Origin of the sequence: Edaphobacter aggregans DSM 19364 (assembly GCF_000745965.1) — a bacterium.
GTDB lineage: Bacteria > Acidobacteriota > Terriglobia > Terriglobales > Acidobacteriaceae > Edaphobacter > Edaphobacter aggregans.
In genome coordinates this window covers 1-57,671 of record NZ_KN050789.1, presented here as the reverse complement: position 1 = coordinate 57,671, position 57,671 = coordinate 1, and the positions used below count along the sequence as shown (strand labels likewise).

The 57,671-nt window shown below is 61.3% G+C and carries 47 protein-coding genes, 1 tRNA gene and 3 pseudogenes (1 of these 51 running past the window's edge); 26 read left to right on the top strand and 25 right to left on the bottom strand.

From position 1 onward, the window contains the following. From Q363_RS33270 to udk, 4 genes are all read left to right on the top strand, one after another. Positions 1 to 8: the 3' end of a MarR family winged helix-turn-helix transcriptional regulator gene (locus Q363_RS33270; protein WP_064742775.1), read on the top strand. 448 nt of this gene lie to the left of the window's left edge; the window shows 8 of its 456 coding nt (coding positions 449–456); its start codon lies off the left edge, out of view; it ends in the stop codon at positions 6 to 8. Beyond that, complete coding sequence (locus Q363_RS33265) at positions 5 to 658, top strand: hypothetical protein (RefSeq protein ID WP_051979692.1); 654 nt, start codon at positions 5 to 7, stop codon at positions 656 to 658. The genes Q363_RS33270 and Q363_RS33265 overlap by 4 nt, the downstream gene beginning before the upstream one ends. Positions 659 to 1,144: 486 nt before the next feature. Next, positions 1,145 to 2,011 (top strand): purine-nucleoside phosphorylase, encoded by an 867-nt coding sequence (locus Q363_RS33255; RefSeq protein WP_035359173.1) that lies wholly within the window; start codon positions 1,145 to 1,147, stop codon positions 2,009 to 2,011. 121 nt (positions 2,012 to 2,132) lie between these two features. Then, complete coding sequence (gene udk / locus Q363_RS33250; RefSeq protein ID WP_051979691.1) at positions 2,133 to 2,813, top strand: uridine kinase; 681 nt, start codon at positions 2,133 to 2,135, stop codon at positions 2,811 to 2,813. Here the strand turns inward: udk and Q363_RS33245 are convergent. From Q363_RS33245 to Q363_RS33235, 3 genes are all read right to left on the bottom strand, one after another. Continuing rightward, positions 2,748 to 3,548 (bottom strand): lysophospholipid acyltransferase family protein, encoded by an 801-nt coding sequence (locus Q363_RS33245; protein WP_169747241.1) that lies wholly within the window; start codon positions 3,546 to 3,548, stop codon positions 2,748 to 2,750. The genes udk and Q363_RS33245 overlap by 66 nt on opposite strands. A gap of 1 nt (position 3,549) precedes the next feature. Next, positions 3,550 to 4,374, bottom strand: coding sequence for a GNAT family N-acetyltransferase (locus tag Q363_RS33240; protein WP_084081015.1), 825 nt, complete (start codon positions 4,372 to 4,374; stop codon positions 3,550 to 3,552). Between the two features lie 95 nt (positions 4,375 to 4,469). After that, on the bottom strand, positions 4,470 to 5,249 hold the full coding sequence (locus Q363_RS33235) for a lysophospholipid acyltransferase family protein (RefSeq protein WP_051979689.1): 780 nt from the start codon (positions 5,247 to 5,249) through the stop codon (positions 4,470 to 4,472). Between the two features lie 50 nt (positions 5,250 to 5,299). On the opposite strand from Q363_RS33235, the gene Q363_RS33230 reads away from it, so the two are divergent. After that, positions 5,300 to 5,857 carry a DUF2062 domain-containing protein gene (locus Q363_RS33230; protein WP_245632647.1) on the top strand — a complete coding sequence of 186 codons (558 nt, stop codon included), beginning with the start codon at positions 5,300 to 5,302 and terminating at the stop codon, positions 5,855 to 5,857. 2 nt (positions 5,858 to 5,859) lie between these two features. Here Q363_RS33230 and Q363_RS33225 read toward each other — a convergent pair whose 3' ends face one another. Then, a complete protein-coding gene (locus Q363_RS33225) occupies positions 5,860 to 6,768 on the bottom strand; it encodes a S1/P1 nuclease (RefSeq protein ID WP_245632646.1) in 909 nt (302 codons plus the stop codon). 82 nt (positions 6,769 to 6,850) lie between these two features. Further along, positions 6,851 to 8,155, bottom strand: coding sequence for a nicotinate phosphoribosyltransferase (gene pncB / locus Q363_RS33220; protein WP_035359171.1), 1,305 nt, complete (start codon positions 8,153 to 8,155; stop codon positions 6,851 to 6,853). A gap of 140 nt (positions 8,156 to 8,295) precedes the next feature. On the opposite strand from pncB, the gene Q363_RS33215 reads away from it, so the two are divergent. The 5 genes from Q363_RS33215 to Q363_RS37250 all read left to right on the top strand — a co-directional run bounded on the left by Q363_RS33215 (position 8,296) and on the right by Q363_RS37250 (position 13,781). Further along, a complete protein-coding gene (locus Q363_RS33215) occupies positions 8,296 to 9,582 on the top strand; it encodes a PP2C family protein-serine/threonine phosphatase (RefSeq protein WP_035359170.1) in 1,287 nt (428 codons plus the stop codon). Positions 9,583 to 9,655: 73 nt separating this feature from the next. Next, positions 9,656 to 10,723, top strand: a complete 1,068-nt coding sequence (locus Q363_RS33210; protein ID WP_035359167.1) for a 1,9-bis(guanidino)-5-aza-nonane synthase — start codon at positions 9,656 to 9,658, stop codon at positions 10,721 to 10,723. Positions 10,724 to 11,089: 366 nt separating this feature from the next. Next, positions 11,090 to 12,793 carry an ATP-binding response regulator gene (locus Q363_RS33205; protein WP_035359165.1) on the top strand — a complete coding sequence of 568 codons (1,704 nt, stop codon included), beginning with the start codon at positions 11,090 to 11,092 and terminating at the stop codon, positions 12,791 to 12,793. A 116-nt stretch (positions 12,794 to 12,909) separates the two neighbouring features. Next, a complete protein-coding gene (locus Q363_RS33200; protein WP_051979688.1) occupies positions 12,910 to 13,338 on the top strand; it encodes a response regulator in 429 nt (142 codons plus the stop codon). A gap of 113 nt (positions 13,339 to 13,451) precedes the next feature. Then, positions 13,452 to 13,781, top strand: coding sequence for an Hpt domain-containing protein (locus Q363_RS37250; RefSeq protein WP_051979687.1), 330 nt, complete (start codon positions 13,452 to 13,454; stop codon positions 13,779 to 13,781). A 9-nt stretch (positions 13,782 to 13,790) separates the two neighbouring features. Here the strand turns inward: Q363_RS37250 and Q363_RS33190 are convergent, their stop codons facing one another. The 3 genes and pseudogenes from Q363_RS33190 to Q363_RS33175 form a co-directional block, all read right to left on the bottom strand. After that, positions 13,791 to 15,728, bottom strand: coding sequence for a glycoside hydrolase family 88/105 protein (locus Q363_RS33190; RefSeq protein ID WP_035359163.1), 1,938 nt, complete (start codon positions 15,726 to 15,728; stop codon positions 13,791 to 13,793). A gap of 128 nt (positions 15,729 to 15,856) precedes the next feature. Continuing rightward, positions 15,857 to 16,717: a hypothetical protein gene (locus Q363_RS45160; protein WP_245632645.1), complete on the bottom strand. Its 861-nt coding sequence runs from the start codon at positions 16,715 to 16,717 to the stop codon at positions 15,857 to 15,859. 1,267 nt (positions 16,718 to 17,984) lie between these two features. Further along, positions 17,985 to 18,239: pseudogene (locus Q363_RS33175) on the bottom strand (DNRLRE domain-containing protein); the annotation flags it as partial. A 545-nt stretch (positions 18,240 to 18,784) separates the two neighbouring features. Between Q363_RS33175 and pgm the strand changes: the two are divergent. Next, on the top strand, positions 18,785 to 20,431 hold the full coding sequence (gene pgm / locus Q363_RS33165) for a phosphoglucomutase (alpha-D-glucose-1,6-bisphosphate-dependent) (protein ID WP_035359158.1): 1,647 nt from the start codon (positions 18,785 to 18,787) through the stop codon (positions 20,429 to 20,431). 30 nt (positions 20,432 to 20,461) lie between these two features. On the opposite strand, the gene Q363_RS33160 is transcribed toward pgm, so the two are convergent. The 5 genes from Q363_RS33160 to Q363_RS33140 all read right to left on the bottom strand — a co-directional run bounded on the left by Q363_RS33160 (position 20,462) and on the right by Q363_RS33140 (position 28,862). Further along, entirely contained in the window at positions 20,462 to 21,793 is a 1,332-nt protein-coding gene (locus Q363_RS33160; RefSeq protein WP_035359349.1) for a TolC family protein, read from the bottom strand. Then, the gene (locus tag Q363_RS33155; RefSeq protein WP_035359156.1) at positions 21,780 to 24,830 is read right to left on the bottom strand and encodes an efflux RND transporter permease subunit; all 3,051 of its coding nucleotides are present in this window, start codon (positions 24,828 to 24,830) and stop codon (positions 21,780 to 21,782) included. Before Q363_RS33155 ends, Q363_RS33160 begins: the two co-directional genes overlap by 14 nt. A gap of 2 nt (positions 24,831 to 24,832) precedes the next feature. Next, positions 24,833 to 26,146: an efflux RND transporter periplasmic adaptor subunit gene (locus Q363_RS33150; RefSeq protein ID WP_051979684.1), complete on the bottom strand. Its 1,314-nt coding sequence runs from the start codon at positions 26,144 to 26,146 to the stop codon at positions 24,833 to 24,835. A gap of 32 nt (positions 26,147 to 26,178) precedes the next feature. Further along, positions 26,179 to 26,550, bottom strand: coding sequence for a hypothetical protein (locus Q363_RS33145; protein ID WP_157468153.1), 372 nt, complete (start codon positions 26,548 to 26,550; stop codon positions 26,179 to 26,181). 80 nt (positions 26,551 to 26,630) lie between these two features. Beyond that, positions 26,631 to 28,862 (bottom strand): TonB-dependent receptor, encoded by a 2,232-nt coding sequence (locus Q363_RS33140; protein WP_035359153.1) that lies wholly within the window; start codon positions 28,860 to 28,862, stop codon positions 26,631 to 26,633. A gap of 82 nt (positions 28,863 to 28,944) precedes the next feature. Between Q363_RS33140 and Q363_RS33135 the strand changes: the two genes are divergently transcribed. Together Q363_RS33135 and Q363_RS33130 are read left to right on the top strand one after the other, a co-directional pair. Then, positions 28,945 to 30,090, top strand: coding sequence for an alginate lyase family protein (locus Q363_RS33135; RefSeq protein ID WP_035359347.1), 1,146 nt, complete (start codon positions 28,945 to 28,947; stop codon positions 30,088 to 30,090). 185 nt (positions 30,091 to 30,275) lie between these two features. Then, complete coding sequence (locus Q363_RS33130) at positions 30,276 to 33,539, top strand: TonB-dependent receptor (RefSeq protein ID WP_035359152.1); 3,264 nt, start codon at positions 30,276 to 30,278, stop codon at positions 33,537 to 33,539. A gap of 599 nt (positions 33,540 to 34,138) precedes the next feature. Here the strand turns inward: Q363_RS33130 and Q363_RS33120 are convergent. Genes Q363_RS33120 through kduI form a run of 3 tightly spaced genes read right to left on the bottom strand, consistent with a single transcriptional unit; the run spans position 34,139 to position 36,766 of the window. Further along, on the bottom strand, positions 34,139 to 34,789 hold the full coding sequence (locus tag Q363_RS33120) for a bifunctional 2-keto-4-hydroxyglutarate aldolase/2-keto-3-deoxy-6-phosphogluconate aldolase (RefSeq protein ID WP_035359149.1): 651 nt from the start codon (positions 34,787 to 34,789) through the stop codon (positions 34,139 to 34,141). A 42-nt stretch (positions 34,790 to 34,831) separates the two neighbouring features. Then, positions 34,832 to 35,935, bottom strand: coding sequence for a sugar kinase (locus Q363_RS33115; RefSeq protein WP_035359148.1), 1,104 nt, complete (start codon positions 35,933 to 35,935; stop codon positions 34,832 to 34,834). Beyond that, complete coding sequence (gene kduI, locus Q363_RS33110) at positions 35,936 to 36,766, bottom strand: 5-dehydro-4-deoxy-D-glucuronate isomerase (protein ID WP_035359147.1); 831 nt, start codon at positions 36,764 to 36,766, stop codon at positions 35,936 to 35,938. It lies immediately after the preceding gene. A 263-nt stretch (positions 36,767 to 37,029) separates the two neighbouring features. Here kduI and Q363_RS33105 point away from each other — a divergent pair, with 263 nt between their 5' ends. Both Q363_RS33105 and Q363_RS33100 read left to right on the top strand, forming a co-directional pair. Then, a complete protein-coding gene (locus Q363_RS33105) occupies positions 37,030 to 37,803 on the top strand; it encodes a glucose 1-dehydrogenase (RefSeq protein WP_035359146.1) in 774 nt (257 codons plus the stop codon). A gap of 21 nt (positions 37,804 to 37,824) precedes the next feature. Next, positions 37,825 to 38,031 (top strand): hypothetical protein, encoded by a 207-nt coding sequence (locus Q363_RS33100; protein WP_035359145.1) that lies wholly within the window; start codon positions 37,825 to 37,827, stop codon positions 38,029 to 38,031. On the opposite strand, the gene Q363_RS33095 is transcribed toward Q363_RS33100, so the two are convergent. After that, positions 38,028 to 39,110, bottom strand: coding sequence for a Gfo/Idh/MocA family protein (locus Q363_RS33095; RefSeq protein WP_051979682.1), 1,083 nt, complete (start codon positions 39,108 to 39,110; stop codon positions 38,028 to 38,030). The two genes, Q363_RS33100 and Q363_RS33095, sit on opposite strands and share 4 nt — an antisense overlap. Before the next feature lie 125 nt (positions 39,111 to 39,235). Here Q363_RS33095 and Q363_RS33090 point away from each other — a divergent pair, with 125 nt between their 5' ends. Genes Q363_RS33090 through larE form a run of 3 tightly spaced genes read left to right on the top strand, consistent with a single transcriptional unit; the run spans position 39,236 to position 41,905 of the window. Beyond that, positions 39,236 to 39,994 carry a HoxN/HupN/NixA family nickel/cobalt transporter gene (locus Q363_RS33090; RefSeq protein WP_035359144.1) on the top strand — a complete coding sequence of 253 codons (759 nt, stop codon included), beginning with the start codon at positions 39,236 to 39,238 and terminating at the stop codon, positions 39,992 to 39,994. 20 nt (positions 39,995 to 40,014) lie between these two features. Beyond that, entirely contained in the window at positions 40,015 to 41,025 is a 1,011-nt protein-coding gene (gene yiaK, locus Q363_RS33085; RefSeq protein ID WP_035359143.1) for a 3-dehydro-L-gulonate 2-dehydrogenase, read from the top strand. A gap of 46 nt (positions 41,026 to 41,071) precedes the next feature. Then, positions 41,072 to 41,905 carry an ATP-dependent sacrificial sulfur transferase LarE gene (gene larE / locus Q363_RS33080; RefSeq protein ID WP_035359142.1) on the top strand — a complete coding sequence of 278 codons (834 nt, stop codon included), beginning with the start codon at positions 41,072 to 41,074 and terminating at the stop codon, positions 41,903 to 41,905. A gap of 56 nt (positions 41,906 to 41,961) precedes the next feature. Here the strand turns inward: larE and Q363_RS33075 are convergent, their stop codons facing one another. Then, positions 41,962 to 42,819, bottom strand: coding sequence for a hypothetical protein (locus Q363_RS33075; RefSeq protein WP_035359140.1), 858 nt, complete (start codon positions 42,817 to 42,819; stop codon positions 41,962 to 41,964). A 234-nt stretch (positions 42,820 to 43,053) separates the two neighbouring features. Between Q363_RS33075 and larC the strand changes: the two genes are divergently transcribed. The 5 genes from larC to Q363_RS33050 all read left to right on the top strand — a co-directional run bounded on the left by larC (position 43,054) and on the right by Q363_RS33050 (position 46,712). Beyond that, positions 43,054 to 44,379 carry a nickel pincer cofactor biosynthesis protein LarC gene (gene larC, locus Q363_RS33070; RefSeq protein WP_035359139.1) on the top strand — a complete coding sequence of 442 codons (1,326 nt, stop codon included), beginning with the start codon at positions 43,054 to 43,056 and terminating at the stop codon, positions 44,377 to 44,379. Further along, positions 44,376 to 45,134, top strand: a complete 759-nt coding sequence (larB, locus tag Q363_RS33065; RefSeq protein WP_035359138.1) for a nickel pincer cofactor biosynthesis protein LarB — start codon at positions 44,376 to 44,378, stop codon at positions 45,132 to 45,134. The genes larC and larB overlap by 4 nt, the downstream gene beginning before the upstream one ends. A gap of 122 nt (positions 45,135 to 45,256) precedes the next feature. Next, positions 45,257 to 46,261, top strand: a complete 1,005-nt coding sequence (locus tag Q363_RS33060; protein WP_245632644.1) for an aldo/keto reductase — start codon at positions 45,257 to 45,259, stop codon at positions 46,259 to 46,261. Positions 46,262 to 46,295: 34 nt separating this feature from the next. Further along, a complete protein-coding gene (locus tag Q363_RS33055) occupies positions 46,296 to 46,574 on the top strand; it encodes a hypothetical protein (protein ID WP_035359136.1) in 279 nt (92 codons plus the stop codon). A 61-nt stretch (positions 46,575 to 46,635) separates the two neighbouring features. Next, a tRNA-Arg gene (locus Q363_RS33050) sits at positions 46,636 to 46,712 on the top strand. Positions 46,713 to 46,927: 215 nt separating this feature from the next. Here the strand turns inward: Q363_RS33050 and Q363_RS33045 are convergent. Then, complete coding sequence (locus Q363_RS33045) at positions 46,928 to 47,911, bottom strand: tyrosine-type recombinase/integrase (protein WP_035359135.1); 984 nt, start codon at positions 47,909 to 47,911, stop codon at positions 46,928 to 46,930. A gap of 76 nt (positions 47,912 to 47,987) precedes the next feature. Between Q363_RS33045 and Q363_RS33040 the strand changes: the two genes are divergently transcribed. Then, on the top strand, positions 47,988 to 48,743 hold the full coding sequence (locus Q363_RS33040; protein WP_211256486.1) for a helix-turn-helix domain-containing protein: 756 nt from the start codon (positions 47,988 to 47,990) through the stop codon (positions 48,741 to 48,743). Between the two features lie 234 nt (positions 48,744 to 48,977). Continuing rightward, positions 48,978 to 49,649: an alpha/beta hydrolase family protein gene (locus Q363_RS33035; RefSeq protein WP_035359132.1), complete on the top strand. Its 672-nt coding sequence runs from the start codon at positions 48,978 to 48,980 to the stop codon at positions 49,647 to 49,649. A gap of 269 nt (positions 49,650 to 49,918) precedes the next feature. Here Q363_RS33035 and Q363_RS33030 read toward each other — a convergent pair whose 3' ends face one another. The 3 genes and pseudogenes from Q363_RS33030 to Q363_RS47365 form a co-directional block, all read right to left on the bottom strand. Continuing rightward, positions 49,919 to 50,956: an LLM class flavin-dependent oxidoreductase gene (locus Q363_RS33030; RefSeq protein ID WP_035359130.1), complete on the bottom strand. Its 1,038-nt coding sequence runs from the start codon at positions 50,954 to 50,956 to the stop codon at positions 49,919 to 49,921. Positions 50,957 to 51,015: 59 nt separating this feature from the next. After that, positions 51,016 to 51,945, bottom strand: a complete 930-nt coding sequence (locus Q363_RS45155; RefSeq protein ID WP_281176127.1) for an alginate export family protein — start codon at positions 51,943 to 51,945, stop codon at positions 51,016 to 51,018. A gap of 35 nt (positions 51,946 to 51,980) precedes the next feature. Beyond that, positions 51,981 to 52,430 (bottom strand): annotated as a pseudogene (locus Q363_RS47365) (alginate export family protein); the annotation flags it as partial. Positions 52,431 to 52,625: 195 nt separating this feature from the next. On the opposite strand from Q363_RS47365, the pseudogene Q363_RS47360 reads away from it, so the two are divergent. Further along, positions 52,626 to 52,812: pseudogene (locus tag Q363_RS47360) on the top strand (hypothetical protein); the annotation flags it as partial. A gap of 590 nt (positions 52,813 to 53,402) precedes the next feature. Here the strand turns inward: Q363_RS47360 and Q363_RS33015 are convergent. From Q363_RS33015 to Q363_RS37230, 3 genes are all read right to left on the bottom strand, one after another. Then, positions 53,403 to 55,601: a nitric-oxide reductase large subunit gene (locus Q363_RS33015; protein WP_211256485.1), complete on the bottom strand. Its 2,199-nt coding sequence runs from the start codon at positions 55,599 to 55,601 to the stop codon at positions 53,403 to 53,405. Between the two features lie 117 nt (positions 55,602 to 55,718). Next, positions 55,719 to 56,111: a nuclear transport factor 2 family protein gene (locus Q363_RS33010; protein ID WP_035359128.1), complete on the bottom strand. Its 393-nt coding sequence runs from the start codon at positions 56,109 to 56,111 to the stop codon at positions 55,719 to 55,721. Between the two features lie 196 nt (positions 56,112 to 56,307). Continuing rightward, positions 56,308 to 57,153: a helix-turn-helix domain-containing protein gene (locus Q363_RS37230; RefSeq protein WP_051979677.1), complete on the bottom strand. Its 846-nt coding sequence runs from the start codon at positions 57,151 to 57,153 to the stop codon at positions 56,308 to 56,310. Between the last annotated feature and the right edge of the window lie 518 nt (positions 57,154 to 57,671).

Here is a 57,671-nt window from a genome sequence, read left to right as displayed (position 1 = left end):
CGCCATGACCACCACACGCTACGCCCACCTCACCGGCTGGCTTCTCGCAGCCTGGTTCGCCCTCTCCCTCACAGCCTCGGCCCTCCATCTCTTCTCTGTTCCTCCCGGTCGCCCTCCGCTTCCTATCTTGATCGCGGTCCTCGCCCCCCTTGCCATCTTCTCCATCTGGTACCTCCGTTCCGCTGATCTCCGCGGCTACCTCCTATCCCTCTCCCCGCGCGTCCTCACCCTCCTGCACGCCTGGCGCATCGGCGGATTCGTCTTCCTCGTCCTCGCCGCCTACAACATCCTGCCCGCCCTCTTCGCCCTGCCCGCCGGATGGGGCGACATCGCCATCGGAGTCACCGCTCCCTTCGTCGCCTACCGGCTAGCCACACCTGCCCACAAGCGAACCTTCATCTTCTGGCACATCCTCGGAATCACCGACCTAGTCCTCGCCGTCTCCCTCGGCGCGCTCGCCCCATTCCTCGACCCGCGCCAACTCGCCCCAAACGCCGTCACCCCCGCTCCCATGTCCACTCTCCCGCTCAGCCTAATCCCCACCTTCGCCGTCCCCCTGCTGCTCATCCTCCACATCATCTCCATCGCCCAAACAAGACACTGGGCCGAAGGGCGCAGCCCCAACCTCCGCGAGAAGCTGGGCCCCCTCACCGCCTGAGCCTCGCCCGGGCTAAGTTACGCGGTTCCCTGAACCCTCGCTGTTTCCGGCTCTGACCTTGCTCTCGACTCTGACCTTGTTCTTATCCTTGCTTCTCTCGTTTTTTGCTTTTAAGGTAGGCCCGGGCTTTAGCCCGGGCATTCTCTCGCAAGCCAGGAATGGGGCTTTAGCCCCTGGGGTATGCCTTCTTCCGCAAAGGCAACCCTCCGATGCTCCCAAAAAATCCTGTCAACCCCCACACTGTGCAAAACCATCCTCCCCATCATCCAAACCCCGCGCCAATCCCGCCTCTTCGCAGCAAAAAATAACTCCGCCAAATCCGCCGATCAATTCCACTCGACTCGCTAAACTAATAATTGGGACTCCCATACAGCCAAGCACTCACCGCCACCACGCGGACGGCCGGCTACCGGAAGTACCAACCTAAAGTCTCTGTTTCGAAGACTTTGCACACTTTAAGGGGGAGGGGTGTATACCCCGCCACGAATGACCGATCTCTACCACCAGGCCCAGGCAGCAGCAGAATACATTCGCTCCAGAACCACCCTCCAGCCGCGTCTCGGCCTCATCCTCGGCTCCGGCCTCGGCGACTTCGCCCAACAGGTCGAGAACGACGTCGCCATCCCGTACTCCGAGATCCCCCACTTCCCCCAGTCAACCGTCGAGGGCCACCCCGGCCGCCTCGTCCTCGGAACAATTGCCGGCGTCCCCATCGCCGTCATGCAGGGCCGCGTCCACGCCTACGAAGGCTACTCGATGGCCCAGGTCACCTTCCCGGTCCGCGTCCTCGGCCTTCTCGGCGTCGAACGCCTCATCGTCACCAACGCCGCCGGAGGCATCAACACCCGCTACCGCCAGGGAGCCATCGTCGCCATCTCCGACCACATCAACCTCACCGGCGCCAACGCCGCCGCCGGCCCCAACGAGCCCCGCTTCGGCCTCCTCCCCGGCTCCGGCCAGCGATTCTTCGATATGAGCGCCGCCTACTCGCCGCGCCTCCGCAAGCTAGCCCGCGAAGAAGCCTCGAAACAAGGCTGGACCCTCGACGAGGGCGTCTACGTCGCCGTCCTGGGCCCCAGCTACGAGACTCCCGCCGAGATCCGCTCCTTCCGAACCCTCGGCGCCGACCTCGTCGGAATGTCCACCGTCCACGAGGTCATCATCGCCCGCCACATGGGAATCGAGGTCCTCGGCCTCTCCGTCGTCACCAACATGGCCGCCGGAGTCACGCGTAGCGCCGAAGAAACAGAAGCGCAACCCATCGACCACCAGGAAGTCATGCAAACCGGACAACGCATCGCCCAGCAGTTCACCAGCCTGCTCACCGCCCTCATCCCGCAACTCGTCGGATGAGACGAAACGGGTGCCCCATCTTCGCGACGGCTTCATCGTCGCTAAGGTGGGTCATTCGTGCGAAGCACGAACCGTATTATCTGAAGTTAATGACAGCCCATAGAGAAAGGAGGAGCCAATCATGCAAGATCAACAGCCCGAACAGCTCCTCCTTCCGCAGCGCCCGCTCATCCTCGGAATCGGCGGCTGCTCCGGCTCCGGCAAGACGACGCTCGCCCGCGAACTCACAGCCCAACTCTCCGCCACGCTGCTCCCGCTGGACTTCTACTACATCTGCCTCAGCCACCTGCCGCCCGACGAGCGCGCCCTCCAGAACTTCGATCACCCTGACTCGCTCGAGCACTCGCTCCTCGCCCAACACGTCGCCGACCTCGCCGACGGCCGCACCATCAAGCGCCCCATCTACGACTTCACCACCCACACCCGCGTCCCCAACCTCACCGAGACCGTCGCCCCTGCCCCGGTCCTCATCGTCGAGGGCATCCTCGCGCTTCATTATTCGGAGCTGCGTTCGCTCTACGACTTCAGCATCTACGTCAACGCACCCAACCAGATCTGTCTCAACCGCCGCATCTATCGCGACATGCGCGAGCGCGGCCGCACCGAAGCCAGCGTCCGCGCCCAGTTCGAAGCCACCGCAAGGCCGATGGCCGATCTCTACGTCATCCCCTCAGCGCAGCACGCATCCATCACGGTCGAAGGAACCGAAGCCCTCGACTGGTCGGTCGAGCAGGTCTTAGACCGCCTGCACCAACTCGGACTCCTGCGCCTCCACCACCACACCGCCGGCCTCGCTCCTTAGCTCGGCATACATCTCCTGAACCCGCGCGCGCGCCTGCTCCGACAACTCAAATCGATCTCGCCGCTCCGTCACAACCTCACCAAACCGCACCGTCGCCCGCAGCCCGTCGATCCCCGCCAGTCTCCACAGATGCGGAGCGAGCAACGCATCGCCCCACCAGCAGACATCATCCGCAACCGTCACGTCACCAACATCACCGTCGATCGAATACGCAAGCGCCGCCGTTCTCAAAGCAACACCCTCATTCAGCACCGAGTGAAACAGCCCACGACGAAACGGAAGAACCTCCGATCCATCCGTCGTCGTCCCCTCCGGATAGAACAGCACCGGCAACCCGCTGCGATACGCCTCAGCCATCGCCCGGTTCACGCCCGGATACGTTCCTGGTCCGCCGCCGCGCACCACATACACGGTTCCCGCCCGCGACGTCAGCCAGCCGATCAGCGGCCAGCCCCGCACGTCGGACTTCGCCACCATCACAAACGGCCTGACCGCCGCATACAGAAGAATATCCAGATAGCTCAGGTGATTGGAGACAACCGCGCCCTCTGCCGGAAGCTCTCCCTCGACGCTCCAGCTCACTCCGAGCGCCCGAACGATCCGGTGGCAGAACCGATGAATCCTCTCCGCCCCCTCCACCGTATCCCGCGGAGGCCTCACAAGGCAGTCCACCGCGAGAACCAGAAGCAGCGCGACCAGCTTCAACAATCTCCAGGCCGAACGAACCGCCTTCAACTCAGCAGCCCTCGAGGAACCTTGCAGCGACACGCGGATGCAGCGTCTGCAAGTCAAGCAACGTGAGAAAGTCGATCGTCTTGAACTCGCGATCGATCGCCGGCTCGCTGCAGATCTTGGCTCCGATGGCAAGATACGCCCGCAGCAGCTTCGGAGCACGCTCCTCCGGAAGCTTCACGACCGGCGCCGGCATCTTGTATGCCTCCGTTGCCACCGTGCGCAGCCCCGGCTCCACCATGCAGTTCTGGAGCGCCCCATACACCGCATGGCCCACCTCCGGGTCCTGCGAGTTCAGCGAGCAGCAGCCCATCATGTAGCGACCGCCGTTGGCCAGCGAGTAGCGCGCGATGCCGCGCCACAGCAGGTGCAGCACCTCCGGCGACCGATGCTCGCGGTGGATACAGGCCCGGCCAAGCTCGACGATCTGGCCGCGCATGGTCTCGTAAGGCGCGAAGCAAAACTCCTGCTCGCTGTAATAGCCGAAGTTGCGCCCCGCCACGTCGCCCATCTGCAGCCGGTAGGTTCCGACGATCGCGCCCGTAGCCCGCTCCTCGACGACCAAGTGATCGCACACGTCGTCGTAACGATCCTTGTCGTAGCCGTCGACGAACGCGGACTCCAGGCCCTCATTCATCTCAAGGTTGAAGACCAGGAAACGCAGCCGGTACGTTGCCTCACGCTCTGCCTCAGTCAACGCCAGCCGCGCGACGTAAGGACCCGCTTCCAGTCGAATATCTTTCTTAGGAGAAGACTGGGTGATGATTTGGTGAACGATCAGTGAATCCTGAGAGACAACGGGGGAGGATGACTCTTTAACACTGACCATTGACGCTCCTTGCTAGCCCTGAGGTGGTTGCATTCGATGACAGTCTGCGTCGTCTTTTGTTACAGAATGTTCACGCCAAATGAACATTCGTTGAATCAGAAATGGTGCACTTCCTCGGTACCCCTGCCGACCTCTCCCAGTTCGGCCACCGCCGCCCATGCCTCTCGCGCAGCCCGCTTGCGATGAGCGACATCGCCGGAGAAGGCAATGGGCTGGGCGGCGAACCGCATCTGGGCCTTGACGCCGCGCAGCCCAAGAAAATGAAAGATATGCGGCAGCAGGACCACATCTCCCCAGTAACAGACGCGTTCGCTGACCTTCACGTCCGGGCCATTCTCCGGGCTGATGCTGTAGCAGAGATGCGCCGCTGTTACGGGAGAGTCAAAGGCAAGCAGCTGCCCGAGCAGGCCGCCGTGGAACTTCAGCAGACCGGTACCATCCGATGTCATCCCCTCGGGAAAGAAGACGACAGGCAGCCCCGCCTTCAGCGCCGCCTCCATTCCTTCCCGCGCCTTCATTGCGGAATCGCCATGCCCGCGCGCCACATACACGGTGCCGGACATCGTCGTCATCCAGCCGAGCACCGGATAGGTTGCCACCTCCGCCTTCGACACAAAGACGCAAGGATGCAGTGCAGCGAAGACAATGATGTCCAGGTAGCTGAGGTGGTTTGAGATCACCGCTCCGTGCGACGGAAACTCGCCGGTGACCTCAATCTCTATTCCGAGCCCATGCAATGCGCTCGCGGCGAACCGGTGCAGCCAGTCGGCTCGTGCCTCGCGGGTCGAAGGCCGCTTTACCAGCAACTCCGTGCCATAGACCACGAAGTACCCCACCAGGTGAATGCTCCGTAGCAGCGATCGAAAGAAGCTCACTTGGGCCCGTTCCCCTTCCTCTTCAACAGCCGCAGTCTATCCTGTGGACTGTGAAACCATACGAAGCCAGCCTCAAGGAAGTCAACGGAACCCCATCCGGGACCTCGGCACTCAAGGGTCTGCTCTATCGCAGGATAGCGGTTCCCGTCGTCAAGCTTCTCCGCATGGGCGCCACGCCTGAGCGCCTGGCGTGGAGCCTTGCTGCAGGACTGCTGATCGGCATCAACCCTTTGTTCGGCAGCGCAACGATTCTCTGCCTGGCCGCAGCGATGCTCTTCCGGCTCAATGTCGCCGCCTCGCAACTCGGAAACTACCTTGTCTATCCTCTGCAGATCGCGCTACTGATTCCCTTCCTCCAACTGGGTAGTAAGGTCTTCCACACTGCGCCGGCCCCGCTTTCGCCCGCCACTCTGCGGGCGGCGGCGCGCGCCCATCCCACCTCGCTCCTCCGCCAGATATGGCTGTGGGAGTGGCACGCGTTGATCGTCTGGGCGGCTATTGCAACCATCCTTGTGCCGTTGATCGCCTTCACGCTCAGGCCAATGCTGCGCCTCATGCTGGCGCGAATTAAGAGTCGCGACGAGATCGAACTTCCGCAGTCGCAATAGCGTTAGTTCGCGCCGTGAAACTCCTCGACCGGATCCGCACTGCGCACCCACGCCGTGTAGATCATGTCGCGCAGCTCGATGGCGCCCACCGAGAGCCGCTCCTCGACGAACGCCTTGCCCTCCGGGGTTCCAGCGCCAGCGAAGCCTCCAGACTTCTCAAGCTGATATGTCTTCTCCACCAGCGTCGCTGAGTGTCTTAGATAAGCCATGTAGTCTGTCCACTCATCGTTGAGGACCTTCGGCTGTGCTGCAGCGACGAGCGGTGCAATGTCGGCGGGCTTGACGTTCGCGGTCACGTAGATCGACTCGAACAGCGAGTGAATCTTGTGCTCCGTGGTGTAGCCGTTTGGATTCGGTCCGGTCCAGCCGTTGTACTGAACGGTGACGTGCAATGGCTGCGATCCGTCGGCGACGTAGTGCCCGAGCCACGCCGCGTAGTAGAGCACCGCAGTCTCAGCCGGCTTTGTGTCCTCGCCTGCCGCCAGCAGCCTGCGATACTCGCGCATGCCGACCTTCAGGCGCTGCCATACCTCCTCCGTCTCGTAGGGCTGCAGGCCGACCTTCTCGGGCGTCAACGGCATACTCGGGTGCGCGGCCTGCGCCTGTGCAAGGGCGCGAATGAAGTCAAAACGCTTCTTCGGTAGCGTGCCGACTAGGTCGGCGTTCTCGAAGTCGATGAAATGCTCGGGAGCCTGCGCATCGCCCAGCTCCGGCTCGGCGCGGTTGCGCCAGCGATCAGGCTCAGGCCCCAGATATTCCATCGTGTCGAGCGCGTTGCCGTTGCGCAGAAACGCCGGAACGTCCTTCGGCAGATTTGCGGCTGCCAGTCTGCTGATCATCCTGTGACCGTCGCCACCCCATGCAAACGAAGACTGCACCATCGTGACGGGCAACAATGCTGCTGCCGCCACGAACCGAACCACTCCCCAGACTTTCGACATAGCCGCAGTATAGCCGTGGCGCATTTCTGCGCCATGAAGGGCACGCCTCAAATCACACGACGACAGCCGCACCCTCCACCGCAACGCTGCCGAAGACGCGTCGGTAGCGCTCAATTTCTTTCTCCGGTCCGGTTGCCTTATGCGCGTTGTCACTCAGCTTCACCGCTGGCCTTCCCTCCACCGTCATCACCTTGCAGACCAGGCTGATCGGGTCGAAGTCGTGCTCGCCGCGCGGATGGCACTCGCGAAAGTCGTTGGTCAGAAGCGTTCCCCATCCAGCACTGAAGCGGATGCGGCCGCTGAAGTACTCGTGCAGCGCAATAATCTCGTCTACATCGAGGCCGTCAGACGCGATCAGGCGCTTCCTGCGCGCGTCGCGACCTCTGCTCATCAGCCAGGCGATGTACTCGTCGCCGGTGACGAACGGGTCCTTCGAGTCGCAGCGCTGTCCGGTCCAGTCGGCGACCCAGTCCGGAGCGCCCTGCAGGAACTGCGTCGTGCCGAAGGTATCCGGCAGCATAACCAGCAGCTCGCCCCCGTAGCTCTTCTGCCACAGCTCCAGCACGCGGTACTGCGAGGCGTGGAGTTCCTCGTCGCTGTTGGCAAGCGCAGCCAGCGCCATAGGAAGCTCGTGCGCGTTCGTTCCCATGGCCTCGAGGTCGTGCTTGTAGGCGAGGTAAGTGTTCGACGTGCCGGACATGCTCTCCCCTAGCCCCGCACGCATAGCCTGGACGACGTACTCCTGCCACAAGAAGCTGTGCCTGCGGCGTGTGCCGAACTCTGAGATTCGTACTCCAGGAACCCGGCGAAGCTTCTCGATCTTGTCCCAGAGCCTTGTCTTGGCGCGGGCATAGAGCACGTCGAGCTCCAGTTCGCTCAAGCGCCCCAGCGCAGCGCGTGTCTTCATCTCGCTCATCAGCGCCAGGCCGTAAATCTCCCACATCGTGACCTCCGTCCAGAGGCCGGAGAAGCACATGACAAGCTGGCCGTCGTGCTCGACGACCTCATAATCCGATAGCCGGAAGCCGTGCTCGAGCCAATCCAGGAACGCCGGCTCGAAGATGCTGCGCGTGCCATAGAAGGTGTTGCCCGCTAGCCAGATCAGCTCGCTCTTGCGAAAGCGCAGCTGCCGCACATGCTCCATCTGCTCGACGAGCGCCGCGGCCGGAATATGCTCGGCCAACCGCACCTGCGCCGTGCGGTTGGTCGTCTCCGACGTGACATGCACGTCGGCAAAGTTCCTCCAGATGAACTGCAGCATCAGCAGCTTGTAAAAGTCCGTGTCGAGTAATGATCGCACGATAGGATCGAGCTTCCAGTTGTGGTTGTGAGCCCGCTCGGCCAGGTTGACGTTCATGCAACAAGTCTCGCCCCTGGCCTCGGACCGCGCAACCCTCTCAAACAGATGTGGTCTCTCGAACTCTTCGGTCCGCAGTATGATTGGGGCGGATAAATAGGGCGGATGAATGTCTGGAGCCACAGACACAGGAGATCGCCTTGATTCCAAAACCAGCAGAGTCGCAAGAAGAACGCCCTTCCATCCGCAGCGTCGTTGCCTCTAGCTCGTCGCGCGGCTGTCAGGAGTGCCCCTATCTACGTATCTTCAAAGCAACCGTCTTCGTTCGCAACCAGGACCGGAGCCTGGAATTCTACGTTGGACAACTAGGCTTCAGTGTTGTTGCAGACGCCGCACTTGACCTCTACGAACGCTGGGTAGCGGTTGCCCCTCCCGATGGCAGCACCATCCTTGCGCTGGTTGCACCGAAACCGGGAACAGCGAACTACAGGCTCATCGGCAGACCAACACAGATCGCATTCATCGCAGAGGACATCAATACGACTTACGAGTTGTGGCGCGGCCGTGGAGTGCGCTTTCACCATCCGCCGCAGAAATCCTTGTGGGGCGGAACGACGGCCGGCTTCTATGACGTGGACGGCAACTCCTTCGAGCTGGTCGGCTCAGACCAGATGAGCCGGGAGCTCGAAATGCAGCGGCGCGAAGCCGCCGAAAAGCTGGAGTTGGAGCGGCGCCAGGCCCAGGAGTTGGAGATCGCCAAGCAAGTGCAGGCAAGACTCTTCCCTCAGACGCTCCCTCAACTGAAGACGCTCGAGTATGCCGGTATCTGCATCCAGGCCCGGCACGTCGGCGGCGATTACTACGACTTCCTTACCCTGGGGAACGAGCGGCTTGGACTGCTGATCGGCGACATCTCCGGGAAAGGAATCGCAGCGGCGCTCCTGATGGCGAACCTGCAAGCCAACCTGCGCAGCCAGTTCGCCCTCGCCCGCGAGCAGCCACAAATCTTCCTGCAGTCCGTGAACCGCCTCTTCTACGCGAACACAATCGAAAGCGCCTACGCCACCGTCTTCTTTGCCGACTACGATGACACGGCACAGCGCCTGCGCTATGCAAACTGCGGGCATCTGTCGGCGATCCTGCTGCGACACAATGGCACCGTCGAATGGCTTCATTCGACCGGTACCGTTCTCGGGCTGTTCGAGGACTGGGACTCACCCATCGTTGAGTGCCAGCTCTCAGGCGGCGATATGCTGGCGCTCTACACTGATGGCGTAACTGAATCCTTCGACGAATCGGGAGAGGAGTTCGGCGAGCGACGGCTCCTCGAAATCCTCGAGCAAAGCGCAACCTTGCCGACCCAGCAGATTCTTGCCTCGGTTGTAGAACGGATACAAAGATTTAGCTCAGCCGAGCAGCACGACGACATCACCCTCATCGTCGCAAAATGCACGGGATCTGCCTCAAAGATCCATACTCCGCGCTGACCCGAGCTTCTCATCAAAATTCACGCAAAACCCACGTCAGACCTGCTCAAACGCTTGGTATCCTATATAAGATATGCCTACAAAAAAAGAACTCCTCACCCACCCCATCCAGCACATCGACATCAAGCAGCACAACGTCGTGGCTCTGGTCGATGCCATGCAGTCGATGGCCTTCAGCTCGCGCGATACCGCACGCGCAGCCTCGATCTACGAGATGATGCTCCGCGACACGGACTGCGGCGTCATCCTGTGCCTCGCCGGCTCGCTCATCTCGGCCGGCCTCCAGAAGGTCATCGTCGACCTGGTCCGCAACAACATGGTGGACGCCATCGTCTCCACCGGCGCCAACATCGTCGACCAGGACTTCTTTGAAGCCCTCGGCTTCAGCCACTACATCGCCAGCGACGAGTACAAGTACGGCCACGAGGACAACACGCTTCGCGAGCTGATGATCGATCGCATCTACGACACCTTCATCGACGAGGAAGAGCTTCGCATCTGCGACGAGACGACCCACCAGATCACCAACTCCCTCGAACCCCGCCCCTATAGCTCGCGCGAGTTCATCCGCGAGATGGGCGCCTACCTGGTAAAGAACGGCAAGACCCCCGCCGCCGGCGGCAAGGACTCCATCGTTCTCGCCGCCTACGAGAAGAACGTGCCGATCTTCTGCCCGGCCTTCTCGGACTGCTCCGCCGGCTTCGGCCTGGTCGCCCACCAGCACGAGCGTCAGGGCAAGTCCTCCGTCTCCATCGACTCGGCCAAGGACTTCTACGAGTTGACTCAGCTGAAGATCGCCAATCCGACCACGGGGCTGCTGATGATCGGCGGAGGCGTGCCGAAGAACTTCGCCCAGGACATCGTCGTCGCCGCTGACATCCTCGGCATCGACGCCTCCATGCACAAGTACGCCATCCAGATCACGGTGGCCGACGCCCGCGACGGAGCGTTGTCCGGTTCCACCCTCAAAGAGGCCTCCAGCTGGGGTAAGGTCGACACCACCTACGAGCAGATGGTCTACTCCGAGGCCACGCTGGCCTTCCCCCTCATCGCCGGCTATGCCTTCCACAAGAACGCCCAGACCGCGCGCACCGGAAAGAAGTGGTCCAGCATCCTCGACCAGGTGACAGTAACCGCCTGAGGTCCTTTCGTCATCTGCTAGCCCTCGAATAGGGCCGTCCTACGGGGCGGCCCTTTCGCTTATCCCGTGAGCGATCTCCTTGCCTGCTGTTGACTTGTGTGATAACCCACTGAGGTGTTATTCCCGCAGGATCGATTTTTCTGTCATCCTCAGCGTGCACACTGCATTCCGTATTAACTCCGCTGTATCAGTAACATGCGTTAAGAATCAACCATTCCATGAAGTCTTTGCTATTTTGGATTACTCCCAGAGCAGTACCCGGATCAATCGCCGCATCATAAACATTGCAGCACGGTCGGTTACGATGGAGCCCGCTGCTCCGGATCACGCTACTCTGCCCAAGGTTACTTAAGGTTCCAGTCCTGCATGCACATGCTACCGATTCTCGGCTTTCTCTCACTGCTCACCACCTGCGGGATTCTGCTCTTCGCCTTTTTGAGAGCCCAGCGCACCATGCGCGAACTGGCGAATCAGCTCACCATTGCCCGGGAACAGCAGCATCAGGACAAGATTCAGCTCTCCGAGCGCTCTCAGCTCGACACGCTCAAAGACGAGTTCATCTCGACCGTCTCGCACGAGCTTCGCACCCCACTGACCAGCATCCGCGGCGCACTCGGCCTGCTCTCCTCCGGAACCATCGGCGATGTGGACGCCAAGGCTCTGAACCTTCTGCGGATTGCGACCACGAACACCGACCGTCTGATACGCCTCATTAACGACATCCTCGATCTCGAGCGCATGGAATCCGGACGCGCTCCCCTGCAGATCCGCCGCTGCTCTCTGCGCGATCTCTGCCAGCAGGCCATTGAAACGATGACGCCGATGGCCGACGCCCACACGGTTCATCTGGAGCTCGTTCCCTTCACCGTGGCCCAGGCTGCCTCGCCCGAAGCCCTCTTCTTCGACGGCGACTCGGATCGCATTCTCCAGGTCCTGACGAACCTGCTCTCGAACGCGATCAAGTTCTCCCCTCAGGCGTCGACAGTGCGGGTCTACACCGACGCCACGGCCGACTCCATCCTCCTGAAGGTCGTCGATGAGGGACGCGGCATCCCGGCCGATAAGCTCGACTCGGTCTTCGATCGCTTCCAGCAGGTCGAGCCATCGGACGCTCGCCAGCGCGGCGGCACCGGCCTTGGCCTTGCCATCTGCCGCAGCATCGTGCAGCAGCACAGCGGCTCCATCTGGGCGCAGCGCAATCTGGTCAAGGGAACCACGCTCTACGTCATGCTTCCGCGCACGACACGTTCGACCGACCTCTCCCTTCCCGCCTCCCTGCCGCCGCGCGGCGAGGGCGCCATCCTCGTCTGCGACGACGACGCCGGCATCCGCACCATCGTCTCCGAGCACCTCACCCGCCAGGGTTACACCGTCATCGAGGCCAGTTCCGGCGATCAGGCCCTCGTTCTTGCTGCCGAGCACCAGGTCGAGGCCATCCTGCTCGACCTCTACATGCCCGGCCTCAGCGGGTGGGAGACGCTACAGCGCCTTCGCAACAACCCCGTGACAGCCAACATCCCGGTCGTCGTACTCAGCGTCCTCTCTTCGACGCTCCGCCCCCAGCTCACAGGCGATGCCCAGGGCTGGGTTCAGAAGCCATTCAATGAGAACCTCCTCTTCGCGGAGCTTGGACGTGTGCTGCACCAGGGCGACGGCCCTGCCTACGTCCTGCTGGTCGAGGACGACGAAGATCTCGCCAGCGTTCTTGTGGCCAGCTTTCAGGATGCGGCCGTTCACATCGACCGCGCCGCAACCCGGCAGGAGGCGATCCGCCAGTGCATCAACCGCCGGCCCGACCTCCTGATCCTCGATCTCACGCTGCCCGACGGAGACGGATTCTCCTTCGTCGAGTGGCTTCGTCAGCAGCCGCCTTTGCGGACGCTTCCCCTGGTGGTCTACTCCGGCCGCGAGGTCTCCGACGCCGAGATGTCCCGCCTTCGCCTCGGACCGACCGAGTTCCTGACCAAGGCCAAGGTACAGCCCCATGAGGTCGAAGAGCTGGTCCTGTCTATGGTCCAGCGCATTCGATCGAAGTTTGCCGACCTTGCCACTACCGGCCCGGCGGCTTGAGATCGTCAGCTTGCTTCCCTCTCAAAAACGACAGGCCCGTTTTCCCACAGGTGCACTGGAATTAACTTCTAAAAAAAATGTCAAATCTTCCCTGACATGAGAAGATGGGTACGCCCATGCGTCGAATTCTGATCATTGATGACGAGGATGACATCCGCGAGGTAGCGGCCCTGTCTCTGGAAGCAACGGCCGGATGGCAGGTCCTGACGGCAAACTCAGGGGCCCAGGGTATCGAGACGGCGATCGCCGAACAGCCTGACGCCATCCTGATGGATGTCATGATGCCGGGCGTTGACGGACCAACGACCTTCCGCGAGATGCGGCAGATTCCCTCCATCGCCCACATCCCCGTCCTTTTGCTCACAGCCAAGGTTCAGGGTGTCGACAAGCGGCGCTTCGCCGATCTTGGCGTCGCGGCCATTCTCTTCAAGCCCTTCGATCCCCTCACGCTCGCGGAACAGATCACAGAGTCTCTCCATTGGAACACCACCCCACCTTCGGCATCGTCGCCGGTCGCTTCTGCGACAACGTCTACACCGAAGTAATCGGATAACGGTTCCATCTGCTTCGTCCGCGGCTACACTAGCTGTATGCCATTGCCATCACAAGGAAGGTGTCCGGCTCCCAGCGATCCTGCGGCCGGCGTTCAACTCTTCCGATGAGTCAGAATCGAAACGCAGATGCCGAGATTAACGCCCTGCTGGTCGAACTCTGGCAGCGGCATCTCCCCGCAACGCGCGAGCGCCTCAACATCCTCGAGCGCGCCGCTCAGGCTGCTTCCACAAACAGCCTCAATGAGCCGGCACGAGCCGACGCGCAAGCCATCGCGCACAAGCTCTCCGGCAACCTCGGCATGTTCGGACATCAGCAGGCAGGAGCCATCGCAGGCGAGATCGAACGGCTCTTCAAGACCTTCGCCCCCGAGACCGCACCTCGCATCGAGCCGCTCGTCCGCCAGCTCCGCCAGGCCCTGGCGTCGTACCTTTAGACTCCAGCTCTACTTCGTCTGACGCAGCGCCCAGCCCGCCAAATCGATCGCCGCATCGTAGCCATCGAACTCGAGCGGCAGCTTGTTTCTCCGATCGACGTACTCGTTGTAGACCCATGGGTCGACGACGGCGAAGACGGTTCCCTTTCCAACCTTCGCCACAGCCATCAGAACATCACCCTTGTCGGTCAGGATCGACTTCGCCGGCCCAGATACGGTGATGGTGGAGATCTCCTTCAGATAAGCCTGGTGCGGATAGGCAAAGACTCCCGTCCCGGCCGGAATCATCACCGTCCCCTGGGGCCAGGTGTTGTTATCGACCGTGTTGCGAAGCACCGCATTGAAATGAATCCCGAACCGCTCGCTCATCGTGTTGAAGTGATCGAACTCGGAGTTCGTCTTGTCGTTCTCCATCAGGATGAGAACGCCTCCGGCTTTCACCCACGCCTCAATCGCATCGCCGCTGGCCTTATCCATGTAGTGCGGGTCCGGGTTTTTCGCCGGAATATCCGGCGAAGCAATAATGTAGACCTCCGCCTTCTTCAGATCGGCGACAGTGGGTGCCGTCTTCAAGGTTGCGAGCTTCGCGCCATAACGCTCGAACGCCCGGCCAAAGAATGCAAAACCAGGATTTGCATCGTCATCCCACTTGTAGTGGAAGAGTTCCGTCTGTCCCGCAGCGTTCTTTCGGGTCTGCGAATTGAACCAAGCATCGACCATCACGGTCTTGCGCTGCCCTTGCGCCTCCGTCGGCGCCTGTCCCATCTCCGAGCCCGCCATCAGGTAAGCGCCAACCCCCTTGGCGTCGTTCCCCCGCGTCGTCTCACTGATGTAGTAGTCAAAGGTACCGGATCGATACGGCGTGCCTCCCAATCCTCCCACCTTCACGGTTCCATCCAGCTGCATCGTGCCATCGGCCTCTGTCTTCACAAACGCCGTCTGGATCGCCTCCCAGCCCTTGCGCGCACTCGCCTCGTCGGCCTGCGGCAGATACCCCATGCGCACACCCTTGGCGATGGCATAGACGAACATGCAGCTCGCCGAAGCTTCCGTAAAGTTCCCCTTCTGCGATCCCTTGTCCATCACCTGCCACCACAGTCCCGTCTTCTTGTCTTGGTAGGCAATCACCGCCGCCGCCGTGCGATTCAGCGCGTTCACCAGCGCCGCGCGCTGCGCATGGTCCGCAGGAAACCAGTCCAGCACATCCACCAGTGCCACCTCATACCAGCCCAGCGCCCGCGCCCACGCCTCGGGCGAAAGACCGGTCTGCGGATCGGCCCACTTCATCTGCTTCGACTCATCCCACCCATGGTGCAGCAGCCCCGTCTTCGGGTCGCGCATTTGGTCGAACATCAGCAGAAACTGTTTCGCAATGTCGTCGAACTCGCCCGGCTCCTGAAACGTCACCGCGTACATCGCCCGAAACGGCTCGGCCATGTAAGCGCCGTCGAGCCACATCTGATTGGGATAGATCTGCTTGTGCCAATACCCGCCGCTGGCCGTACGCGGCTGCGCCGCCAGCTGTTCGTGAATAAACTTCGCCGCCTTGTAGTACTTCGGCTGCTGCGTCACACGATAGACCAACAGCACGGCGCGCCCCAGCTCAATATCGTCCAGGCTGTGCGCCTCAGTCTTATAGCCCTTGATGCTTCCATCGTCCGCGATGTATTTGTCGACCGACTCCTTGATGTAGCGGAAATCGTCGCCATTAGCTGTCGCGTGCCACTGAGCGGCCATACCGTCCAGTAGCACGCCCTCCTCATAGCCCCACTCTCCCGGATGGTTCTCCGTCGCGACCACACCGCGCGGCCATTGCTTCATAATCGACGCCGCCATCTTCGCCGAGGACTCGTCGATCTTCAACGCTCCTTCGGCCCGAGCCGCCGTTCCCCACACCGCCTGTACCGAAAGTAGGCACCCAAGAGCCACCGCTCCAAACAGCTTCATCCTTACATTCCCCGTAAATCAAAATTCGAGATGCACACCAGCATACCTGCTGCCGCAAATGATCTGCGACGCAACAGCCCCCCATTTCGATCACTGAAATTCTCTGCTTACCTCGCGAGCCAGACGCGTCAGTTACACGCCAGCGCAGTCCACACCCCGGCGGCCGTCCCGCTGGCGCCGCTGATGATCAGATCGACGAAGCCGCCCGCCGCAACCGAGATGCTCCCCGTCGCCGTGCACGTCGCGCCACTGGGTGCCGCGCACGAGAGCGCCGAGTTCGTCATCGCCCCCGGGGTTCCCGTTCTCAGCGTCACCGTGATGGTGTTCGACTGCTGCGAATAGACCGCCAGAGACGTCGCTGTGCAGCCCGTCGGAACCCACGTCAGCACCTGTTCCGTCTCGGTTGCGCTTGAGTTCGTATTATTCACCGAGTAGTAGACCGAGTTGAACGAGACCGCGTGGTACATCGAGGCAAACGGAATCCCGCTCGTTCCCGCGCCTCCTCCGCCACCGCCGCTAGCTCCGGGAGCCCCTTGCGGAATAGTGAAGTTCAGGACCACGGCAGCCGGAGTGCCTGAGTTCGTGACGGTCGCCTGCGTTCCTGCCGCGCCCGTCGTCACGGTTCCAATGCTGACGGTCGCGGCTGCGCCTGCCGGTCCTGTCGCACCCGTACTTCCCGCCTGCGCCAGCATCGCCCACGCGGCAGGCGTTACATCCGGCTGGGCGCCCAGGCTCGTCGCCAGCGCCAGATACGTGCTGCCTCCATAGAAGACCGCATCCTTGGCAAGATACCCGGTCGAAGCGGACCATGTGCCCTTGTAGCTCACGCCCGCTGGTCCCTGTGGCCCCTGCGGGCCCTGTGCTCCCGCAGCACCCGGCGTCCCAGCGGTTCCCCCCTGGGCAAGCACAGCCCAGTACGAAGGGCTGATATCTGGCTGCCTTCCCGCGCTGGCCGCGAGCGCGATATAGCTTCCTCCTCCGTAGCTCACCACATCGCCTACGGCGTAAGAGCGTCCAGTAATCCATGCTCCGGTAAAGCTGACCGGAGGCCCCTGCGGCCCACTTGCACCCGTCGCACCAGTAGCCCCCCTGCGGCCCCGCAGGCCCCTGTGCTCCCGTTGCTCCCGCCGGCCCGGCTGGACCCTGCGCCGCCAGCACCGCCCACCACGAAGGGCTCAGCGAAGGCGTATTCCCCGCGTTGCCTGCCACCAGCGAGATATACGTCGAGCCGTTGTAGCTCACCGCATCATGTAAAGCATAGTTCGTGGTCGAGCTGTAGTTCCCGGTATAGTTCGCCACCGCCGGCCCCTGCGGACCCGTCGCTCCCTGAACCCCCTGCGACCCCTGAGGACCGGCTGGCCCCTGCGGCCCTTGCGGACCCTGGGGTCCGGTCCCTCCCGCGACACCCGTCGGCCCTTGCGAGCCGGTCGCAAGACTGCCCACGCCGCAGGACTCTGGTCCGGCGAATTTCCGTGGTTGCCATCGATCAACGAGACGTACCCCGAGCTTGCCGTACAGCACCCCATCACCCGCCGCATAGTTGGTCGCCGAAGAGTACGCTCCGCGGAACGTCATCCCAACCGTCCCCGCAGGCCCCATCGGCCCGACCGGCCCCTGCAACCATTGAGGCCCCTGCGCCCCCGGAATGCCCTGCGCGCCCGCCTGCCCCGGAATCCCTTGCAGACCCTGCGGCCCCTGCTCCCCCGGAGGGCCCACCGATCCCGGCAGCCCCTGCGGCCCCATCGGACCTGCCGCCCCGGCCGGTCCCTGCGGTCCCGCAGGGCCCTGCGCGGTCAGCACACCCCACTGCCCCGGACTCAACGAAGGAGTATTCCCATGGTTCCCGTTCAGCAGCGAGACGTAGCTCGCACCCTGCCACAGCACTACATCGCCCAGCGCATAGTTCGTCGTAGCACCATAGTCCCCCTGGTACACGAGCCCCGGCGAACCCGCAGGCCCGGTCGCACCGGCCAGCCCCTGCGCCCCGGTCGGCCCCGCAGGCCCCATCAAACCCGCAGGCCCAGCAGGCCCCTGACTTCCCCCATGCCCCTTCGGTCCCTGAGGCCCCGCAGGCCCAGTGGCTCCCGCGGCCCCCCTGAGAACCCGCAGGTCCAGCAGGCCCAGCCGGTCCCGCCATGCCCGGATCTCCCTTCAGCCCCGCCGGCCCCTGCGACACCAGAACAATGTCCAGCACCGCAGCATGGCCCGTTAGGTCGTTCTCCTTGCTATCAAACTGCACCGCGGCCGAACCCGCCGTCAGCGCCATTCATTATTCGTCGACGAGCCGTTCACCCACGCCTGGACCTGTGCCGTCACATCCACCGACACATACGCTCCACCCTGACTCACCGTAAAGACCTGCGCCGCCGCACCCAGCGTGGGCAGCGTCGCATAGGTCACGCTGTACTCGCCCCAGCTTGCATTCACCGGCTGCACCGTGACCAGCCCCGGAGTATCCGCGCGGTTGCAATAGAGCCGCAGCACGGCGCGCGAGATCTGCGAAGCCGTCGTTCCTGCGGCAAAGTGCCCAGGTCAAACTGCAGCAGCGCCGTGTACCCGGCCCCAACGTTCAGGTTTGAGATCGCCCCACTGTTAGCCGCCGGTCGCGCGCTGTTCACATGCGCATCAGCGACCAGCGTCGCCTCCACCGCCGAGGCCCGCGTCGCCACCGCCAGAATCGCCGCAACTCCCAACCAACGGGGAAAGAATCTGCCAACCACGCCCATCCGGACCCTCGGAGCCACCGCCTCCCGCACCGATCGCTCGGCCGGGAGGCCTGGCTCACACTGCTCAACGATCGAAGCTCTGCGATGCACGTTGCCACTGGTCATGACCTGACCATGCGTTTCCTGTTCCGGGAACAGAGACTGGGAGTAACTCCCATTTTAGGACAGATGCATCGAAAACACAACCATACTACATACGACTTCCGTGTTATCCCGCACCAGAAGCCGCATCCGTTCCCTTCCCGTCAACCCGCATTTCCCTCCGGCACCCGCCATCTCATATAGTGCAAAGATCGGCAGCAGTCGTCTCCAAAAGGAATGAACCACACTATGAGCTCTCTTGAGACCAATCGGCCCGGGCATCTTCCCTCGCTCGACTCCCTCGTCGACGTCCCCCGCCTGATCACCGCCTACTACGCTCTCCATCCCGATGCCGCAGTCGCCTCGCAGCGCGTCGCCTTTGGAACCTCCGGACATCGCGGCAGCGCCTTTGCCGCCTCCTTCAACGACGACCACATCGCCGCCATCACCCAGGCCATCGTGGAGTACCGCACCGCCGAGCGCACCATCGGTCCTCTCTTCCTCGCCCGCGACACCCACGCGCTCTCCGAGCCCGCCTTCACCACCGCGCTCGAAGTCCTCGCCGCCAACGACGTCGAGGTCATGATCGACGAGCATCTCGGCTACACCCCCACCCCCGTCCTGTCGCACGCCATTCTCACGCGCAATCGCAACCTCAAGCTTCATCGCGCTGACGGCATCGTCATCACGCCCTCGCACAATCCACCCGAGGACGGCGGCTTCAAGTACAACCCTCCCAACGGTGGCCCCGCCGACACCTCCGCCACCAAATGGATCGAGAACCGCGCCAACGAGATCATCGCCTCCGGCCTACGTGACGTGAAACGCATCCCCTACGCCCGCGCCCTCGCCTCGGACAAGACCTACCGCCACGACTACATCACCGCCTACGTCGACGACCTCGCTAGCGTCATCGACTTCGACGTCCTCCGCGGCACCACCCTCAAGCTCGCCGTCGATCCACTCGGCGGAGCCGGCGTCCACTACTGGCCGCGCATCGCCGAGAAATACTCTCTCCCGCTCGAGATCCTCAACCGCAACGTCGATCCCACCTTCCGCTTCATGACCCTCGACTGGGACGGCCGCATCCGCATGGATTGTTCCAGCCCCTACGCCATGGCCAGCATGATCGCCAGCAAGGACAAGTTCGACGTCGCCTGGGCCTGCGACACCGACCACGACCGCCACGGCATCGTCACCCGTTCCGCCGGCCTGCTGAATCCCAACCACTACCTCGCCGTCATGATCCAGTACCTCTTCACCAATCGCCCGCAGTGGAGCGACAAGACCGCCATAGGAAAGACGCTAGTCTCCTCCAGCATCATCGATCGCGTCGCCAAAGGACTCAACCGCCCCATGCTCGAGGTCCCCGTCGGCTTCAAGTGGTTCGTCGACGGCCTCCTCGACGGCTCGCTCGGCTTCGGCGGCGAAGAGTCCGCCGGGGCCAGCTTCCTGCGACGCGACGGCGCCGTATGGACCACCGACAAGGACGGCCTCATCCCCGGTCTGCTCGCCGCCGAGATGACCGCGCGCACCGGCAAAGACCCCGGCCAACTCTACCAGGATCTCACCGCAAAGTACGGCGCACCCGTCTACCAGCGCATCGACGCCGCCGCATCCAAAGAGCAGAAGGCCAAGCTCGGCAAGCTCTCGCCCTCGCAGGTAAAGGCCAAAGAGCTCGCCGGCGAACCCATCACCGCCATCCTCACCGAGGCGCCCGGAAACCACGCGCCCATCGGCGGTCTCAAGGTCGCCACCGAAGACGGCTGGTTCGCCGCGCGCCCCTCAGGAACCGAGGATGTCTACAAGATCTACGCCGAGAGCTTCAAAGGCTCCGACCACCTCAAGCAGATCCAGACCGAGGCTCAGGCTTTGGTCAACGCCGCCATCGCCTGAGCCGCGAAGACGGGGAGTAGCATGCGCACGCTACTGCCCCGTCTGGTAGCGAATCGCCGCCAGGCTCTGCTGATAGTCGTACCGCGCATTCGTGTTGCCGATCTCCGCCGAGGTCTGCGCCAGCTCCGCCTGGCTCAGCTCCACGATACTGCTCAGTCCGAGCTTGTATCGCGTCTGCGCCAGGTCCAGCGCCTGGTTCGCCTGCGCCAGCAGCTTCGCCGTCACGCTCATCCGTTCATACGCCGACTGCGCGCTCAGCCACGACACCCGCACATCGCGAGCAATCCTGTTCCTCAGCTCGCGCGCCTGTTCGCGAGCCGCATCCGCCCTGTAATCGGCCTCCTTCGCGCGCGCCGAATTCAGCCCGCCATTGAAGACCGGAACGCTGATGTTCACGCCCGCCGCGCCATACCACGACGACGTGATCTCATCGGCGCGCACCGGCGCTCCGCCTGCTGTCCCCAAAGCAGAGATCGTCGGCCTCCACAGATCATGCTCCGCCTTGCGAAACCGCTCCGTCGCCTGGAACTGATCGTCCAGCGCCGCAAGATCGGGCCGCGAACGCATCGCCAGCGCCGTCAGCGAGTCCACATCCTGCGCCGGAGCCGCAAGCTCTCCCTTCGCGTCATCCACCAGCACAATGCTCTGCTGCCGCTCATATCCCATCACCGTGCTCAGATCCGCAAAGGACGCATCTTGCTCATTCTGAGCATCCAGTAGCAACAGCTTTGCTTGGTTCAAGTTCACGTCGGCAAAGCTCTGGTCCAGAGTCGACTTCAGCTTCGCGCTCGCCAGCGACCCGATCAGGTCGGCGTTGTCCTGCCGGAACGCCACCGTCTTCTTCGCGACATTCACCACAGCCTGCGCCGCGAGCGCGCGATAGAACGCCGCATCCACAGCCAGACGAATATCCTGCTCCGTCGCCATCGCATCGGACTGCTGCGCCTTCTCCCGCAGTCCCGCACTCGCTACAAGGTTCTGCGTCCGGCCAAAGTCCGTGATCAACTGGCTCACCGTAACGCCCCCCGCCGCGCGCGTGTAGAGCACCGGGTTGTTGAGAAATCCAGCCGTCACGCGACCGCCATCATGAGCCTGCACCGCCGTCAGGCTTCCCGTCACCGTCGGCAGTTCCGCCGACCTCACCTCGCGCGTCACCTGTCCCTGCGCCAGCGCGAGCAGGCGCGCCGTGGTGACACGCGGATGATTCTTCAGCGCAATCGCCTCTGCGTCCGACACCGTAAGATTCGTCGCCACCGGCACGGCAGCGGCATTCGTCTGCGCGCCCGCAGGCACCGGCAACAACATCCCCAGCAGACAACATCCCAACCGGCCGCTTGCCAGCGCCTTCTCAAGCCTTCTCACGAACAACCTCCTCCTTGCGATGCATCAGCAGATACGCCGCCGGAACCACGAAGATCGTCACGACCACGGAAACTGTCAGGCCGCCGATGATGGCCCGAGCCAGCGGAGCATACTGTTCACTGCCTGCCTCGAGAGCCAACGCCATCGGAACCATGCCCAGAATCGTCGCCAGCGAGGTCATCAGCACCGGACGCAGACGCACGCGGCACGCCTCTGCCACCGCCTCTTCAATCGGCATACCCACCCGTCGCAGCGTCCTCGTGAACTCGACAATCAGAATCGAGTTCGACACCACAATGCCCGTCATCATGATCACGCCCATCAGCGACATCACATTCAGCGTCGTGTGCGTCACCAGCAGGAACAGAATCACGCCCGTAATCCCCGGAGGAATCGCCAGCAGAATAATCAGCGGATCGATGAACGAAGCGAACTGCGCCATCAGGATCAGGTACACCAGCACGACCGAAAGAATCAGCCCGATCCCGAAGCTCTTGAACGACTGCCGCATCCCTTCCACCGATCCACGCATCGTCACCAGAACCGTATCTGGTACATGCGTATTGGCAATTACCTTGTCGACGCGGTTCGCCAGTCCTCCCAGGTCCTCCCCGGAGGGCGACACGTAGATATCGATGACGCGGCGAAGCTGATAGTGATCCACCTCCGTCGGCGTGTCGATGCTCTTCACCTCGGCCACCTCCCCCAGCGTCGTCACGCTCGCTCCATCCTTCGAGTGCAGTGGTATCTGCTGAAAGTCCGTCATCGACCGCACCTGCGAGTCCCTGTACTGCACCGTCAGCAGATAGTTGTTGCCACTCTTCGGATCGACCCAGAAGCTGGGCGCAATCATGCCATTCGAACTCAGCGCCGTAATCACGTTGTTCACGACCTCGCGTGACGTCAGCCCCAGCTTCGCCGCCATCTCGCGATTCACATTCAGCTGTATCCCCGGATAGTTCAGGTCCTGCGGGATCAGCACATCGCTCACACCCTTCAGCCCGCGAATCCTCTGCGCCAGCCCGTTCGCCGTGCGATACGCCTCGCGCATATTGCTTCCGCTCACCTGGATATCGATAGGCGCAGGCAGTCCGAGATTCACCACCGCATCCACCAATCCGCCTGTCTGGAAGTACGTCGAAAGCTCCGGCAGATCGTCGCGAAGCTTCTCCCGCACCCGCTGCATGTACTCGAAGCTGCTCCTCGAGTGCTCCTTCTTAAGGCTCACCTGCACAAACGCCGTGTGCTGGCCGGAGTTGCTCGTGTAGATCGCCGAAAAGTCCGGCGTGATGCCGATGTTCGACACGATCATGCCCAGGTCCTTCTCCGGCACGACCGAACGAATATCCGCCTCCACCCGCGCAATGTAGTGGTCCGTCAGCTCCAGCCGCGTGCCCGTCGGCGCCTTCACATTGATCACGAATTGCCCCGGGTCCGTTCGCGGAAAGAACGACAGCCCCAGGAACGGATACAGCCCGAGGCTGAGCAGGAACACTCCAACCACACCCAGCACCACAGCCGCCGGTCTTAGCAGACTCTTCCGTATCAGAATGTCGTAGTGCATCAACCCATGGTCGTAGCGCCTGTTGAACCACCGCACGAACCTCTGGAACGCGTTGCCACCCTCATGATGCCCCGCCTCATGGTGCGCACTACGTAGAAAGCGCGCGCAAAACAGCGGCACAACCGTCATCGCCACCGCGTACGAGGCGAACAGCGACAGCACCACGCTCAGCGCCAATGCCACAAACAGAAACCGGCTGACACCGTACAGAAACACCACCGGGAAGAACACAATCGCCGTCGTAAACGTCGCTGCCAGAACCGGCAGAGCCACCTCGCGCCCGCCCTCCTCCGCAGCCTCTTCCGTAGGCTTGCCCATCTCCATGTGGCGAAAGATGTTCTCGAGCACCACTACCGAGTTATCGATCAGTCGCGAGAACGCCAGCGCCAGGCCGCCCAGCACCATGCTGTTGATCGTTCCTCCGCCAACGTTCAACGCAAGAAACGCCGTCAGCACCAGGCCGATGCCGCCCTCGCTCCCCAGGTTCGCAATCGCCGTCTTCACAAACGCCGACTGGTCAAACACCACCCTCGTCACCAGCGACTTCGGTACATCCAGCAGCCTCCCGATCGCCGAGCGCACACCGTTCACCACGGCAATCGTGCTGCCGCCGCCTCCCTGCTTCAGAATCGGCAGGTACACCGAGTGCTGCCCATCCACACGCACCACGTTTGTCTGGATCGCCGAAGCATCCTTCGCCTCTCCAACATCCGACACCAGCAGCTGCCCGCCGTTGACGCTCTTTAACGGCATGCGATCGATCTCCTCCGTAGTAGGAGCCTGAGCATTCGTATAAATGTTGAAGTCCTTCGGCCCGATCCGCACATCGCCCGACGGCAGAATCGCATTCGACTCATTCACCGTCCGCACCACATCCATCAGGCTCAGCTGGCTCGCCTCCAGCTTCATCGGATCCACATACACCTGAATCTGCCGGTACTTTCCTCCGAACGGCTGCGGCACCGACGCTCCCGGAACGCTCGCAATTTGATTGCGCACCGTAAACTGCCCAAGGTCGTGCAGCTCCGTCTCGTTCAGCCCCTCGCCCTTCAGCGTGATCAGACACACCGGCAAACTCGACGCATCAAACTTCAGCACCACCGGAGGCAGAGTCCCCGGAGGCAACCGCCGCAGCTGCGCCATCGCCAGATTCGAGATCGTCCCAACCGCCGCGTCCGCATTCGTGCCCGGTTGAAAGTACACTTTGATCAGACTCACGCCCGTCAGCGATCGCGACTCGATATGGTCGATCCCGCTCCCCAGCGTAAAGAATCGCTCGAACGGATTCGTAATGCTCGCCTCAATCTGCTCAGGCGGCATGCCGCTATAAAACGTCGCCACAACCACCACAGGAATGTTGATATCGGGAAATAGGTCCACCGGCATGCGCGCCACCGTCACCGATCCCACAACGGCAACGATCAGACACAGCATGATGATGAAGAACGGATAGCGAATCGCAAATCCTGACATCGCTATTGCTCCTTCCCGGCCGAAGCCTGCGCCATCGCGCTCGGCCGCGCATCCACGTGCTGACCCGGTTCGAACGAAGCCAGATTGCCCACAATCACGCGCTCTCCCTCATGCAGCCCATCCACCACCTGCACCGCATCCGGAGTCTCCAGCCCTGTCCGTACCGCGCGCCTCTCCACCGTATGGTCCCGCTTCACCACCAGCACTGAGGTTCCGTTCGTCCCGCGATCCAAGGCCTGCACCGGCACCGTCAGCGCATCCGGGCTGCCCGCAATGCGCAGCGTCACATCCGCATACATCCCCGGCGTCAGCCTTCCCTTCGGATTCGCAACATCCACCTCCACCTGCATGCTCCGCGTCGTCCGGTCCAGAGCACCCGTCGTCCGCACGACTTTTCCTCTGAAACGATCGCCCGTAGCCTGCACCCGCACATCCGCCACATCGCCATCCCGAACATATCCCGCCAGCGACTCCGGCACTGGAATCCGCAGCCGCAGCACGCTCACCTCCGCCACCTTCACCACCGGCATCGATCCCGCATTCGACGTGCCCGCCTGAATCAGCGCGCCCGTATCCGCATACCGCCACGTCACCACGCCATCAAACGGAGCCGTAATCCGCGAGTAGTCCGCCAGCGACGAGTAGTGCATCTTCTCCGCTGAAGCCACGGCCATCTGCTGTTCCTGCGCCGCAACCGTCGACTTCGCCACCGCCACCTGCGCCTCCGCCGCGCGGTCCTTCGCCTCCGCATCGTCCAGCTCCTGCTGCGCGATCATCCCCGGCCGCGCCCCCGCTGCCTGCCGCAGACGATCCGCGGCCATATGCAGCGCGTGGTAGTTCGCCTCCGCACGCACTACCTCACTCTTGGCCAGCGCAATCTCCTCCTGGCTGTGCCGCACCCCGGCCTCCGCGCCCGTCACCTGCGCATTCAGCTCCGGAACCTCAAGCGTCGCCAGCACCTCGCCCGTACGAACCTTATCGCCGATGTCTACGTTGATCCGCCGGATGTAGCCCGCAACCTTCGCATGCAGCTCCACCTCCTGGAAAGGCACAAACTCACCAGCAACCGATAACGTCTTCTCGATCGGTGCCCTCTCCACCGTGGCCACCGCAGCGCGCGCCACCGTCGCCTTACCCTCCGGCTTCGCATCGTCACCCTTGCAACCACACACCGCCGTCGCAACCGCGGCTACGCACAATCCTGGCAGCACTCGACGCCAGGTCCACGAAGACCGATCCATAATCAACTCGCTCAAATCACGTTTCAGGTTGAAGACTTCAAAGACTGCACTCGCCGAAGACTCGGAGGTCTTCAAGGCAGATCGAAAAGCAGTCTGTCAGAAGGGATTTAGAGAACGGGAGGAGCTCTGAGTTGCGATGGTCGAGCAAACCGTTGCTGCCGGACAGCGACCGCAGCTTCACGCCGCAGCCACACGCCGCGGTCCAGCGAAAACAGCGTTCCGCGGATCGCAACAACGACCATCAGCAATACGAAAAATCCTGACACCAATTCAAGCGAAGCCAGCTCCGGCCCATCCGGCGACGCCATCACCGCGGCCTCATGCTGCCACATCTTGCTTGAAGCGAGCGATCGTATCTGCTGACTCTTCGGCTGGTACAGCGAAAGCTTCGCCGCGAACGAAAACACGAGTACCAGCAAGCACATCGCCACCACAGCGAACCGCGCCAACTGCTCCTGTCTCGTTCTGCCGAATGTCAAGAACATTTCCTTCCACAATAGCATCGCCGGACAAAGATCGACCATAGCTTGATCGTTGGACGCTGATTCGCCACCTGCCGTTAGTGCAGACGAATGCCTCCCGCCACAATCCTCGGCGCACCCAGCGTCAGCAGCGGCGTACGCCCCGCCTCCACCCTTGTGTCCGCCACATTCTGCACCGAAGCCCACACCTTCACCATCCGACCAAACGCATGCTCAGCATACAGATCCACCTGCGCATAAGGAGCCAGCCTGTACTGGTTGGCCGAGTCGTCGAACTGCTGCCCGCTCGTCCTCAAATAAACGCCAAACACACCCCAGCGCTCCTTCTCCATCCGCGCCTCCACCGACGCCGAGTTTCGCGGAACCTGCGCCGTCCACTTCCCCACCAGCGTCGGATCGGCCTGAAACTTCGTCACCGTCGAGTCCGCATACTGATACCCCGCCTTCACCACAATAAACTCCACCGGTCGTATCTCTGCCTCCAGCGTCACGCCCTTGCTCGTCAGCTGTCCTAAATTCTGCCGCTGCAGCAGCTGGCTCGTCGGCGTCGTGACCAACGCCACCGCAGCCACCGGCCGGTTCACCTGCGTCCAGAAGTAGCTCGCCCGCACCGACCCGATGCGATGAAGGTTCACCAACCCGCCTGCCTCCCATCCCGTCGCTCGCTCCGACCGCAGCGCCGGATTCGCCAGCGTCGTCTGCTGCCCCACCTGCCCCGTGCGATATAGCTCATTCAGCGAAGGCCCGCGAAACGCTCGAAACGCCGACGCCGTCAGCGACACGCCGCCGCGAAGCTGCTTCACGACTCCCAGCCTCGGATCGAAGATCGTCTCCGCAATCTCCGGCAGCACCGGCACCGGAGTCGCTGCCACCTGTCTCGCATCGAAGCTCGCAAAATGATCCACCCTCGACGACAGCGCCACCGACCACGTCTTCGGCTGCCACAGCAGCTCTCCGTACACGCCCGTGTCTCGCTGCCGCGCACTCGTGCTTACTGTCCCCAGCAACAATCCATTCACCACCGGAGTCTCATTGTCCGTGCCGCGCGTATCCAGCACATCGGCGCCCGCCACCGCTGTCCACGCGCCAAACGTTCGCGCCCACTGCCCCACTGCCCCCAGCTGCGCCGACGGCACCTCCTGCAGCCTCGTCAATCGCTCCGTCGCGCGCCCCGGTGCTACCGACGAAAAGCTCTGCCGATATCCCTGGTTCGCCCCATGCAGCCGCAGCAGAAAACGTCCCGCGCTCGTACCATTCCAGTCTCCCCCACCCGCATACCGCCAGATCCGCGTCGCGTTCGTCGTCAGCGGAGTGCCGTTACTTCGCGCCTCATTCAACAGATTGCCACGAAGGAAAACCGCGCTGTCCGTACCCATGCCATGACGAAACTCCAGCCGTCCGCTCTGCGAATGCACATTCGAAGGAACGTCCACCGGCCCTCGAACCTCCGGCGCCGTCAGAATATATCCACCCGTCCGAAACAGTGTCATCGCGCCCAGCCCGCTTACGCCCTTCACCGTTCCCGCCAGCAACCCGTTCACCGTTGAAGTACTCTCGCTCGCGCCGCTCGCCTCAAGCCCATACCCAAAACCCTCGGGCACAACTGGCACAACATCGATCACGCCGCCGATCGCGCTCGATCCATAAAGGTCCGAAGCCCCACCGCGCATCACCTCTACCTCGCGCATCGCCAGCTGCGGAATCTCATTCCAGTGAATCCATCCTCCAAACGCATCATTCAGAGGAACCTGATCGCTCAGCACTAGCGTTCTGCTCGCCGCTGTCGAACCCAGCCCGCGAAGCGATGTCCCCTGGGTCGTCGGATTCGCCACCCACGAGCTCGTCCTGCGAAACAACTGAAACCCCGCCACCTGCCGCAGCCGATCGTCCAACGTGAATCCCGGAATCTCCTTCAGCTCCACCGCCGGCATCGTGCGTACGCTGCTTGCACTCGCATCCAGCGCCAGCGGAGTCCGCGCCGCCGTCACCTCCACCACCGAGCTCGCGCCCGCCACACGCAGCACCACATCCAGCTCATCGCTCCCACCCGCCGCCTGCGTCGCCGCCGCAAATCCCTCGTGCAAGACCGCCACAACGCTCTGCGCTCCCTCCACCCGAACCTGCGCACACCCCGAAGCATCGGTCGTTACCTCCGCTCCTCCGCTTGCAACCACCGCACCCGCGACCGCAGCGCCCCTCTCATCCTTCACGCACACCATAACCGCGCGCTCTGCCGCCACCGCCGCGACAGACCATCCCAGCACCCAAACCAACGCGACACGCACCACATTCCTGCCCACAAAACTCATCCTTCTCCAAATCTTACTTACCGAAAGCCCCCGCCCATCCGCCTCAGCCCCACGTGATACTCTTCCGCCCATGGTTGCCGTCATGCACACCACACGCAGACACTTCTGCTCAACCGCCGCGGCGTTTTTCTTAACCACCCAACTCCCCGCGCAAACGCCCTCCACCGGCTCCTCCACGCGCCCCAACGTCGCCGCCCTCGATCACGACCGCATCCTCGCCGCCGCCGACCACTACCTCACCCAACCCCCCGCTCCCCTCACCACGCTCCCCTCCCCCGACTCACCCGGCACCCCCCAGGACTACTTCTCTCAGTCCACCGACTCACCCGCCCCCTTCACCGCCCACCGCGACGCGCTCCTCTCCCTCGCTCACATCGTCCCCGCCCTAGCCTCCGCCTGGGTCATCACCAAAGACGAGCGCTACGCCCAGCACGCCGTCGCTCACCTCCAGGCCTGGTTCGTCTCTCCCGAGACCTCCATGACGCCCAGCCTCGAATACGCCCAGGTCGCCGCCTCCGGCAAAGCCCGCCCCGAAGGCGTCATCGAAGCCGTACACCTCGCCGAGGTCGCCCAGTCCATCCCCTTTCTCTCCACCTCCGAGGCCCTCACCGAGCCCACCCTCGACGCCGTCACCAAATGGTTCACCTCTTACCTCGAATGGCTCAACACCTCACGTACCGCCGGCCTCGCGCGCGACATGCGCGACCACAACGGCTCCTCCTGGCTCCTCCAGGCCGCCGCCTGCGCCCACCTTAATCTCAAAGACGACCGCGCCCTCACCGCGCTGCGCCATCAGTTCAAGGCCTCCACCATCCGCGCCCAGATCACCTATGACGGGACCTTCCCCCGCGAGCTCACCACACCCAACCCCTACCGCAACTCGCTCTTCAACCTCGACCTGCTTGCCGGCGCCTGCGAGCTCCTCACCACCCGCTTCGAGACCGTATGGGACTACGAGCTCCAGGACGGCCCCAGCATGCGCATCGTCCTCGCCAGACTCTTCCCCTACATCGCCCGCCGCGGCTCCTGGCCCTACAAGGCCGACGCCGCCTTCTTCAACGAGCTTCCCCTCCGCCGCCCTGCGCTCCTCTTCGCCGCCCGAGCCTACAACCGGCCCGAGTATGCCGACCTCTGGAAGACCCTGCCGCCCGACACCGACAACCCCGAGCTCGACCGCACCTTCCCCATCCGTCAGCCGCTGCTCTGGGTCACTCGTCCCCGTCCGTAACAAACAAGAAAAAACCGCAACTACTTTTTTTCTTGGGCAGATACACCGCTAAGTTCAACAAATGTAGATTATTCAGTGCTTTACGCAAGGGATTCAACACGGCTTAGGGCAAATAGTTTTGTTATTCACCGAAAAGTAACACGATTTTCATTTAAGGCCTCAATACTCTCACAGAGAGGCCCAATATGAAATTCATACGTCTAATTGCACTCCTGACCATCTTTGTCTCCGCCAGTCTAGCGTATGCACAGAGCACCGTCGGAGCCATCGCTGGAAACGTAACCGACCCCTCCAACTCCGCCATCGCGGGCGCCAACGTCACCGCCACCGATGAGAAGACCGGAAGGCAGCGTCAGACCACCACGAACGAGAGTGGCAACTTCAACCTCGTCCAGCTCCCGCCCTCCACCTACACCCTCGACATCTCGCAGGCAGGCTTTGCGAAGCTTCAGGCCAAGGGCATTGTCGTCCAGGTTGGCCAGCAGCTCACCCAGAACTTCGCCCTCAAAGTTCAGGGTGAGCAGAGCACCGTTACCGTCGACGCAGGCTCCGCGGCCCTTGAGATCGCCTCCGCCAAGATCGGCGCCAACGTCCCCACCCGCGAGATCGAGGAGCTGCCCATCAACGGCCGCCAGATCTCCCAGCTCTACCTCCTCGTCCCCGGCGCCACCAACACCGGCACCGGAACCTTCGGCGACATCCGCTTCTCCGGCCGCGCCGTCGAGCAGAACATCATTCGCCTCGATGGAATTGAATCCACCTCTATCATTGACACCACCCCCGGCAACCTCAACGGCGAACTAGGCTCCCTCTTCCGCCTCCAGCAGTCCCTCGAGGCCGTGCAGGAGTTCCGCGTCGACTCCTCCAACTACCCCGCCGAGATGGGAACCGGTACCGGCGGACAGATCTCCTTCATCACCAAGTCCGGCGGAAACAACTTCCACGGCTCCGCCTTCGAGTACCTCCGCAACGACTACTTCGACGCCCGCAATCGCTTCAACGCCAAGGGCGTCGGAAATCCAAAGTTCCGCCTCAATCAGTTCGGCGGCTCCTTCGGCGGTCCCATCATCAAGGACAAGCTCTTCTTCTTCGCCACCTACGAAGGCCTGCGCCAGACCTGGGCAGCTCCGTATACTCAGGCGACCCTCAGCAACTACACCAAGTCTCTCATCCCGACCTCAAGCGCCGTCTATCCGCTGCTCGCGGCCTTCCCTGCTGATCCGTTCCCGTTGGATCCTGCCTTCACTTCACGGACAGTAACCACCATCGGCAGCAACACCATTCAGGAAGACTTCGGAGACGTCCGCTTCGACTACCACATCAACAATCGTTTCAGCATGTATGCCCGCTATAACATCGACCAGGGCAACTCCACACAGGTCCAGGATGCGTCCCTCAGCAAATTCGGCCAGGTCTCAGTCCCCCAGAACGCCGTCCTCTCCTTCAACCAGATCTGGTCTCCCCGTATCTTCAATGAGACCAAGTTCGGCTACAACGGCATCAAGATGCGCGTGCTCGGCCTCCCTGGCGCCAGCCCCAACGCCGACATCAGCAAGGCCCGTATCTCCGTCGCCGGTCTTACCAACGTCGGTGCGCTCATCTCGCTCTCAAGCTCCTTCAACGGCGTAGGCGCACCCTACGCCGGTCAGAGCTACTCCTATATCGATAACCTCTCCTACGTCGTCGGAAACCACAATATGAAGTTCGGCGTGGAGATCCGGCCCATCGGTCTCTACAACAACCAGATCGGTGGAACCACCTACACCTACAACTCCATCAGCGCCTTCCAGGCCAACTCTCCGGCCCAGATCCAGTTCTTCGGAGACCTCAGTGACCCCAGCCCCTTCACCGGTCTCAGCGGAGATGCGCACGTCAAGCAGACCTACTACATCGGCTACGCACAGGATGAGTGGAAGCTTCGTCCGAACCTCACCCTCAGCTACGGCCTGCGCTACGAGTACTACTCGCCCCTCCACGAAGACCGCGACAAGGTCGTAGTCTTCGACATGAACGCCGGAACCATCTATCCCAAGTACTCCGGCGACTGGTACGGCAGCAACAAGAACAACTTCGGACCACGCGTCGCCCTCACCTGGGCCCCCAACGCGCTCAACGGCGAAACCATCTTCCGCATCGGCGGAGGCGTCTACTACGGTCCCGGCCAGACCGAAGACCAGATCCAGCCCGAAGCTAACGATCGCGTCAGCCGCACCTTCACCTCCGGCAAGGTCTATCCCATCGTGCCGGCCACCGATGTCTATGCCAACTACGACATCAACAGCCCAACGCTCGGATATCAGCCCCGCGCCTACGCTCCGAAGTACAAGATCCCGGAGCGCGTCACCACCTACACCGCCTCCATCGAACAGCGCCTTCCCGGCCAGGCCCAACTCATGATTGGCTACGTAGGATCGATGGGTCGCAATCTCTTCCTGCGCTCCATCACCAACCTCATCACCGGCGTCACCACCAACCCCACCACCGGCGTTGGAACTCCCATCCGCCAGTTCGGTGGCCGCTTCGCCGAGATCGACTACAAGACCTCCGGCGGAACCGACATGTACAACGCCCTCCAGACGCATCTCCAGCGTCGCTTCTCTCAGGGACTCACCTTCGGCGCACAGTACACCTGGGCCAAGGAGCTCGGAACTACCTCCGGATCCAACGAAGCCACCACCGCCCAGAATCCCTACGACCTCCGTACGGAGTATGGCCGTGGTATCAACGATATTCGCCACAGCCTCAACGCCACCGTCCTCTACGACCTTCCTTTCGGTCACGGAAAGGCCTACTCCCTCTCCGGTCCCATGAATATCGTTGCGGGCGGCTGGCAGGTCGGCGGCATCGTCAACTTCCGCAGCGGTGTTCCCATCGACGTCCTCGTCACTCGTTCTGACATCGCCTACGTCGGCAAACCCGGCACCTCCATCGCTGGCCAGACCTTCGCCAGCCCTGTCGTCACGGCCGGCGTCGTCCAGACCACCGCAGTCGTCAACGTCCCTGGCGGCGGCAACAGCCGCAACATCCGTCGCCCCAACATCGTCCCCGGAGTCAACCCCTACATCAAGTCGGGAGTCCAGTACCTCAATCCGGCCGCATTCTCCACCCCCGCGCCCGGAACCTTCGGCAACTATCGCCGCAACGACCTGAGCGGTCCTAACCTCGCCCAGCTTGACTTCACCCTCGGCAAGACGTTCCACGCCACCGAGCGTGCCTCGTTCGACTTCCGCGCCGACATCTACAACATCCTCAACCATCCCAACTACGCCAACCCCGGCACCGTACGCCTCAACCAGACCCTCTCCTCTGGAGCGGCAAACCAGCCCGGAGCGCCCTACTCACAGTCCACGGCCGGATCGGCCTGGGGAAGGCTCTCCTCCACCGTCGGAAACCAGGTCGGAATCGGAGCGAATCGTCAGATTCAGCTCTCCCTCCGCGCCAACTTTTAGCCGTGCTCTGAGCGAGAGCGCCGGGGACGACTCCCTCGGCCCAGGCGCACTCGCTCATCATGGTTTCTCGCAGCCGCCGGCCTGTGCCGGCGGCCTTTTTCTTGGTAAATCATCTCCGCTGAATTTCGAAGCTCACACTTTTTACGTGACATCCCGACCGAAGCGGCGCCGCGCAGTGGAGGGACCTGCTTCTCTCCCCCTCTCAGCTGAAGGAGCGCTTCTCCGAGCGGATCGATCTTGGTAGGCGTCATCTCCTTATTGGGCGTCATTCCGAGCGAAGCGAGGAACCCCCGCATTTCACACCGCCCGCCCTGGCCACGAACATCACTTTTCCACACAAACCCTTGTCAAGCCCCAAAACCACCTAAACCAAACAAACAAAACGAAATATAATGTGCCGATTAATTACCCTCCACCCGCTATACTTAACTTAAATCAGCTCAGAAAAACAAAGCCCCGACCAACCGGTCGGGGCTTTCCTATGACACATCAAGACTTTGCTGACGACAAGCCCGCAAAAATCAATACGTTCCACCCAAAGTACCAACCTATCTCCCCTGTTTTAAAGACTTTGACACAAAACAGGGGGAGGGGGGATGTCAGGACTTCGACTGGAACTCCTTCACGATCGCCAGGTACTTCTTCGCGCTCTCGGTCACAATCTCCGGCTTCCCTTCCGCCATCGCCTTCGTGTTCACGAGGTCCGCTCCGACCCCAAGCGCAAACGCACCCGCCGCGAGGAAGTCGTTCGCCGTCGCCAGCGACACCCCGCCCGTCGGAATCATCTCCACCTGCGGCAGCGGAGCCTTGAGCGACGACAGATACTTCGCTCCTCCCAGCGCGCTCGCCGGGAAGATCTTCACCACATCCGCCCCAGCCTCCCACGCCGTCACCACCTCCGTCGGCGTCAGAGCCCCCGGCAGCGCAGCAATCGAATACCGATGACACATCTCGATGGTCTTCACATTCAGCGCCGGGCTGACAACAAACTTCGCGCCCTCTAGAATGCAGGCCCGCGCCGTCTCGGCATCCAACACCGTGCCCGCCCCGATCAGGATGTCCGGCCTCTTCTCCGCCAGCGTCCGCATCACCTGGATCGCCCCCGGCACCGTCATCGTAATCTCGAGCACCGTAACCCCACCCGCAGCAATCGCCTCGGCCAGCGCCAGCGCCTTCTCAACCGACTCCGCACGCAGCACCGGAACCAGTCCAATCTCCTTCAAGCTCTTCAGAACTTCAACCTTCGTCATCGCATCTCCTAACCACTAACAACTAATCACTGACCACTGTCTCTAACGCTGAACGCGAGCGCCGCCGCCCTTCATCACACGCTGCACCTCGTCGAACGTCGCCATCGTCGTATCGCCCGGCGTCGTCATCGCAAGCGCACCATGAGCGCAGCCGCAGTTCACCGCCCAGTCCGCGCCCTTGTCATTCAGGAAGCCGTAGATCAGCCCCGAAGCGAACGAGTCGCCGCCGCCGACGCGGTCGAAGATCTCGAGATCAGGCATCGGCCGGGCCTCGTGGAACTTACCCTCGTAGTAGCAGACCGCGCCCCAGTCGTTCACGCTCGCCGTCTTCGCATGTCGCAGCGTCGTCGCCACCGCCTTGAAGTTCGGATACGTCGCGACAGCCTTCTCGATCATCTTGCGGAAGTTCGCCGAATCCAGCTCGCCCAGCTCCTCGCCGACGCCCTCGATCTCGAAGCCGAGAGCCGCCGTGAAGTCCTCCTCGTTGCCGATCATCACATCGACATACTGCGCCAGGTCGCGGTTGACCTCCGTCGCCTTCGCCTTGCCGCCGATCGCCTTCCACAGAGAGTCGCGATAGTTCAGGTCGTAGCTGATCATCACGCCGTGCTTGCGCGCCGCCACCATCGCCTCCTTGGCAACCTCAGGTGTCGTCTCGCTCAGCGCGCAGAAGATGCCGCCGGTATGGAACCACCGCGAGCCTTCCTTGCCGAAGATCTCGTCCCAGTCGATCTCGCCGGGCTTCAGCTGGCTCACCGCCGTGTGACCGCGGTCCGAGCAGCCGAGAGCCGCGCGAACGCCAAACCCGCGCTCCGTGAAGTTCAACCCATTGCGCGTCGTGCGGCCCACGCCATCGTATTTCCTCCAGATCACATGCGACTGGTCCACGCCGCCCTGCAGCATCAGGTCCTCGACCAGCCGTCCCACCGGATTGTCCGCCAGCGCCGTGACGATCGCCGTCTTCAGCCCAAAGCACCGCCTCAGGCCACGAGCGACGTTATACTCACCGCCACCCTCCCAAGCCTGAAACTGCCGCGTCGTCGCGACACGAACGTCGCCGGGATCCAAGCGAAGCATCACTTCGCCCAGGCTGACCAGATCCCACTTGCACTCTTCCTTCTTGCGAATCGTCAAACTTGCACTCATCTATCGAAGCTCCGTAATTGCTACAGCGTCCATGTCGTCATACACCTGGTTCTCTCCGCCCATACCCCAGCAGAAGGTGTAGTTCTTCGTTCCAACGCCGGCATGGATCGACCACCCCGGTGATACCACAACTTCCTTGTTCGCCATCACCAGATGGCTCGTCGCATCCGGCGGCCCCATCAGGTGAAGCACGCGATGCGCCGGATCAACATCGAAATAAAAATAGACCTCGCTGCGCCGCATATGCGTGTGCGGAGGCATCGTGTTCCAGTTGCTTCCCGGCTCTAGCATCGTGAACCCCATCACCAGCTGGCAGCTCTTGATGCCGTCCTTATAGATAGCCTTGTAGATCTTGCGTCGGTTGCAGGTCTCCGCCGTGCCAAGCTCGACCGGCTTCATCTCGCCGAACTTCACCATTACGGTCGGATACTCCGCGTGCGCGGGATAGCTCAGCAGATAGAACTCGGCGGGCTTCGCAGCATCCTTGCTGGTGAAGGTCACATCCTTCGATCCGCGGCCGACATACAGAACGTCGAGCTTGTCCAACTCGAAGGTCTTGCCGTCCACAACCACCGAACCCGCGCCCCCGATGTTCAGCACGCCAAGCTCGCGGCGCTCCAGGAAGTACTCCGCGCGCAGCTCCGGCTCTGTCTCGAGCTTCAGTGCAGCGCGGGTCGGAACCGCAGAGCCGATCACCGTACGGTCGAGATCCACGTATGCGAACTCAATCTCGCCGGGCTGAAACAGCTCCTCAATCAGAAACGTCTCGCGCAGCTCGTCGGTGTTCATCATCTCGTACCGAACAGCATCCGCCATCTGATACAGCCTCATCGCACATCTCCTTCTTGCATCGACTGTGTTGTGCACTGTGTGGATTCGCACTTGACCGTGCGTTCAGCATATAGCCTGCGTTTGCCGCAGTCCTATGCCATATGCCCTAGTGGAAAAACGGTCCCATCCACCATACGAAACCAGAAGAATGACGGTCAACAAAATGCCAATAACCGCACGAATGCCTCCGCCTCCGCGCACGAGCGAAGGTAACCAGACATATCATTTGCTCCGCTCCCTGTTCCCGTTAGAGTGACAACACCATGCAAACCATCCTCGATCTGTTCCGACTCGACAACAAAGTCGCTCTTGTCACCGGCGCCGCCAGCGGCCTCGGAGCCGCCATCGCCACCGCTCTTGCACAGGCCGGAGCCACCGTCGCCGTCCATGGCAACCGCAGGGCCGCAACCGAAACGGCCGCAGCCATCGGTTCCAAAGCCGCCGCCTTCCGCGCCGACCTCTCCACCATCGACGGCGCGAATGAGCTCTTCGGCCAGGTCGTGGACAAGTTTGGCCGTGTCGACATCCTGATCAACAACGCTGGCACCATCATCCGCCACGCCGCCGAGGAGTACCCACTCGAAGACTGGCAAACTGTCTTGCAGGTGAACCTGACAAGCGTCTTCCAACTCTCCCAGCTTGCTGCGCGTGACATGATCTCGCGCTCCGCTCCCGGCCAGAACGTGGGCAAGATCGTCAACATCGCCTCGCTGCTCAGCTTCCAGGGCGGCATTCGGGTGCCTGCCTATGCAGCCAGCAAGGGCGGCGTCGCGCAGCTCACCAAGGCCCTCGCCAACGAGTGGGCCCCCAAGGGCATCCAAGTCAACGCCATCGCCCCCGGCTACTTCGCCACGAGCAACACCGAGGCACTGCAGGCCGACGAGACCCGCAACCGCCAGATCCTGGAACGGATTCCCGCCGGGCGCTGGGGGCAGCCGAACGACCTCGCCGGAGCCGCCCTCTTCCTTAGCTCCCCGGCCAGCGATTACGTTACAGGCACCGTCATGACCGTCGACGGAGGCTGGATGGGCCGCTGACTATTCCTACGGAGGCAAGCCATGCCGCAGACTCCTCATCAACAACGCGTCGTTGAGCTACACAAGCTCGCGGCGCACGCTCACCTCGCCGCCGCTGCCTCGCACGACAAAGGCGACCACCTCACCGCACACGAGCTATCGAAGCAGGCGCACGAACACTCCCGCCTGGCGCTCGAGCACTCCGGCCAGATGGCCACCTTCGAGCCCGGCAAAGAGCTCAGACCCTAGAGAGCGAGCGGCGGTAGCTCTACACCGTCGCGTTCGCTCGAAAGATACGCCGCTTCCACGGTCCGCATCGTATCGATCGCGTCTTCGACACTGGTAGGCAGTGTCTTCGCCTCGCCCTCCACGTACGCCTGCAATGACCCCATCGATCCCATGAACGCATCGGGAAACCAGTTGCCACTCACAGGCGCCTCCCGCCATCCTGCTCCGTCGCGAACGATGTACTCAAGGTTGTCCGGCAGGCCCACCGGATAGTTCAGATTCACGCCCATCTGCGCCCGCATTGCACCCGTCATTCCCTCCCACTGCACAAAGCTACGCTGCATCTTCGGATCGAAGTCGTGGCTGTGGTTGGAGGCGATGAAGACGCGCTTGTCGTCGCCGTAGTCCAGAATGATGACGCTCTTGGTCGCCGCCAGCGCGGGCGTTCGCGGACTCTTCACCGTCTTCGCGTAGACGCCGCGCGGGTTGCCGAACCAGCTGCGCACCAGGTCGATGTAATGGATCGAGTGATAGAGGATCTCGAGCCGGGGCGCCGTACTCAGGAAGCTCCAGAGCTCCCACGGCATGTGGACGCTGACCTTCACCTCCATATCGTGCAGCTCGCCCAGCGCGCCAGCATCCGTCAGCGCGCGCGCGGCCAGCATGTTCGGAGCCCAGCGCAGCTGAAAGTTCACCGCCGCCGTCAGTCCCTTCGCCCGGCAGATGCGGAGAATCTCAACGGCCTCCTCCAGCGTCTCTCCCATCGGCTTCTGGATCAGCACCGCGGCGCCGTCCGGCAACTGCGGAAGGATACCCGGGATCGCCTTGGCGGGCACCGCCACATCGAAGATCGCGTCCGCCGGAGCAAACCGGATCGCCTCGTCGATCGACGAGGTGCCAAGAGGAACGTGGAACTTCTTTGCCAGCGCCTCTGCCCGTTCGCGACTCATGTCCACCAGCACCGCCACGGGAAATCCAGCCTTCGCGTACGCAGGCAGGTGAGCGTCGTGAACGATCCCGCCGGAGCCCACCATCACGATCGGCCGGGCCATACGCGGCTTCGGAGCTTCGGCCTGCTCAAATACACTCTCCAAATCCATCTCAACCTCTTTCACGGAGTCAACTCAAATTCTATTACTAAAAATTACACGAACATTTCCGTGCACCGTCCGGGATAAGTCGCCTTGCGGCCGTACGCCAGCACCCCGTACCCTACCAGAAGCCCATGTCGTCCGCGCTCGAACTCGCCCTGGTCTCCTGCGCGCTTCTTGGGCTACGCCACGGCTTCGACTACGACCACCTGGCGGCCATCACCGATATCACCAGCGTGCAGCGCACGTGGCGCGAAGGCATGAGGCTCGGCCTGCTCTACGCGCTCGGCCATGCCATCACGGTCGCCGTCCTCGGCTCTGCCGTCATCTTCCTGCACCTTTCGCTTCCCCACGGCCTCGATGCCATCGGCGAGCGGCTCGTCGGAGCCACCCTCATCGTCCTCGCTCTCTACGTCCTCATCACCTTCTTCCGCCGCCGCTCCGATGCCGCACACGGCCATGCCATTCCTCCCAGCCGTATCGCCCTCCTCATCACAGCAGGCCGTCATGCGAAGTGGCGCATCCAGCGCCTCAGGAATCCCGGCACACCTCGCCCTGAGCCCTTCCGCTTCCGCTACGACACTGGCTCAGTCCTCCTCGTCGGCATCATCCACGGCCTGGGAGCCGAGACCCCCTCGCAGCTTCTCCTCTTCCTCCTGACGGCCAATCTCGGCGGCACCAGCCGAGGCTTCCTCGGCCTGCTCTGCTTCATCGCCGGCCTTCTGGTCATGAACACCATCATGACTGCCTCCGCCTCCGGTATCTTCGCCTCGAGCACGCATCGCCCGCGCCTGCAGACGCTCATCACATCGCTCACCGCTGTCTACAGCTTCATCATCGGAGCGATCTTCCTGCTCGGTGTCAGCGACAAGCTGCCGGCGCTCGTCCGCTGACCTTCGACTAAACTCGCATCATGCTTCGCGTTCCCTTTGAAGGCCTTCGCTTCGCCCTAGAACAGGCGATGCTCCGCCTCGGTATCTCGCCCGACCGCGCTCGCCTCTGCGCTCAGCTCTTCGCCGAGACCACGCGCGACGGCATCTACTCACACGGCCTCAATCGCTTCCCACGCTTTGAGGCGATGGTGAAGAACGGCAGCATCGATGTGCATGCAACACCCACGCTCACAGCCGCCTTCGGCGCCATCGAGCGCTGGGACGGTCACCGTGGCATCGGCAATCTCAACGCCCGCTCCTCCATGCAGCGCGCCGTCGAGCTTGCCCGCACTCAGGGCATCGGCGGCGTCGCTCTCGCCAACACCAACCACTGGATGCGCGGCGGGGCCTTCGGCTGGCAGGCAGCGGACGAAGGCGTCTTTGCCATCTGCTGGTCCAACACTCTGCCCAACGTTCCTGCCTGGGGAGCAACCACGCCGACCATCGGCAACAATCCCCTCATCCTCGCCATCCCCCGCGACAACGGCCATCACATCGTGCTCGACATGGCGATGAGCCAGTTCTCCTACGGTGCCCTCGCCTCCTACGCCAAGCGAGGCCACCCCCTGCCCGTCCCCGGAGGCTACGACTCCGCCGGAAACCTCACGCAAGACGCCGCCGCCATCGAAGCCTCGCAGCGCGCGCTGCCCATCGGCTACTGGAAGGGCTCCGGCCTCTCGCTCGTGCTCGACATGATCGGCGCCATGCTCTCAGGCGGCCTCGCCACCTACCAGCTTGGATCAGACCCTCTCCGCGAAGCTGGCCAATCGCAGATCTTCCTCGCTATCGATCCCTCGAACGTCGCCACCGCCGAAGAGCTTACCCGCATCGCCGACGGCGTCCTTGACCACCTCCGTCAGGCAACGCCCATCGACCCCGCCCGCCCGATCCGCTACCCCGGGGAGCAGACGTTTCATCTGCGCGAGGAAAACCTGCGTCTCGGCGTTCCCGTCGATCCTGAGATATGGAAGCAGATCAGCCAGCCGGACTAGCAACCCTGCCCCTGACTCCGCTACTATACTTCCCGAGGATGGCCGGATGGATCTCGCAGTCAAACGCGCTTTGCTCCAGGCCACGCTCCGGGATCTCGGCAGCGTCATGATCGCCTACTCCGGTGGAGCAGACTCGGCGTATCTCGCCTGGGCGGCGCACCAAGAGCTCGGCGACCAAATGCTTGCCGTCATCGCCGACTCCCCCTCACTTCCGCGCGCCGAACTCGCGGCCGCGCTGGCGTTCACTGCCGAGCACCGCATCCCGACCCATATCCTGCACACCGCCGAACTCAAAAACCCGGACTATCGTCGCAACGACTCCAGGCGCTGCTTTCACTGCAAAGACGAGCTCTTCACGCAAATGGAACAGGCCCGCGCCGAACGCGGCTTCCGCCACCTTGCCTATGGAATGAACCTCGACGATCGCGGCGACTTCCGGCCGGGCCAGCAGGCCGCGGCGCAGCACCACGCGCTCGCGCCCCTGGTCGCAGCGCAGCTCACTAAGGCCGACGTTCGCCAGCTCGCGCGCGAAGCCGGCCTGTCGCTGTGGAATAAACCCGCCTCAGCCTGCCTCTCCTCGCGCATCGAATACGGCCGCCCCGTCACTGCTGAAAACCTGTCTCAAGTGGAGCAGGCAGAGGACGCGCTGCACGCGCTCGGCTTCCTGCAACTGCGCGTGCGCCATCACGGCGACCTTGCCCGCATCGAGATCGCCCGCACAGAGATGCCCCGCGCTCTCGATCTCGATATGCTCGACCGGATCACAGCCGCTCTGCGGCCCCTCGGCTTCCTCTACGTCACGCTCGACACCCAGGGATACCGCTCCGGGTCCATGAACGATGTTCTTCCGGCGAACGCCATCACTCCGGTCACGCGCTAACGCCGACGAAGAAGCCCGCTCCACAGATGAAGCGGGGCCCTTTACTCTTGCATCTGCTACTGTACAGGCTTCTCCGCCTTCGCCGGCGCCGTCATCTTCGGCTTCCAGAAGGTCGGGTCCTCTTTCACCCACGAATCCAGCGGATAGCTCATCTTTGGGTTGAACCGGAAGAGATTGGTCTGTTCCGACTCGATGCAGGAGGCCGTCAACTCGCCCAGCTTCTTCATCTTGCCCTCGCCCATCGCGTCGACAAACTTCTTCTGGTCCGCGTAGCCCTGTTCCACCTCTGCCAGCGACTTCATTGGGTTGAACACCAGATACATGCCGCCGTTATCCGCTCCATAGACGCTCTCAAACAGCGCCCACTTCGCGTTCGGGATCTTCTCGTAGCCCTCCCGGTACAGCTTCACCAGTTCCTCCCACTCCATCCTGTGCCCTGGGCGAACGTGGAAGACCGAGATCTCGAAGTAGCGACTGCGCGGTACATCAGCCGTCCCAGCCCGAAGACTGCCTTCCTCGTTGTAAATAAAGGCGCCCTGATCGTAGGAGGTCAGCAGATCCCCGTCCGACATCATGGCCTTATCGATCGCGGCCGAGAGCGTTGCGTTCTTCGCCATGTCCTGGTTGTCCTTCTCCCATGCGGCAAACGATGGATACCCCGTCAGAAATAACGCCCGCGTCGGGCCGGACAACGACTCAAGAGCGACGTAATGGGTCGGCCACTTCGCCGCGACCATGGCGCGCACAAAGGCGCTCTCCGACCGCTCGTGCAGCGCTCCGCCCCGCCCTGGCTTCACAAGCTCGCTCTGGATCACCAGCACCTTCGGTGGTCCCATCGCCTCCTGCGCCGCCGCGACTCCCAGACCTGTAACCATCACAGAAAGACCTGCTAAAAGCCCTGTCAGCCTCTTCATATCGAAAGCCTCCTTTGGCTGTTGTGCTTCCCCTTGAAACCGCGAATTACCGGCAGCAGCGATCAAAGCCACAGGCCAGAGACAGCCCCGGAGCTTGGCCGGCAACCCAGGATGATTCTGAAGAACGCCGGAATTCTACTCCCCGATGCTGCGTTGTCCAGAGGAATCGACAGCTGTAGTTCTTTCGCTCGGCATCGGTAGCGGCCTCCATTCCGCCGTGAAACAATATCGGCCATGCGCATTGCCTATCTCGATTGCTTCGCCGGCATCAGCGGCGACATGTTCCTGGGAGCTCTGATCGAGGCCGGAGTTCCGCCTCAAGTCCTTCACGACGCTGCCTCCGCGCTCAACCTCGGCGCGTCACTCTCCATCGAGAAGGTCGATCGCAGCGGTATCTCCTCGACCAAGGTGCATGTTCTCGAGAACGGCAGGCTCGCCGAAGCGGTCCAGCCACACAAACACGACGACAGAGTCCAGCAGCAGCGTGTCCGCGAACACCATCACCACCCCGGCACTCAGCATCAGCACAAGATCGGGCATTCGCATGCCCACGATGAGCCGCACGCCCACGACCACCCCGACACCCACGGCCGCTCGCTCTCCGTCATCCGCTCGTTGATTCAGTCAGCAAGTCTGCCCGATGCAGCGAAGCACACTGCCATCCACGCCTTCGAACTCCTGGGGGCCAGCGAGGCGAAAATCCATAACGTGCCGATCGAAAAGATTCACTTCCACGAGGTCGGTGCCGTCGACGCCATCGTCGATATCGTCGCCGTCAGCGCCGGCATCCATGCCCTCGCCATCGATGCCTGGTACTCGTCCCCCATCAACGTCGGCGGAGGCATGGTCGACTGCGCCCACGGCCGCTTCCCCGTCCCCGCGCCCGCAACCGCCGATCTGCTGCGGGGCATGCCAACCTACTCCGCGCACGTCCAACAGGAGCTTGTGACCCCCACCGGCGCCGCTCTCATCCGAGCCATCTCTCCCACCTTCGGCCCCCAGCCCGCGATGCGAGTCCAGCAGATCGGCTACGGCGCGGGATCGCGAAACCCGCAGGACTTCCCCAACGTCCTGCGCCTGTCCATCGGCGACGCAGCCGGCGGCAACCACGCCTCCGTTGCCGTCCTCGAGACCGCCATCGACGACCTCTCTCCGCAGATCCTCGCGCACGTCAGCGAGCGCGCCCTCGCCCTCGGCGCCCTCGATGTTATGTCCACGGCCGTGCAGATGAAGAAGGGCCGCCTCGGCACCCACATCACCGTCCTCGCCGACGACGCAAACGTCCCTGCGCTCGAAGACCTTCTCCTCCGCGAGACCAGCACCCTCGGCGTGCGCATCCACCACGAGCGCCGCTCCTGTCTCGACCGCTCCCACACCACCGTCGCGACCCCCTACGGAGACATACGCATCAAAGTCGGCTCACGCAACAACGAAACCTACAACGCCGCCCCCGAGTTCGAGGACTGCCGCGCCGCCGCCGCCCAGCACAACGTCCCCGTAAAGCTCGTCCAACAAGCCGCCATCGCCGCCTATCACTCCTCCAAGGCAGCGGCGCAATGAACAAAGCCACCCTCCTCGAACTCCTCGCCGCCGTCGAACGCGGCGACCTTACCCCCTCCGATGCCTCCGACCGCCTGGCCTCTCTCCCCTTCGAGGACCTCGGCCACGCCCGCATCGATCACCATCGCGCCCTCCGCAGCGGCCTGCCCGAGGTCATCTACGCCGCCGGAAAATCCCCCGCCCAGACCGCCGAGATCTTTTCCCGCATGGCCGCCGCCGGACACGACGTCCTCGCCACCCGCGCCGACGATCCCACCGCGCTCGCCGTCCTGGAAGCCGTCCCCGCCGCCGTCCACCACCCGCAGGCCCGGGCCCTCACGCTCCGCCAATCCACACACTCCGAACCAAAGGGCCACATCGCCGTCGTCTGCGCGGGCACCAGCGATCTCCCCATCGCCGAGGAGGCCGCCGTCACTGCCGAACTCTTCAACACCCGCGTTACCCGCCTCTACGACGTAGGCGTCGCCGGCATCCACCGCCTCCTCGCCGTACGCGACCAACTCGCCTCCGCCAACGCCGTCATCGTCTGCGCCGGAATGGAAGGCGCGCTCCCCTCCGTCGTCGGAGGCCTCGTCGGCGTCCCCGTCATCGCCGTCCCTACCTCCGTCGGTTACGGAGCCTCCTTCAGTGGGGCCGCCGCCCTCCTCGGCATGCTCAACTCCTGCTCCCCCAACGTCACCGTCGTCAACATCGACAACGGCTTCGGCGCCGCCTACTCCGCCACATTAATCGCAAGGATGGCACATGGCTCGTAGCTCGCTCTCTGGGCCAACAACGCCACGCTAATCGCCCGTGCGGCACATCCCGTCTAAGCTGCGCCCAACCATCCGGACGGTGGTCGTTCAACATCTAACTCTGCATGCAGCGCCGAAACTTTTTGAAATCCGCCACCGCCGCGGGGTTGGCAGCAGCCGCCACCTCTAGCTACGCCATTGCACAGAACGCGGGAGCGGCTGCGCCCCAAAAGCGCCCTGAGGTTCCCGGCATGATCTACCGAGAACTCGGCAAGACAGGCGAGCGCGTCTCCGCCATCGGCCTCGGCGGCTACCACATCGGCAAATCCCCCGACTCCGACGCCAGTATCAAGCTCATTCGTCAGGCAATCGACGCCGGCATCACCTTCATGGATAACTGCTGGGACTACAACGACGGCCTCAGCGAGGTCCGCATGGGCCGGGCCCTCCGGGACGGCTACCGCGAGAAGGTCTTTCTCATGACCAAGATGGACGGCCGCACGAAAGAGTCCTACGCCAAGCAACTCGAGGAGTCACTCGGCCGCCTTCAGACCGACGTAATCGATCTCGTCCAGTTCCACGAGGTCATCCGCATGGAGGACCCCGACCGCATCTTCGGCCCCGGCGGAGCCATGGAGGCTGCCGTCGCCGCCCGCCAGGCCGGCAAGATCCGCTACATCGGCTTCACCGGACACAAGGATCCCGCCGTCCACCTCCGCATGTTCGAGGTGGCAAAGAAGCACAACTTCCACCTGGATACTGTCCAGATGCCCATCAACGTCATGGACGCGCACTTCCGCTCCTTCGCCAAAGAGGTGATGCCCGTCGCCCTCCAGCAAGGCACCGCTATCCTTGCCATGAAGACCTTCGGCGACCACTTCATCCTCGACTCCAAGACCGTCGAGCCCATCGAAGCATTGCACTACGGGCTAACCCAACCAGTCTCCGTCGTCATCACCGGCATCGACTCCCCCACCATCCTCCAGCAGGCCCTTACCGCCGCCCGCACCTTCAAGCCGCTCTCTGACACTCAGGTCACCGCCCTGCTCGCCCGCACACGCGACGCCGCCAGCGAAGGCCGGTTCGAGCTCTTCAAGACCTCGAACCGCTACGACGGAACGGCCGCCAACCCGAAGTGGCTCGGCTGACATCGTCGTCACCATCGCTGGTATCATCGAAGACATGACGCAGCTTGATGTTCAATACCGCTACGGTACGCCTCCTACCGAGGCTGCAGCACTGGCAATCGCCCGCATCCGCGAGGTCTATGGGGTTCGCCACCTCTCCTTCGATGAGACTGAAAAGACTTTGCTCGTCGAGTACGACGCAACGCGCCTCAACGAGCCGGCGATTCACCAGTTGCTCCGGCGCGCCGGACTCGATGTCGTCGAGAAGCTGCCGATGGTCACGGCTCCGCAGCCCGTTGAGGCACTCACCGCCGCTCCCGCTCCCGCGAAATAACTCGCGAAACCATCCTCTCCTGCGATACGCTTCCTTACGCAGCAGATCTTCCGCTTCACCCGCGCCCGTAGCTCAGCTGGATAGAGCATCTGGCTTCGAACCAGAGGGTCGGAGGTTCGAGTCCTTCCGGGCGCACCACTTATAGCTGTAAGATCAACGACTTAGCTGGAGTCGCGGTCTAAGGCCAAAACATCGAGGGCAAGATAAGGGCAAGGCAATTTTCAGCCCCCCTCAAAGAGACGGTGGAAATAACCGTGATTGCAGCAGCAGAAAGGCCTCCTTAACGGGAGGCCTCTTCTGTTTCTGGGCTGGGTTTTTAGTGCGCCTAGATGCCCTAATCTGCGCTCAACCTCTCATGCTCTCTTCCTCAACATCTCCACAACCTTGGCATTGGCCGCGCGGGTCTTGTTTGCCGACCTCTTTCCGCCGTAGCTGAGCGTTGTGCTGATGTCGGAGTGGCGCATCAGCGTCTTCTGCATCTCGAGCGGGATGTCGTCCAATTCACCCATCATCGCGCGGTAGGTGTGGCGGAAGTCGTGCCAGCCCAGGCTCGCGATGCCGACGCGCTTGCCGGCCGGTATGAGATGGTCCTTCTGTAGTGTGCCGCGCCAGAACGGTCGGCCAGTTAGGATGTTGCCAAAGAGCCAGCCGTTGACGGATATATCCTCCCCGTTCTCATCCTGATTTGGCTCGCGCCATTCCTTCAGCACCATCGCCAAGTCCTCGTGCATCGGCAACTCCGCCTCAGACGCCTGTGTCTTGGTGTCATCCATGTCCTTCTCGACGACCGACCTACGGATTGTGATCGTCGCCTTCTCGAAGTCAACATCCTCCCAGCGGAGGCCGAGTATCTCGCTCGCTCGGAGCCCGAGAATCATGGCGATCTGGATCATGACTCGCACGTGCTGGCATAGCTCTGAGTCAGCGACTAGGGCACGGTACTGCTCGCCAGTGAGGTACGTAATCATCCGGACCTTGATTCGCTTTCCCTTTACTTCGACCAATTGGAAAGGGTTCCTCTGGAGCGTGAGGAGGTTCCACTTCATCGCGCATTCGAGGAGACGATGGAGGAAGGCTTTCAGGTGCAGCTTGGTTTTGTTGCTGACATCGCGGGCTGGACGCGCCGGAGTGACCTTCCCTTTGACGCGCTTTCCCTTGGCGATGTAATCGGGTTCGACCTTCTCCGGAATCGGCAACGTCTGGTATCCGTTGATCCAATTCTCTGCGGCCATGATGTCCTTCGCCATATCCTCCACGCGCCAGTCAGCCCACTCCATGCGGACACGCTTGAGGAAAGAGCGGTAGGTAGCCTGACTGTGTGGACGGATATCTTTCATGCCCTCGAGGAGGAAGCGGTCGCAGAGGCCTGCAACACTTATACCGGCGAGTCGTTCGTTGATTTCGGAGAGGGACTTGCTGGCTTCCTTCTGGGCTGCGGCCTTGGTGCGGAACCTCTGCTTTGACCTCCCCGGCCTGTCCGTGAGCGAACAGTCGGTGCTCGTCGCCATTTGCAGGTATGCGGACAACGCCACCTACGACTGCTACCCCTCGCGGTCGCTGATCGCTACGGTGTCGCGCCTCCAAGAGCGCCAAGTCCAGCGGATCATCCCAACCCTCATCGAGCGGGGTTACATCTCGCGCGAGGTCGGGAAAGGCAGGTCTTCGAGCAGGTACACCGTTCAGGTTGCCTCCATCAAGGAACTCATCAGTAGGGGAGACACAGAGACTCCTCTAAGCGCAGGACAGGAAGGCGACGAGGGACTCGATAGGGGAGACATACAGACTCCTCTACCGGAAACAGTAGATGTGACATCAGGACTCCTCAGAGGAGACATTGACGCCATAGATGGGGAGACACAGGGACTCCTCAGGGGAGACATTCACGCCTCTCTATATAAGGAAGAATCTGTCATTGAATCGGTTAGTAAGGAATCGGTCAGTGCAATCGGTTACACGACGAGCGCACACAAGCAAGCCAAGGAACATGCTCACAATCTCATGGAGGAACTGAAGACTCTGACTCCTGAGGCGCTGGGAGACCTTGCGTATGACATCGCGTGTCGCCATCCGCGTAGCCGGTTGCGGATGTGGACCCGGCGCAACGTGGGACAGGCGGACACGGTGGCGATCCTCGACGCCATGGCGGACGAGGCACAACCAACGGAGTGACGATGGCGGAGTCTGGGCGCATGATGCTCGTTCCATTCGCAGTGTCAACTCATAGGGAGTCCTATCGGCAAACAGAAAATCAGTAGACAGCCTCAATCTTAGCCCTGCCTGAACGAGGCAAAGCAAATATTGTGTGTGAGCACAAATCAATTCACGCTCTTTAGAGAGCGAAACGCCTATTAGAATGGACCCCGACTGGCACAGCTTCGCTACAAGAGATAGGCCTCAAGCACGATGAACAACTATCAAGAGTTCCTGGATACTCAGGCGCATGAAGTACCCGTTCGAGGATTCCTGCATCGCCCTGCTGGCTCGCCAGGAGATTGTCTCGTACTGACGCATGGCGCCGGAGCAAATTGCAATTCTCCGCTGCTCGTAACGCTTGCAGACGCATTCTGTGCCTCGGGATTGACCGTCGTCCGTTACGATCTTCCCTTCCGCCAGTCGCGTCCCCACGGACCGCCGCCACGAGGTAGCGCCGAACGCGACCAACAGGGGCTCCGCGCAGCAGTAATGTCCATGCGAAGACATATCTCAGGACGCGTATTCCTGGGTGGCCACTCCTACGGAGGAAGACAAGCCTCCATGCTGGCTGCGGCTGAACCTGGTCTCGTCGATCAGCTCCTGTTGCTCTCTTACCCGCTCCATCCGCCGCAACGACCGAGCGAGTTGCGGACAGAGCATTTCCCAGGCCTCCGAACCCCAGCGTTGTTCGTTCATGGCCTACGGGATGGCTTTGGCTCCACTGATGAGATGACAGCGGCGTTGAAGCTCATCCCCGCACGAACGGAACTCTTGCCGGTCACCGGTGCAGGCCATGAACTCATAACGAAGCGGAACAAAGATGAGCTATTGGAAACAATCGTAGAGACGTTCCGGCAGCTCACCAATGAAGTCGGATCGTGAGAACAACCTCGCCGAAGGGACATCCGTCAACCAGGGACTTCATGGCTTCAGCCAGTAAAGCATCTTCCGCGAGGGAAGGTCCCTTGGGTAAAGCCAACTGCGCCGGCAGAACGCCAGATTCCTTCGATCTCATCGCCGGCGCAGCGCATGCGCTTACTTGCCCTGGAGCAAGAGGCTGAGTGGGCAAGCGGACCGACAGGCGCGAACTCAAACTTCAAGAAGCCACACGCTGCGAGTGGTAGTGAACCGTAGCAGCCGCGCAAGCCGCCTTAACCGCTCGAACGAACTCGGACAATTGGCGCTACTTCAGTTCCGAGCAATTCTATGGAGCGCTTCATTGCGGTAGTTTCGAGCGAGGCCGAACTCATTTGGAAAGTGATACGGCTTACGCCACCGAGTGCAAGGCTCGCATCGAGCATCTTGCTGGCAACGGTAGCTGAATCACCGATCAAAAAGGCACCTTCAGGGCCACACATCGCATCGAACTGCCGACGCGTAGGAGTTGACCAGCCACGCTCGCGACCGATCGTCGAGACCATATATGCCCAACCCGGGAAGAAGGCATCTTTGGCTTTTGTAGTTGTCTCTCCAACGAAACCCATCGCATGGACGCCGACTGTGAGTTTGTCAGCAGTGTATCCAGCTCTCAGACCGCTCTCGCGGTAGAGATCGACGAGCGGACGGAAACGCTCGAAACTGCCGCCGATGATTGCGACCATCAGAGGCAGGCCGAGCGCGCCGGCGCGGGCGAAAGATTGCGGTGTGCCTCCGACGCCAAGCCAAACCGGGAGACGCTGCTGATGGGGCCTCGGGAAAACACCCTGCCCCGTGAGCGCCGGACGATAGCGCCCCTGCCAGGCAGGATGAGCCGTCTCTCGGAGCTTGAGAAAGAGATCGAGTTTCTCCGCAAAGAGCGCATCATAATCGCGCGCGTCGAAGCCGAACAATGGATAGGCCTCGCCGAAAGAACCCCGACCAACGACGATCTCGGCGCGGCCCTTCGAAATCAGATCGAGGGTCGCGAACTCCTGAAATACACGCACTGGGTCAGCAGCGCTCAACACTGTGACCGCGCTCGTAAGACGGATCGTTTTGGTGCGGGCAGCCGCAGCCGCCAGGATGATTGCTGGCGCGGAATCCAGAAATTCGGCGCGATGGTGTTCGCCCATACCGAAGACGTCGAGCCCAACTCGATCGGCGACTTCGATCTCTTCGAGAAGATCGGCCATACGATCAGTCCCCGAAGGCGGTTTGCCCGTCTTCGGATCGGGGAGAATTGCTGCAAAACTGTCGATGCCAATTTCCATAGAGGTCCTCTTGTTGAGTTGTTTGCGGTGAAGGCTTCGCCGCTTGAGCAGTGACGTGGTTAAAACTTATACGTCGTCCACACCCCGGCATAGTCCACGTCTTTGCCTGCAGGCGATGCCTGAGTCAGAAATGAGCCGACGAAGAAATGCCCGTAGGCGGTGGACACGGCAAGATGACGGTTAGCATTCCAGTACACACCGACCGTTGGCTGGTTGCCGATGTAACGCGCAGAATTTCCTCGTCCCGCAACGAGTAGATTGATGCCAAGCCCGTACAGGCCGTCTTGAAGGCTGGTCCGCCAGAAAGTGTGGTCGTCCGCAATCACGGTAAGCGATTTCGTGAGTCGCAAGCTGATGTGAGGACCAACTTCAATGAGATTCGTAGCGCCGTTCAGAGAGAGCGTTCCCTGGCCGAAATAGATGCCTGTCGGGAACAGTGGATTGAATGTTCCCAATGCCGACTTTGAATCGCCGTGGTCGCCGCTGGCGACGCCTGCATCGACACCAATCTGGGGTTGAAGACGGATGGATCGAAAGGTGTATGCGGTGTCATGGGCGGTGGCCCAAGCGCGAATGTCATTCGCCCCAAACGTACCCCATTGAAACATTGCTTCGCTGTTATAGTTCCAACCGTTTCGCCCGCCCCAAAACCTTCCTCCCGCCGTGTGGCGTAGCTCGTTCTGGGACCCCTTTTCGAATGAAGCATTCTTCCGAGCGAGTCCAAGATAATAAAGATCGATATTTCCGCCCTTGATTTCAGTTAACGGATGGACCGCATAGACGCCCCAAAACGTGGAGCCATGATTCGGGGGCGCATCGAGAATATCGGTGCCGTTCAGCACGGGCTTTGTAGCAAGTCCATCGATAATCCAAGAGGGTGTCTTCCATTCCAGGGAGGCACCATCGAAGGCTTGATGAACATTAGGCCCCTCCCTGACGTCGACCAAGCGTCCTGAGCCAAACTCGAACTCCTGTCGTCCAAGGCGCAAACCAGCGACTGCTTGCTTGCCTTCGAGAGGGCTATGTCGACGAATCCCTGTTCGAAAAACAGCTTGGAGTCGTCGATCACCGGCCTCGGGCCGCCACTGCGTCCGGCTTCGATGTCGCTTGTGAGTTGCACGAAAAACCGAATTCGAGGTGCTGCATGAATATCGGCATACGTAGTGAGCCGTTGTAAGAGATAGCCGTTATCGTCTTGCGTTCCGAGACCCCAGCTCGCATTGTGGAAGCCCTCGTACCACTCACGAACCTCCCCGCCAATCGTGATAAACCGGCCCTCGTTTGATCCGAGCGGTACGTACTTGAGATGGTCCCAAAAGTCTCGCCTGCATGTTGGGTTGCTGAGGTACCGGTAGTCTTCGCCTTGCCGGAGCAGTCCGAAGGGTTGCGAACTGTCCGGGCATACTGACTGAGCAAAAATGGCGCTCGAAAGCGGCAGGAGAACGAGCAACGCTGTACAGGCAACGCGAAGCATTTGGAACTCGTCCTTCATGTGCCGAATACGGCCCTTGAGCCGGATACGGTTCCCGGATCACCCGCTGCGTCCAGAGGCTGCTTGAGATCACGGAGGATGTGTTCCGCCGCAGCCGGTACGACTGAAATCATGGACTCCTCCATCAATAACCGACAATGAATCGCTTGTTGATGAACCTTTGCTGCTCCACCTCGTCGATTCGTTGCTTCCTACTTTTCGCAATTCCCCGGCTACTACGCCACAGCAGACGCCGGGTTTAATGGACGAGGACGGCTATGTGTATGTCATCGCGAGAACGGACGACATAATCAACGCAGCGGGACACCGTTTATCAACAGGAGGCATGGAGGAAGTTCTGGCTTCGCACCCAGACGTGGCGGAGACTTGTGAGAACTGAACATTTGGACTGAATCATCACCTTCTCTGCAGGGTTCACAGCTGGAATAGCTGGCTTCTGTCAGAAGTACCCTGAGTAAGATTTCTATAGAGGCGCTGAACGACCAAGCAAAACAACACTAAGACCGATGTAAGAGCTATTCGCGAATAGAAACCGCTAGAACGAAGGAGTTCTACTGCGAGGATCAGGCTGGCGAGTACCAGCAATGTGAGCGATACGGCCCGATGGAACCGTTGCATTCCAAACTCCAGTCCCTTCAGGTCCTTTCTCTCAATCTGACGTCCATGATCGGAATCGGTGCACGCGGCCTTGCTTCTGCAGGAGTTGCAAGCTGACGCGGGAGCACGGTAGATCACAACTCCCTTTGCCGAATCCGAGAGAATTGGGAACAGATGCTGATCTTGCGGGCACCTCCAGACATCACGTTCGGGGTGATAGGTGAAACCGGCGGTACTTACTCCAAGAGATCGCCGGTGAGCATGTTGCGCAGCCCATTCGAGTAACAGCGCAATGAATGCAAGGGAAACGGCGTATCCCAGCATCAAGACGGATTCGAGAGATACGCCAGCCATAATTCAGCGCTCCTGCACTGGAGCCACAATATCGGTAAACAGCATCTCTTTTGGTTCTTCCATCGTCTGACTCTTCCGCATGTGGCGTATGCCAAGGAAAGTTAAATAAAGAATTGGCAGCGTTCCTCCCACGATGAAAACAAGGTCGCCGGGCATACGCAGCCACTCCAGAACAGTGTTGGCCCGACTGCCGATGTAATTCAACGTCCGGGCATCGTAGTAGCTCACACTAATCGAGTGATAGAGCTGCAGAATCCCCAGCGGAAAGAGCGTTGCGAAAACCATCCATGCCAAGCCAAGATTAAGAGACCAGAAGCTGATCTGGGCGGCCTTATCAGACCAATACTTTTGGGGAATGATGTACCGCAGACAGAAGAGCGCGAGGCCGACCGACAACATTCCATACACGCCCATAAACGAGGCATGTGCGTGATTCGCAGTCAGAGCGGTGCCAATTTCGTAATAGGAAACGATCGGCAGATTGATGAGGAAACCAAATACCCCGGCGCCGAGGAAGTTCCAGAAGCCCACCGCAGCAAGGAACATCACAGCCCAGTAGTGTGGGAATGGCGTCGTCGATCGCGCCTCCTGCGCCGTCCCCAGTTGCAGGAAGCTCCATGCCTCAACCGTGAGCAAGGTGAGAGGGATGACCTCAGCTGCCGAGAAGAACGCGCCGAGCGCCATATGGAGTGCCGGTTCCCCGGAGAAGTACACGTGGTGCATGGTGCCGACAATACCGCCAGCTGAATAGAGAATGAGGTCGAGATAGATCATTCGCAACGCGGTGCGTTCGTGAACCACTCCCAACAAGACAAAGATGTACGCAACCAGAATCGTCGTGAACAGTTCGAGAAAATCTTCCACCCAGAGGTGCACAACCCAGAAGCGCCAAAAGTCTGTCGTCGTGAAGTGCTCTCCGGGATTTGCGAGCAGCCCGACTCCGTAAAATGCAGGGATCGAAAGCGCTGAGAAAAAAAAGAGCCACGGCATGTTTCCTGTGTGTTCGCCAGACAGACGGCCGCGAAGCCCGCGATAGAGGATCACGACCCAGAAGAGCAGGCCCACAGTTAACAAGATTTGCCAGAGGCGCCCGAGATCAAGCCATTCAAATCCCTGGTCGCCTAACCATGAATTGCGTGTCAGGCCTTGAATTCCGGCGAATTCGCCTAACAGACTGCCCACCACGACGATGGTAACCGCGCCCAGCAGGCCATATGCGAGCAGATTTTGTCCGCGCGGCTCCCTGCCTGCGATCATCGGCGCAAGGAAGATAGCAGATGCGAGATAGGAGGTGGCAACCCAGAAGATGGATAGCTGCAGGTGCCATGTGCGGACAACATTGAAGGGAAGAATCTTACCGAGATTGATGCCGAAGAAAGTCTGCAGGTCTGCGCGATAGTGTTCGGTTGCTCCGCCCAACAGCGTCTGAACGCAGAACAGCGCTGCCATAATGAAGAAGAACCATGCGCATGCATTTTGCGCCGGTGTGAGCAGTACATCATCTGGAGCGCGGAAGGACATGCTCTGTTGCTCACGCCCATGCCATCCCAGCAGGTTCCACTTGCCGAAGACTCCCAGAAGCAGCCCAGTACCACCTAATAATGCAGCCAGAGAGAGCACGCTCCATACGATAGAGTCGGCTGTTGCATGATTGTCGACTAACGGCTCGGGCGGCCAGTTATTAGTGTAGGAATAAGAATGACCGGGACGGGCCGTAGATGCTGCCCAAGCAGTCCAGCTGAAGAAGGCAGTCAATTTGCGAATGTCTTCTGGATCACTAATGGCGTGTGGTCTCAACCCGAACTTAGTGGTCGGTTCCCCGAAGAACGATGCATAGAAAGCTCTGCACTCGTTGAACGCATGCGTTTGGGCAGCTGTGTATCCGAGCTTTCCCGTGGTTTGGTCATATTGATTGGTCTTGAAGTCTTGTATGGTGCGGCTGCGTGCTGTGTCGGAGCTTTGGCCACCGTAAAACTCAATGCTTGAGAGTGCCGCACGATGCAGATATTCCGTCGTGAAATCTGGCCCAAGATAAGCACCATGTCCAAAGATCGAGCCGTATTGCATTAGACCGTTGCTTAGAAAAATTCGCTGCCCTTCCATGATGTCAGGGCGAGTAAAGAGGACTGCGCCGTTCGCATCGTTGACGGCTTCTGGAATGGGCGGCTCATCGTTATAGGTGTAATAGGTGAGCACACCCATGATGAAGAATCCAATAATCAGAACGATGCCTGCCGCTTGAATCCAACCGCGAGAGATCATCAGCGAACGTTTCTCAGTCGAGTGCATAGACCTGTGTCTCATATACAGAGCGGACGCTTACGCGGCAGGTGGATCGAGAAAGACGTAGAGGGAGTGGATACGGCCGTTCACGAAATGGGCCACATCCATGCCGGTCACGGCTACGGGGCCGTTCGGTGGTCCGGATTGCCAGCGCAGCCTTCCAACACCGTGGTGACCGACGGCAGGACCTATCGAGGTGAAGACGAAGTTTGGCGGCAGGCTCGACAGGAGTCCTGCCACAGCCTCCTCTATGCCGGCGTGCCCCTTTGCTGTGGCATCCGGCGGTTCATACAGTGTGGCGTCGTCGGCATAAATCTCTGCGATAGCTTTGACTCGGCGAGAGGCGTCGCGCTCGTTGAACACCCGAGCGAGATGTGCCTGCATCAGGCGGTCGTAGTCAATGGGCGCTTGCGACTTTTCGGGGCTCATGGCTGCTCCTCAATTTGCGGTTTATCTCGAAAGAGCGTTCCGCTTCTCAAGAATCAACCGGGCCTCGACGGAGCGTCTTGCCCAAAAACGTTTTCCTTTGTCGAATCCGCTTCTCCCGGAAGGAGCATGCTCCGGCCTTGGTAAAGGCCGGTCGAAGTTAATCACGATAGAGCCTGCACTCAGGCTGCATTCCTATTTATTGCAGATCGTGGTCCCTCTGCCATACGCGTGGGGAAACACCAATGACCCTTTGAAACGTTCGCGAAAAGTGGCTCTGATCGCCGAACCCAGTCGCCAGTGCAATCTCCGACTGCGAAACGACGCCCTCTTTGAGGAGCTTCTGTGCCTCACTGATACGTATGCCGAGCAACCATCTATGTGGAGAAACACCTGTGGCAATCTTGAATGCCTTCCTGAAATGAGAATCTGACAATTCGATTGAAGCGGCGATCTCTTTGGTCGTTACCGGGTGGGTCATGTGTTGTCGCATATACTCCACCGCGCGCCGCAATTGCCAGGGTGTCAGCCCACCGCTCTGGTTCACCGTAGGCACGGCACGACCATCTGCCGAGTTATGGCCCACTTCCCGTAACGACAGATATAGGTCAAGTTGCTGCTGGTCGGAGAGGATATTGAAAATGGCTCCGATATCCTTTGCATGTTCTTCGTACAACCAATCGATCGACCTGCGCCCTTGCTCGGTCAAATCGAAACCATGCTTTTCCTGCTGACTTCCCCGATGAGATCGAACATTGATCAGATCTTGCTTCTTCAGACGCGCAATTGTCATCGCGACTGAGGCGGCAGCCAAACGAGTCTTTTGGGCGATTTCTGATGCAGTCAACTCACCGTTATGCAGGAGTACCTCAAGAACGATAAAGTCGCTCACTGCAATTCCTCTTGCAGCTACTCCGCTCTCAAGGAGGTCGGCGATGGCATGATAGGCGCGTCGAAGCACAATCCAGAGCTTTTCGCTGGAAACGTCTCCTGTCGGTAATCGCTTTGCATTCCCGTTCTTTGTAGGCCGTATTGAGGACGCCATCGTTCAGCTCATTCCGTTTAATACTCAGGCTACAGGATTCCATAGGAGGCGAGGACGACCATAAACAGCCATTTGATTTAGTACCCACAAACGTTAGGTTCCTATCGGGGCTGCTCCCGGTAGACGAGGCAGGGTTGAGCGTGATTCTTTCGGCGGGGGCAGTTTCGATAGGATCGTTTGAACTGAGCCGCTGGCGTTTGCGGCGGACGCGGTGATCTACCTATGGATTTTCAATGGTGCGGGCTGGCTGATCGCGGCCATGGCAGGGGCAAAAATTGAACCAACGGAGTTGGGGGAGCCCCGTAAGTGGGCAGAACTGCGCTCTGCAAGGTGTGAGCGAGTGCCGTATACATGGTGCTTGGACAGCTTGTGGGCACACGAGAGCCTTGCATGTGCGAGCATGCCATCGGGCGACGGGGGTAGAGACGTCGTAAGCGATAGCTGTTTTATGAGCTGTCAACGCTGCACCTCTGTGGGGTAGGGATGCTCAGGTCTGGCCGGAAGTAAAGTTGAGCGCT

What these genes read in the sequence shown, in the direction of transcription:
- yiaK (WP_035359143.1), top strand. Translation starts at nt 40,015, where the DNA reads ATGCTTCGCGTTCCCTTTGAAGGCCTTCGCTTCGCCCTAGAACAGGCG.
- kduI (WP_035359147.1), bottom strand. Translation starts at nt 36,766, where the DNA reads ATGAGGCTGTATCAGATGGCGGATGCTGTTCGGTACGAGATGATGAAC.
- Q363_RS33100 (WP_035359145.1), top strand. Translation starts at nt 37,825, where the DNA reads ATGCCGCAGACTCCTCATCAACAACGCGTCGTTGAGCTACACAAGCTC.
- Q363_RS33095 (WP_051979682.1), bottom strand. Translation starts at nt 39,110, where the DNA reads ATGGATTTGGAGAGTGTATTTGAGCAGGCCGAAGCTCCGAAGCCGCGT.
- Q363_RS33190 (WP_035359163.1), bottom strand. Translation starts at nt 15,728, where the DNA reads ATGAAGCTGTTTGGAGCGGTGGCTCTTGGGTGCCTACTTTCGGTACAG.
- Q363_RS33075 (WP_035359140.1), bottom strand. Translation starts at nt 42,819, where the DNA reads ATGAAGAGGCTGACAGGGCTTTTAGCAGGTCTTTCTGTGATGGTTACA.
- Q363_RS33155 (WP_035359156.1), bottom strand. Translation starts at nt 24,830, where the DNA reads ATGTCAGGATTTGCGATTCGCTATCCGTTCTTCATCATCATGCTGTGT.
- Q363_RS33205 (WP_035359165.1), top strand. Translation starts at nt 11,090, where the DNA reads ATGCACATGCTACCGATTCTCGGCTTTCTCTCACTGCTCACCACCTGC.
- Q363_RS33200 (WP_051979688.1), top strand. Translation starts at nt 12,910, where the DNA reads ATGCGTCGAATTCTGATCATTGATGACGAGGATGACATCCGCGAGGTA.
- Q363_RS33130 (WP_035359152.1), top strand. Translation starts at nt 30,276, where the DNA reads ATGAAATTCATACGTCTAATTGCACTCCTGACCATCTTTGTCTCCGCC.
- Q363_RS33210 (WP_035359167.1), top strand. Translation starts at nt 9,656, where the DNA reads ATGCCTACAAAAAAAGAACTCCTCACCCACCCCATCCAGCACATCGAC.
- Q363_RS33140 (WP_035359153.1), bottom strand. Translation starts at nt 28,862, where the DNA reads ATGAGTTTTGTGGGCAGGAATGTGGTGCGTGTCGCGTTGGTTTGGGTG.
- pgm (WP_035359158.1), top strand. Translation starts at nt 18,785, where the DNA reads ATGAGCTCTCTTGAGACCAATCGGCCCGGGCATCTTCCCTCGCTCGAC.
- Q363_RS33010 (WP_035359128.1), bottom strand. Translation starts at nt 56,111, where the DNA reads ATGAGCCCCGAAAAGTCGCAAGCGCCCATTGACTACGACCGCCTGATG.
- Q363_RS33115 (WP_035359148.1), bottom strand. Translation starts at nt 35,935, where the DNA reads ATGAGTGCAAGTTTGACGATTCGCAAGAAGGAAGAGTGCAAGTGGGAT.
- Q363_RS33015 (WP_211256485.1), bottom strand. Translation starts at nt 55,601, where the DNA reads ATGGGTGTGCTCACCTATTACACCTATAACGATGAGCCGCCCATTCCA.
- Q363_RS33240 (WP_084081015.1), bottom strand. Translation starts at nt 4,374, where the DNA reads ATGGTCAGTGTTAAAGAGTCATCCTCCCCCGTTGTCTCTCAGGATTCA.
- Q363_RS33035 (WP_035359132.1), top strand. Translation starts at nt 48,978, where the DNA reads ATGAACAACTATCAAGAGTTCCTGGATACTCAGGCGCATGAAGTACCC.
- udk (WP_051979691.1), top strand. Translation starts at nt 2,133, where the DNA reads ATGCAAGATCAACAGCCCGAACAGCTCCTCCTTCCGCAGCGCCCGCTC.
- Q363_RS33090 (WP_035359144.1), top strand. Translation starts at nt 39,236, where the DNA reads ATGTCGTCCGCGCTCGAACTCGCCCTGGTCTCCTGCGCGCTTCTTGGG.
- Q363_RS33265 (WP_051979692.1), top strand. Translation starts at nt 5, where the DNA reads ATGACCACCACACGCTACGCCCACCTCACCGGCTGGCTTCTCGCAGCC.
- Q363_RS33045 (WP_035359135.1), bottom strand. Translation starts at nt 47,911, where the DNA reads ATGAAAGATATCCGTCCACACAGTCAGGCTACCTACCGCTCTTTCCTC.
- larE (WP_035359142.1), top strand. Translation starts at nt 41,072, where the DNA reads ATGGATCTCGCAGTCAAACGCGCTTTGCTCCAGGCCACGCTCCGGGAT.
- Q363_RS37250 (WP_051979687.1), top strand. Translation starts at nt 13,452, where the DNA reads ATGAGTCAGAATCGAAACGCAGATGCCGAGATTAACGCCCTGCTGGTC.
- Q363_RS33105 (WP_035359146.1), top strand. Translation starts at nt 37,030, where the DNA reads ATGCAAACCATCCTCGATCTGTTCCGACTCGACAACAAAGTCGCTCTT.
- Q363_RS37230 (WP_051979677.1), bottom strand. Translation starts at nt 57,153, where the DNA reads ATGGCGTCCTCAATACGGCCTACAAAGAACGGGAATGCAAAGCGATTA.
- Q363_RS33055 (WP_035359136.1), top strand. Translation starts at nt 46,296, where the DNA reads ATGACGCAGCTTGATGTTCAATACCGCTACGGTACGCCTCCTACCGAG.
- pncB (WP_035359171.1), bottom strand. Translation starts at nt 8,155, where the DNA reads ATGAACGTCAACCTGGCCGAGCGGGCTCACAACCACAACTGGAAGCTC.
- larB (WP_035359138.1), top strand. Translation starts at nt 44,376, where the DNA reads ATGAACAAAGCCACCCTCCTCGAACTCCTCGCCGCCGTCGAACGCGGC.
- Q363_RS33120 (WP_035359149.1), bottom strand. Translation starts at nt 34,789, where the DNA reads ATGACGAAGGTTGAAGTTCTGAAGAGCTTGAAGGAGATTGGACTGGTT.
- Q363_RS33030 (WP_035359130.1), bottom strand. Translation starts at nt 50,956, where the DNA reads ATGGAAATTGGCATCGACAGTTTTGCAGCAATTCTCCCCGATCCGAAG.
- larC (WP_035359139.1), top strand. Translation starts at nt 43,054, where the DNA reads ATGCGCATTGCCTATCTCGATTGCTTCGCCGGCATCAGCGGCGACATG.
- Q363_RS33135 (WP_035359347.1), top strand. Translation starts at nt 28,945, where the DNA reads ATGCACACCACACGCAGACACTTCTGCTCAACCGCCGCGGCGTTTTTC.
- Q363_RS33255 (WP_035359173.1), top strand. Translation starts at nt 1,145, where the DNA reads ATGACCGATCTCTACCACCAGGCCCAGGCAGCAGCAGAATACATTCGC.